Origin of the sequence: Streptomyces sp. CB01635, from assembly GCF_002803065.1 — a bacterium.
Taxonomy (GTDB): domain Bacteria; phylum Actinomycetota; class Actinomycetes; order Streptomycetales; family Streptomycetaceae; genus Streptomyces.
In genome coordinates, this window is record NZ_NNBL01000012.1 from 56,165 (window position 1) to 113,835 (window position 57,671).

At 70.8% G+C, this 57,671-nt stretch carries 46 protein-coding genes (2 of these 46 running past the window's edge); 21 read left to right on the top strand and 25 right to left on the bottom strand.

Annotated features, from left to right (window positions below; translation table 11 throughout):
- From CG723_RS26720 to CG723_RS26730, 3 genes are all read right to left on the bottom strand, one after another.
- A protein-coding gene (locus CG723_RS26720; protein WP_100596050.1) for an enoyl-CoA hydratase/isomerase family protein crosses the window boundary here: on the bottom strand, nucleotides 1–80 show its start. The gene continues 694 nt to the left of window position 1, outside the view; 80 of the gene's 774 nt are visible here — the first part of the coding sequence; the start codon lies at nucleotides 78–80; the stop codon falls past the left edge of the window.
- Nucleotides 77–529 carry a Zn-ribbon domain-containing OB-fold protein gene (locus tag CG723_RS26725; RefSeq protein ID WP_100596051.1) on the bottom strand — a complete coding sequence of 151 codons (453 nt, stop codon included), beginning with the start codon at nucleotides 527–529 and terminating at the stop codon, nucleotides 77–79. The genes CG723_RS26720 and CG723_RS26725 overlap by 4 nt, the downstream gene beginning before the upstream one ends.
- Before the next feature lie 88 nt (nucleotides 530–617).
- Nucleotides 618–1,769, bottom strand: a complete 1,152-nt coding sequence (locus CG723_RS26730; RefSeq protein WP_100596052.1) for a lipid-transfer protein — start codon at nucleotides 1,767–1,769, stop codon at nucleotides 618–620.
- Nucleotides 1,770–1,892: 123 nt separating this feature from the next.
- On the opposite strand from CG723_RS26730, the gene CG723_RS26735 reads away from it, so the two are divergent.
- Entirely contained in the window at nucleotides 1,893–3,476 is a 1,584-nt protein-coding gene (locus CG723_RS26735) for a FadD3 family acyl-CoA ligase (protein ID WP_100596053.1), read from the top strand.
- Here CG723_RS26735 and CG723_RS26740 read toward each other — a convergent pair.
- The 4 genes from CG723_RS26740 to CG723_RS26755 form a co-directional block, all read right to left on the bottom strand.
- The gene (locus CG723_RS26740) at nucleotides 3,386–4,411 is read right to left on the bottom strand and encodes a hypothetical protein (protein WP_159032548.1); all 1,026 of its coding nucleotides are present in this window, start codon (nucleotides 4,409–4,411) and stop codon (nucleotides 3,386–3,388) included. The genes CG723_RS26735 and CG723_RS26740 overlap by 91 nt on opposite strands.
- Before the next feature lie 318 nt (nucleotides 4,412–4,729).
- Nucleotides 4,730–5,203: a GNAT family N-acetyltransferase gene (locus tag CG723_RS26745; RefSeq protein WP_100596054.1), complete on the bottom strand. Its 474-nt coding sequence runs from the start codon at nucleotides 5,201–5,203 to the stop codon at nucleotides 4,730–4,732.
- Between the two features lie 246 nt (nucleotides 5,204–5,449).
- The gene (locus CG723_RS26750; RefSeq protein ID WP_100596055.1) at nucleotides 5,450–5,734 is read right to left on the bottom strand and encodes a DUF397 domain-containing protein; all 285 of its coding nucleotides are present in this window, start codon (nucleotides 5,732–5,734) and stop codon (nucleotides 5,450–5,452) included.
- On the bottom strand, nucleotides 5,724–6,566 hold the full coding sequence (locus CG723_RS26755; protein ID WP_100596056.1) for a helix-turn-helix domain-containing protein: 843 nt from the start codon (nucleotides 6,564–6,566) through the stop codon (nucleotides 5,724–5,726). The genes CG723_RS26750 and CG723_RS26755 overlap by 11 nt, the downstream gene beginning before the upstream one ends.
- Before the next feature lie 119 nt (nucleotides 6,567–6,685).
- Here CG723_RS26755 and CG723_RS26760 point away from each other — a divergent pair, with 119 nt between their 5' ends.
- Genes CG723_RS26760 through CG723_RS26770 form a run of 3 tightly spaced genes read left to right on the top strand, consistent with a single transcriptional unit; the run spans nucleotide 6,686 to nucleotide 8,258 of the window.
- Nucleotides 6,686–7,105 carry an ATP-binding protein gene (locus tag CG723_RS26760; protein ID WP_100596057.1) on the top strand — a complete coding sequence of 140 codons (420 nt, stop codon included), beginning with the start codon at nucleotides 6,686–6,688 and terminating at the stop codon, nucleotides 7,103–7,105.
- Nucleotides 7,105–7,344, top strand: a complete 240-nt coding sequence (locus tag CG723_RS26765; protein ID WP_100596058.1) for a hypothetical protein — start codon at nucleotides 7,105–7,107, stop codon at nucleotides 7,342–7,344. Before CG723_RS26760 ends, CG723_RS26765 begins: the two co-directional genes overlap by 1 nt.
- Nucleotides 7,345–7,367: 23 nt before the next feature.
- A complete protein-coding gene (locus tag CG723_RS26770; protein WP_100596059.1) occupies nucleotides 7,368–8,258 on the top strand; it encodes a DUF3626 domain-containing protein in 891 nt (296 codons plus the stop codon).
- Between the two features lie 80 nt (nucleotides 8,259–8,338).
- On the opposite strand, the gene CG723_RS47020 is transcribed toward CG723_RS26770, so the two are convergent.
- On the bottom strand, nucleotides 8,339–8,509 hold the full coding sequence (locus CG723_RS47020) for a hypothetical protein (protein WP_165914673.1): 171 nt from the start codon (nucleotides 8,507–8,509) through the stop codon (nucleotides 8,339–8,341).
- Nucleotides 8,510–8,727: 218 nt separating this feature from the next.
- Entirely contained in the window at nucleotides 8,728–11,727 is a 3,000-nt protein-coding gene (locus CG723_RS26775; protein WP_100596060.1) for an AfsR/SARP family transcriptional regulator, read from the bottom strand.
- A 165-nt stretch (nucleotides 11,728–11,892) separates the two neighbouring features.
- On the opposite strand from CG723_RS26775, the gene CG723_RS26780 reads away from it, so the two are divergent.
- From CG723_RS26780 to CG723_RS26810, 7 genes are all read left to right on the top strand, one after another.
- The gene (locus tag CG723_RS26780; protein ID WP_100596174.1) at nucleotides 11,893–13,161 is read left to right on the top strand and encodes an amidohydrolase family protein; all 1,269 of its coding nucleotides are present in this window, start codon (nucleotides 11,893–11,895) and stop codon (nucleotides 13,159–13,161) included.
- Nucleotides 13,162–13,165: 4 nt separating this feature from the next.
- Nucleotides 13,166–14,107: an LLM class F420-dependent oxidoreductase gene (locus CG723_RS26785; RefSeq protein ID WP_100596061.1), complete on the top strand. Its 942-nt coding sequence runs from the start codon at nucleotides 13,166–13,168 to the stop codon at nucleotides 14,105–14,107.
- A gap of 53 nt (nucleotides 14,108–14,160) precedes the next feature.
- Nucleotides 14,161–14,940, top strand: a complete 780-nt coding sequence (locus CG723_RS26790) for an SDR family NAD(P)-dependent oxidoreductase (protein WP_100596062.1) — start codon at nucleotides 14,161–14,163, stop codon at nucleotides 14,938–14,940.
- A 146-nt stretch (nucleotides 14,941–15,086) separates the two neighbouring features.
- Nucleotides 15,087–16,205: an LLM class flavin-dependent oxidoreductase gene (locus CG723_RS26795; RefSeq protein WP_100596063.1), complete on the top strand. Its 1,119-nt coding sequence runs from the start codon at nucleotides 15,087–15,089 to the stop codon at nucleotides 16,203–16,205.
- A 207-nt stretch (nucleotides 16,206–16,412) separates the two neighbouring features.
- On the top strand, nucleotides 16,413–18,152 hold the full coding sequence (locus CG723_RS26800) for an N-acyl-D-amino-acid deacylase family protein (RefSeq protein ID WP_100596064.1): 1,740 nt from the start codon (nucleotides 16,413–16,415) through the stop codon (nucleotides 18,150–18,152).
- The gene (locus CG723_RS26805) at nucleotides 18,149–19,627 is read left to right on the top strand and encodes an aldehyde dehydrogenase family protein (protein WP_234374529.1); all 1,479 of its coding nucleotides are present in this window, start codon (nucleotides 18,149–18,151) and stop codon (nucleotides 19,625–19,627) included. The genes CG723_RS26800 and CG723_RS26805 overlap by 4 nt, the downstream gene beginning before the upstream one ends.
- A 222-nt stretch (nucleotides 19,628–19,849) precedes the next feature.
- Nucleotides 19,850–21,415, top strand: coding sequence for an APC family permease (locus CG723_RS26810; protein WP_100596066.1), 1,566 nt, complete (start codon nucleotides 19,850–19,852; stop codon nucleotides 21,413–21,415).
- Between the two features lie 18 nt (nucleotides 21,416–21,433).
- Here CG723_RS26810 and CG723_RS26815 read toward each other — a convergent pair whose 3' ends face one another.
- Nucleotides 21,434–22,963 (bottom strand): CehA/McbA family metallohydrolase, encoded by a 1,530-nt coding sequence (locus CG723_RS26815; protein WP_100596067.1) that lies wholly within the window; start codon nucleotides 22,961–22,963, stop codon nucleotides 21,434–21,436.
- A gap of 169 nt (nucleotides 22,964–23,132) precedes the next feature.
- Here CG723_RS26815 and CG723_RS26820 point away from each other — a divergent pair, with 169 nt between their 5' ends.
- Nucleotides 23,133–23,963 carry an LLM class F420-dependent oxidoreductase gene (locus CG723_RS26820; RefSeq protein WP_100596068.1) on the top strand — a complete coding sequence of 277 codons (831 nt, stop codon included), beginning with the start codon at nucleotides 23,133–23,135 and terminating at the stop codon, nucleotides 23,961–23,963.
- A 135-nt stretch (nucleotides 23,964–24,098) separates the two neighbouring features.
- Nucleotides 24,099–26,681 carry a bifunctional FO biosynthesis protein CofGH gene (locus CG723_RS26825; protein WP_100596069.1) on the top strand — a complete coding sequence of 861 codons (2,583 nt, stop codon included), beginning with the start codon at nucleotides 24,099–24,101 and terminating at the stop codon, nucleotides 26,679–26,681.
- Between the two features lie 72 nt (nucleotides 26,682–26,753).
- Here the strand turns inward: CG723_RS26825 and CG723_RS26830 are convergent, their stop codons facing one another.
- On the bottom strand, nucleotides 26,754–28,193 hold the full coding sequence (locus tag CG723_RS26830) for an FG-GAP-like repeat-containing protein (RefSeq protein ID WP_234374530.1): 1,440 nt from the start codon (nucleotides 28,191–28,193) through the stop codon (nucleotides 26,754–26,756).
- A 247-nt stretch (nucleotides 28,194–28,440) separates the two neighbouring features.
- Here CG723_RS26830 and CG723_RS26835 point away from each other — a divergent pair, with 247 nt between their 5' ends.
- Nucleotides 28,441–32,103: a tetratricopeptide repeat protein gene (locus tag CG723_RS26835; protein ID WP_234374531.1), complete on the top strand. Its 3,663-nt coding sequence runs from the start codon at nucleotides 28,441–28,443 to the stop codon at nucleotides 32,101–32,103.
- Here CG723_RS26835 and CG723_RS26840 read toward each other — a convergent pair.
- A complete protein-coding gene (locus tag CG723_RS26840) occupies nucleotides 32,082–32,213 on the bottom strand; it encodes a DUF397 domain-containing protein (protein WP_100596175.1) in 132 nt (43 codons plus the stop codon). The two genes, CG723_RS26835 and CG723_RS26840, sit on opposite strands and share 22 nt — an antisense overlap.
- Before the next feature lie 184 nt (nucleotides 32,214–32,397).
- Nucleotides 32,398–33,480 (bottom strand): tyrosine-protein phosphatase, encoded by a 1,083-nt coding sequence (locus CG723_RS26845; protein WP_100596072.1) that lies wholly within the window; start codon nucleotides 33,478–33,480, stop codon nucleotides 32,398–32,400.
- A gap of 263 nt (nucleotides 33,481–33,743) precedes the next feature.
- On the opposite strand from CG723_RS26845, the gene CG723_RS26850 reads away from it, so the two are divergent.
- Nucleotides 33,744–34,883: an ADP-ribosylglycohydrolase family protein gene (locus CG723_RS26850; RefSeq protein ID WP_234374532.1), complete on the top strand. Its 1,140-nt coding sequence runs from the start codon at nucleotides 33,744–33,746 to the stop codon at nucleotides 34,881–34,883.
- A gap of 59 nt (nucleotides 34,884–34,942) precedes the next feature.
- Here CG723_RS26850 and CG723_RS26855 read toward each other — a convergent pair whose 3' ends face one another.
- Together CG723_RS26855 and CG723_RS26860 are read right to left on the bottom strand one after the other, a co-directional pair.
- Nucleotides 34,943–36,529 carry a sodium:solute symporter family protein gene (locus CG723_RS26855; protein WP_100596073.1) on the bottom strand — a complete coding sequence of 529 codons (1,587 nt, stop codon included), beginning with the start codon at nucleotides 36,527–36,529 and terminating at the stop codon, nucleotides 34,943–34,945.
- A gap of 233 nt (nucleotides 36,530–36,762) precedes the next feature.
- Nucleotides 36,763–37,545 carry an SDR family oxidoreductase gene (locus CG723_RS26860; protein ID WP_100596074.1) on the bottom strand — a complete coding sequence of 261 codons (783 nt, stop codon included), beginning with the start codon at nucleotides 37,543–37,545 and terminating at the stop codon, nucleotides 36,763–36,765.
- Between the two features lie 81 nt (nucleotides 37,546–37,626).
- Between CG723_RS26860 and CG723_RS26865 the strand changes: the two genes are divergently transcribed.
- Nucleotides 37,627–38,469 (top strand): hypothetical protein, encoded by an 843-nt coding sequence (locus CG723_RS26865; protein WP_100596075.1) that lies wholly within the window; start codon nucleotides 37,627–37,629, stop codon nucleotides 38,467–38,469.
- A 166-nt stretch (nucleotides 38,470–38,635) separates the two neighbouring features.
- Here the strand turns inward: CG723_RS26865 and CG723_RS26870 are convergent, their stop codons facing one another.
- The 3 genes from CG723_RS26870 to CG723_RS26880 all read right to left on the bottom strand — a co-directional run bounded on the left by CG723_RS26870 (nucleotide 38,636) and on the right by CG723_RS26880 (nucleotide 41,047).
- Nucleotides 38,636–38,845 (bottom strand): DUF397 domain-containing protein, encoded by a 210-nt coding sequence (locus tag CG723_RS26870; RefSeq protein ID WP_100596076.1) that lies wholly within the window; start codon nucleotides 38,843–38,845, stop codon nucleotides 38,636–38,638.
- A gap of 293 nt (nucleotides 38,846–39,138) precedes the next feature.
- Nucleotides 39,139–39,960 (bottom strand): helix-turn-helix domain-containing protein, encoded by an 822-nt coding sequence (locus tag CG723_RS26875; protein ID WP_100596077.1) that lies wholly within the window; start codon nucleotides 39,958–39,960, stop codon nucleotides 39,139–39,141.
- Between the two features lie 355 nt (nucleotides 39,961–40,315).
- On the bottom strand, nucleotides 40,316–41,047 hold the full coding sequence (locus tag CG723_RS26880; RefSeq protein WP_100596078.1) for a GOLPH3/VPS74 family protein: 732 nt from the start codon (nucleotides 41,045–41,047) through the stop codon (nucleotides 40,316–40,318).
- A gap of 195 nt (nucleotides 41,048–41,242) precedes the next feature.
- Here CG723_RS26880 and CG723_RS26885 point away from each other — a divergent pair, with 195 nt between their 5' ends.
- Nucleotides 41,243–43,651, top strand: coding sequence for a D-alanyl-D-alanine carboxypeptidase (locus tag CG723_RS26885; protein ID WP_100596079.1), 2,409 nt, complete (start codon nucleotides 41,243–41,245; stop codon nucleotides 43,649–43,651).
- 87 nt (nucleotides 43,652–43,738) lie between these two features.
- Here the strand turns inward: CG723_RS26885 and CG723_RS26890 are convergent, their stop codons facing one another.
- The 4 genes from CG723_RS26890 to CG723_RS26905 all read right to left on the bottom strand — a co-directional run bounded on the left by CG723_RS26890 (nucleotide 43,739) and on the right by CG723_RS26905 (nucleotide 50,373).
- Nucleotides 43,739–45,445: a hypothetical protein gene (locus CG723_RS26890; RefSeq protein WP_442802591.1), complete on the bottom strand. Its 1,707-nt coding sequence runs from the start codon at nucleotides 45,443–45,445 to the stop codon at nucleotides 43,739–43,741.
- Nucleotides 45,446–45,572: 127 nt separating this feature from the next.
- The gene (locus tag CG723_RS26895) at nucleotides 45,573–46,877 is read right to left on the bottom strand and encodes an extracellular solute-binding protein (protein ID WP_100596080.1); all 1,305 of its coding nucleotides are present in this window, start codon (nucleotides 46,875–46,877) and stop codon (nucleotides 45,573–45,575) included.
- Complete coding sequence (locus CG723_RS26900; protein ID WP_234374533.1) at nucleotides 46,874–48,100, bottom strand: hypothetical protein; 1,227 nt, start codon at nucleotides 48,098–48,100, stop codon at nucleotides 46,874–46,876. Before CG723_RS26900 ends, CG723_RS26895 begins: the two co-directional genes overlap by 4 nt.
- Nucleotides 48,097–50,373 carry a serine/threonine protein kinase gene (locus CG723_RS26905; RefSeq protein WP_234374534.1) on the bottom strand — a complete coding sequence of 759 codons (2,277 nt, stop codon included), beginning with the start codon at nucleotides 50,371–50,373 and terminating at the stop codon, nucleotides 48,097–48,099. Before CG723_RS26905 ends, CG723_RS26900 begins: the two co-directional genes overlap by 4 nt.
- 127 nt (nucleotides 50,374–50,500) lie before the next feature.
- On the opposite strand from CG723_RS26905, the gene CG723_RS26910 reads away from it, so the two are divergent.
- The gene (locus tag CG723_RS26910) at nucleotides 50,501–51,748 is read left to right on the top strand and encodes a globin domain-containing protein (protein ID WP_159032550.1); all 1,248 of its coding nucleotides are present in this window, start codon (nucleotides 50,501–50,503) and stop codon (nucleotides 51,746–51,748) included.
- A 57-nt stretch (nucleotides 51,749–51,805) separates the two neighbouring features.
- Here CG723_RS26910 and CG723_RS26915 read toward each other — a convergent pair whose 3' ends face one another.
- Nucleotides 51,806–52,939, bottom strand: coding sequence for a sulfite oxidase (locus tag CG723_RS26915; RefSeq protein WP_234374535.1), 1,134 nt, complete (start codon nucleotides 52,937–52,939; stop codon nucleotides 51,806–51,808).
- 297 nt (nucleotides 52,940–53,236) lie between these two features.
- On the opposite strand from CG723_RS26915, the gene CG723_RS26920 reads away from it, so the two are divergent.
- Entirely contained in the window at nucleotides 53,237–54,604 is a 1,368-nt protein-coding gene (locus CG723_RS26920) for an FAD-binding oxidoreductase (RefSeq protein ID WP_100596181.1), read from the top strand.
- Between the two features lie 55 nt (nucleotides 54,605–54,659).
- Here the strand turns inward: CG723_RS26920 and CG723_RS26925 are convergent, their stop codons facing one another.
- Nucleotides 54,660–54,851 carry a BTAD domain-containing putative transcriptional regulator gene (locus tag CG723_RS26925; protein WP_100596082.1) on the bottom strand — a complete coding sequence of 64 codons (192 nt, stop codon included), beginning with the start codon at nucleotides 54,849–54,851 and terminating at the stop codon, nucleotides 54,660–54,662.
- Between the two features lie 535 nt (nucleotides 54,852–55,386).
- Here CG723_RS26925 and CG723_RS26930 point away from each other — a divergent pair.
- Entirely contained in the window at nucleotides 55,387–55,683 is a 297-nt protein-coding gene (locus tag CG723_RS26930; RefSeq protein ID WP_159032551.1) for a hypothetical protein, read from the top strand.
- A 501-nt stretch (nucleotides 55,684–56,184) separates the two neighbouring features.
- Here the strand turns inward: CG723_RS26930 and CG723_RS26935 are convergent.
- Entirely contained in the window at nucleotides 56,185–57,030 is an 846-nt protein-coding gene (locus CG723_RS26935; RefSeq protein ID WP_100596182.1) for an alpha/beta fold hydrolase, read from the bottom strand.
- A 267-nt stretch (nucleotides 57,031–57,297) separates the two neighbouring features.
- Here CG723_RS26935 and CG723_RS26940 point away from each other — a divergent pair, with 267 nt between their 5' ends.
- A protein-coding gene (locus tag CG723_RS26940) for a DUF1259 domain-containing protein (RefSeq protein ID WP_100596084.1) crosses the window boundary here: on the top strand, nucleotides 57,298–57,671 show its start. 625 nt of this gene lie beyond the right edge of the window; only the first 374 of its 999 coding nucleotides appear in the window; it begins with the start codon at nucleotides 57,298–57,300; its stop codon lies off the right edge, out of view.

The following is a 57,671-nucleotide window of genomic DNA, read 5'->3' on the forward strand; positions in this document are numbered from 1 at the left end:
ATCGCGTTGTGACGCTCGGGCCGGTCGAGGGTGACGACCGCGACCCCGCTCTCCTTGTCGGTCTCGACGCGCACGCTCACGGCCGCTCCAGAACCCAGCGCGGCATCGTCACACCGTCGACGTCGGTGAAGGCGACCTGCACCTTGGCGCCGATGCGCAGCCGCGCGGGGTCGACGGAGTTCAGGGCCGCGTCGGCGGAGGCCACCAGATTCCCGACGAGCCGGATCCGCGGGGCGTCGGCCAGCTCGACGATGATCGCGTTGTACGGGGCGACGGCGGCGTACGCGGGCAGCAGCGGCGGATGCGGAACGACGTAGGACCAGATCCGCCCGCGCCCGCTCATGAGCCGCCACTCACTCTCGAACGACCCGCAGTGCGGGCAGCACGGACGAGGCGGAAACCGCAGCTCACCGCAGGTGGGGGAGGCGCAGGACTGGATGCGGAGCTGGGATTGGGCGGCGTAGCGCCAGAAGGGTGCACCGTCGTCATCGATGACAGGTGACAGATAACAGATTTCAGATTCTGTCATTGGTCAATCCAACTTCCCTTTTTGTCATTGGTCAGTGCAACGCCGTGAGCCGGACTCCGTGAGTCCATCTCCGCCCCGCCTCCGCCCCTCACGCCCCCCGCAGCAGCAATGCCGACGTAGGTACCCCCTCGCCCGCCGTCACCAGGCATGTCCCCGCGTCCGGCACCTGCGCCGTGCTGATGCCGCGTAGCTGTTTCACGCCTTCGTTGATCAGGTTGAAGCCGTGGACGTACGCCTCACTGAGGCCGCCGCCGCCCGTGTTCAGCGGCAGGCGTCCGCCGATCTCCAGCGCCCCGCCCTCCGTGAACGCCCCGCCCTCGCCCCGCCCGCAGAACCCGTACCCCTCCAGGGACAGCGGGATCAGTGGCGTGAACGCGTCGTAGATCTGGGCGACGTCCACGTCCTCCGGCCCGAAGTCGGCCTGTTTCCACAGGTGTCGGGCGGCGGTCCAGGCCGGACCCGTCAGCGGATCGTCGTTCCAGTAGTTGACCATCCCGTGATGCTGGGACGGCAGCCCCTGCGCGACCGAGTGCACGTACACCGGCTTCTGGCGGCAGTCGCGCGCTCGCTCGGCGGAGACGATGACGCACGCCAACGCGCCGTCCGTCTCCAGGCAGTTGTCGAAGAGGCAGAGCGGCTCGCTGATCATGCGGGCCGTCATATACATGTCGCGCGTCAGCGGCCGCTCGTACATCATCGCGGCCGGGTTCTGGTTGGCGCGGTTGCGGCAGGCGAGCGCGACGTTGAAGAGGTGGTCCCTGGTCGCCCCGTACTCGTGCATGTAGCGCCGCGCGAGCATCGCGATCTCGTCGGCGGGGCGCAGCAGCCCGTACGGGCGGGTCCACTGTGCCGGCGTCGGCAGCTGGACGGCCGTGTTCTTCCACGGGCGCGGCCCCGACCCCCGTTTGCGCGAGCGCCAGGCGACCCCGACACTCGCCTGCCCCGTGGCGACGGCGGCGGCCAGGTGCGCGACCGTCGCGCACGATCCGCCGCCCCCGAATCCGACCTTGCTGAAGAAGGTCACGTCCCCCGCACCGACGGCCTTGGCGACCTCGACCTCGTCGGTCTCCTCCATCGTGTACGAGGCGAAGGCGTCGACCTCGGACGGCGCGATCCCGGCGTCGTCGAGCGCGGCGAGAATCGCCCGGCACGCCAACGTCTTCTCACTCTCGGGGAGTTGTTTGCCGAAGGGCGTCTGCCCGATCCCCACTATGGCCGTCGCGTCCTTGAGCCCCGCCATCGCAAGCCACCTCCGCGCGTCGTGATGCCACCACGATCGTCCCGTCTGCTGACAGCGCGTCAGGCTACCGTTAATCTGACGGATAGTCAGCTACGGGTCGGCTACGGGTGTGGAGGTCGTGCGATGCGCGGGGACCTGGAGTGGGGCACCGTTCCCCAACTGGTGCGTGCGGCAGCCGAACGGTACGGGGAGCGTGAGGCCGTCGTCGAGGGCCGTACGCGCATCTCGTACGCGGAACTCGGCGACCGCGTCGAACGAGCCGCCGCCGCGTGCATCGCGAGCGGCGTCGAGACGGGTGACCGGGTGGCGATCTGGGCGCCCAACACCCTCGACTGGATCGTCTCCGCCCTTGGCGCGGTGAGCGCGGGCGCGGTCCTCGTCCCCCTCAACACCCGCTTCAAAGGTACGGAGGCGGCCTACATCCTGGCCCGCTCCCGCGCGAAGCTCCTGTTCGTGACGGGCACGTTCCTCGGCACCTCGTACGTGGCATCCCTGCGCCGGGCGAACGCCGAACTCCCGCACCTGGAACAGGTCGTTGTCCTCGCCGACACGGCCCCGGACACCTCCCCCGCCGAAGATGACCCGCGCGTATGGCGGACCTGGAAGGACTTCCTGGCGGGCGGCGAGGGAATCTCGGGCGAGACGGTCCGGGCCCGCGCGGCGGGAATCGCCCCGACCTCCCTCTCCGACATCATCTTCACCTCGGGCACCACGGGCCGCCCCAAGGGCGCGGTGATCACCCACGCCCAGACCCTGCGCGGCTACGCGATCTGGTCCGACCTCGCCGGCCTCCGCGAAGGCGACCGCTATCTCATCGTGAACCCGTTCTTCCACACCTTCGGCTACAAGGCGGGCATCATCGCCTGCCTGATGCGCGGCGCGACGATGGTCCCGCAGCCCGTCTTCAACGTGGATACGGTCCTCGCCAACATCGCCGCCGAACGCATCTCCGTACTCCCCGGCCCGCCCACGCTCCACCAGTCACTCCTGGACCACCCGAACCGCACCTCCCACGACCTGTCGGCGCTACGACTCGTGGTGACAGGCGCGGCGGTGGTCCCCCTCCAGCTCGTCGAGCGCCTCCGCTCCGAACTCCACATCGACACCGTCCTCACCGCATACGGCCTCTCCGAGGCGAGCGGCATCGTGACGATGTGCCGTCGCGGCGACGAGGCGTCGGTGATCGCGTCGACGTCCGGCCGGGCGATACCCGACACGGAGGTGCGCGTGGACGCGCCCGGCCCCGGCGAACCCGGCGAGGTCCTGGTCCGCGGCTTCAACGTCATGAGCGGCTACTTCGAGGACGAGGACTCGACCCGCGAGGCGTTCACGGAGGACGGCTGGCTACGGACGGGCGACGTGGGCGTGCTGTCCGACTCGGGAAACCTCCGTATCACCGACCGGATCAAGGACATGTTCATCGTCGGCGGCTTCAACGCCTACCCGGCCGAGATAGAGCAGCTCCTCGGTCTCCACCCGCACGTGGCCGACGTCGCCGTGATCGGCGTCCCGGACGGACGGCTCGGCGAGGTCGGCAAGGCGTACGTCGTACGGCGCCCGGGCTCCGTCCTCACGGCCGACGACCTGATCGCCTGGTCCCGCCGCGAGATGGCGAACTACAAGGTGCCGCGAGAAGTGGAATTCGTGCCCGAACTCCCGCGCAACGCGAGCGGGAAGGTGGTGAAGGGGGAGTTGCGGGGCCGGTGAGCCACCGTGGTCGGTAGCTGTCCGAGGGCGGCACGGATCTCGTCAATCGTCCGCCCGGGCCGCTGGAAGACGTCGGTGGCGGTGTAGCGAAGGAGGAGGCGGACCTCCGGGCACTGGAGGACCTGGTTGAAGCGGTCAATGTCCTTCCGGTGTGCCTCCCGGGAGCCGTGGTACGCGTAGCCCTCGATCTCGACGGCGAGCCCTTCCGCCCGGAACAGGAAGTCCAGAAAGCGGCGCCGCCCGTCCGGCGTACGCAGTTCCACCTGGCTCTCGGGGCAAAGGCCCGCGTCGTGCAGGCGCAGGCGGGCGATTGTCTCGGTGGGGGACCCGGCGCCGGGGTCCGCGAGCTTCAGCAGGCCCCGGCCACGGGACGCCCCGAGCAGCGGCGCGTCCAGCTCGGCGGCGAGCACGGCGGCGGTCGTGAGCGGGGCCCGGCGCACGTGGCCCACCCTGCGCCGGGTGAGCGCCGACTCGACGGCGACCAGCGCGTCGTCCCTCGGACCGGCCCGCAGCAGATCGGCGACGGTGCGGTTCACGTGTGTGAGGCGCAGCCCCCACCGCACCGCGATCTCGCTCGGCGCGAGGGGCATGCGGTGGACGCGGACCCCCGTCCCCTCCCTGCGGATCGTGAGCCCGGGGTCGGTGAAGTCCAGGGTGTGGGTCCCGTGCGCGGGGGTGAGCGTCTCGATCCGCCAGAGCGCGGCGGCGCAGCGATGACTGACGACGAGCCCCGGCTTGAGCAGCTGCACGGCGCGGAGGTGTAGCGGCAGGTCCGGCCTGCGCCCCGGCTCGCCCCACGCCCCGGCGCGCAGCCGAACCCAGCCTTCGCTGCGCAGCCGCCGCGTGAGCGTGCGCGGCGCCCACCCGGCCTCAAGCGCGATGGAGGTGAGCAGTACCCCGCCCTGCACCAACGCCCGCAATTCCGTCCCCGCCATGCGACGACTCTGCCGGAACGGTGGATTTGGCGCTCCGGCCTGTGGATAACGAGGCCATGGCTGCTGCCGCTCGCTTCGGCGGGCGGCAGCAGCGTCCCGGTGATCGAGAACTGGCGCATCCTGCGCTGGGCAGCGAACAACAAGGCAGACCCAGCCCCCGCACCGCTACCCGAGCCGGCGCGACGCCGACGCCCGCCACCCCGACGTACCGGCCGCCCAGCGCAAGGAACGTTCCCCATCCGCAGCGAGAGAGCATCCGCCGGGGTGGACGCCCCCTCACCTACGCCGCCCGAGTCTTCGGCTCCCAATGCGGCACGGCTACCGCGCGCTGTCCGGTGTCCAGCGAAGCGTCATGTCGGGCAGGTTCTCCATATTGCGATCACCATCGCTGGTGTCGAGGACGGTGAAACCGTGGCGCTTGTAGAAGGCGCGGGCTTCGGTGTTCTGCTGAAAGACGTGCAGGGACACCCCCTCAGGACTGTGCCGCCTCACCTCGTCGAGCAGTAGCGTGCCGATTCCCTGCCGACGGACGTCCGGACGCAGATAGAGGTCTTCGAGCACGTCACCGTCAAGAGCCGCATAGCCGGCGATCTCCGCATCACGCACCGCGACCCAAGTACGACATTGCTTGAGCAGGATGTCCCGGACCCATCGGGTCACCTGCTCGTGATTCCGCTTCTGCGGGGGCAGATAGGGCATGGTCGCCGACCGAGAGGTCATGTGGATGCGGGCGATCACGCCTGCATCCGCCTCCGCCGCGCATCGGATACGAGTCTTGCCGTCATCGCTCACGTCGGGAACCTACAAGGCCGGCCAAGACTCGATCCAGCGGTTAACCCGCTGAAGCGGGACGTCGGGGAGCCGTTGCGGCCAGCGGCGCGGCCCCGGACGCGCAGCCCAACGAATCGCCTGCCGCGCACCGGGTCCCTTGATGCCCGGGCAGGGCGGGCGGGGATCGGAGGAGATGGGTCAGTGAGGGGGCGCGGTGGCAAGGGCTGGGTGGCCGGGATCTGCCGAACACTGCTCTCTCGCTGAGCGTCAGCGCTTCAGATCGGCTACGAAGGCTGCCCAGGCGGGGGTACGGAAGAGGAGGACGGGGCCGCCGGAGGGGGCGGTTTTGGAGTCCCGGACGGGCACGAGGGCGGGGTGGCCTTCGGCTCCCTCGACGCAGAGCCCGCCGTCGCCGTTGCGGTAGGCGCTCTTACGCCAGTGCGCGGCGCGCGGGAAGGCCTCGGCGATCTCGACGCATTCGCCGCCGCTGCCGTTGCTGTACGTGCTCTTCCTCCAGCGCGCGGCACTCAGGTCGAAATCGTTACTTGCCATTTCGGTAGTCCTCAGCCGCTTCCTCGATCAGGGCGAGGGACGCCTCCGGCGGCAGAGCGGCGGCCCTGAGCAGATCGTACGACCTGCGGTAGTCCTTCACGAGGGCTGGATAGTCGATGAGTTGGCCGCTGTGGAGACCCTCCGTGTACACCACGGGCGGCGCGTCCGGGAAAGTCATCACCCGGATCATGCCCATCATCATTGGGTGAGCGGCCGCAGTTTCCGGAAGGACCTGTAAAACGCTCTGCGTGGACCGGACCAAACGCACGATGTGCCCCAACTGCTCAGCCATCTCGCCCGGCGGCAGCAGCGGGTTTCGGATCATCGACTCGCGAACGATTCCCCAGAACGTCGGGTGGTCTTCGCGCTCCCAGAGCTTCGCCCGCTTCATACGGGCGCCGACCTGCTTGTCGACGGTCTCTGGCCGCAGCCACGGCAGAGAGGTGTGCACGACGGCCGTGGCGTACTCCTCGGTCTGAAGCAACCCGGGCACGATCATCGGCGCCCAGTCCTCGATGGTCTCCGCGTGCTGTTCCATCTCGGCGACGTCCGCGAAGTACTCCGCGTGCCCCGACTGCCGCGCCTTGCGTGCATCTTCACAACGCCGTTGGAAAAAGCCGTCGGTACCGAGCTTCTCGTCCACGTGCCTGGCCAGGTCCAGGGGCATACGGCGCTCGCCGCGCTCGATCTGGCTGAGGAACGGAACCCCACGGAAGCTTCCTTCCGCCAGTTGTTCGAGGGTGAGCTCCGCCAGTTCCCTCTTGAAGCGCAACTCGGCGCCGTAGAAGGAGGGGACGTTCGCCGACGCGTCGGGATCCTTGCGGGAGGACACAACTCACCACCACCGTTTGCCAGTTGCTCTGCGTAACCCAAACCCCTTTCACGCTACGCCGCCCACCGCCACTGTGTGACTGATTCATCACGGAGTGCACTCGACGGGAAGGCGTACGCATGCACCACCAAACCCCCACCGCTGCCGGCGCGGAGGTAGTGAGCCCGCCTGAACTGGCCGTCGAGCTGCTCGCCGTTCCGAAGGCCGTGCCGGAGCTGCGCAGAACGGTGCGCGGGCACTTGGGTGCGGCCTGCTCCGAAGTGCAGCTCTGTGTGAGCGAGTTGCTGGGGAATGTGATCCGGCATGTGGGGGAGGGGACGCCGGTTCGGGTGCGGGTGGCGCGGTTGGAGGGTGCCGGGGTCCGGGTCGAGGTCACGGATCCCGACCCGCGCGTCCTCCCCGTGCTCCTGTGCGCGACGGGTGAGGACGAGTCGGGGCGGGGCCTCGTACTGCTGGACGCGGTGGCGCTCAGGTGGGGCGTGGAACAGGGCGCGGCGTCGAAGACGGTGTGGTGTGAGGTCGAAGCGGGGGAGGAGTAGTGCTGCTCGCGCTGCTGGGGCGGGTGCTTGCGTGGCTGTTGCCGGGCGGGGGCACCCGGCGCCGGGCCGTCTCGGCGGCGAGGCCGGTGCCGGTCGCGCCGCCGCCCCCGCGCGCGCGGCCCCGTAGCCCGTACGCCCGTGAGGCGGCGGCGGACTACCGGGTCGACGTGTCCGACGAGCCGCTGACCCGCCCCTACTACCGCTACTACCGCCCGACGGAATCCATGTGCGCCGGTTGACCGGCTTGGGGAACACTGCCCGGATGAGCGCCGAAGCCTCCCGGACACCGCAGGAACGGGCCCTTCGTCATGTCGCCTCCGTGGCGTCGGGCCCGCCGGTGGACTCGTCGCTGCGGGTGACGCTCAACTTCCACCCCGACCGCCTGCTGCACGGCAAGCCGATCCTGGACGCGCTGGCGGACGACGGCGTCTACCGCTCGCAGTTCGTCACGGGGACGAGTAATGGTGGGCTGACCGCGTATCCCGGCGGAGACCGGTGGCGCTGGGAGAGCCGGATCTTCGACGCTTCGTACGACGAGGCGCCTGCTCAAGATCGGCCGGTCTACGGGGCGTTGAACTTCCGTCGTAAGGCGATGGGTGGGGCGCCGCGGTTCGGCTCGGCCCACTTCCGGCTGACTGCCGAGGCCGTGGCGCGGACGACGTTCTGCTACCCGGACAGTTTCCTTGAGCCTTCGGACTTCGGTGTCGCCGATCGCATGGGGCTCATCGGCCTCGCCCTGGCCGACAGTAAGGACGACCTCGACGACTACATCGAGGCGCAGGTGCACGGGGCGGTGCGGCCGGACTGCCATGTGGAGGCGCTGGTTCTGGACCCGTGCTACCGGGGAACGCCTGTCGAGGCGGCGGCGTTGCGCCTCGGCTGCCCGGTGGAGTGGCACGGCGGCTTCCGCCTCGGGGTCGAGGAACTCCGCCGTCACCCGGACTACCGAGGCCAGGAGTACGTCGACCTGGGCACGCGGATCGCCGTCGGCGGCGTACTCGATCCCGGCATCATCGGAGACGCGGCCCGTGCCGACCGCTATGACCCGCAGTCGGTCAAGAGGGTGTGGCACTACCTGGCGCGCTTCGGGGCGGGCACGACGACGGGGCCGAGCCGGGCGGGCTCACGGGCCGCCAGAATGCGGCCTGAGTGATCCACCGCGGCCGGACATGACTCGGCCGCGACGGCTCCCCCTCCGCGCCGCCGCGGCCGATCCCCGTCGGGAAGAAAGTCTCAGGCGTCCTTGGGCGGCGCCGGCATGGAGTTGTCCATCGTGGTGATGGTCTCGTCCTTGGGCGGCGCCGGCATGGAGTTGTCCATCGTGGTGATGGTCTCGTCCTTGGGCGGCGCCGGCATGGAGTTGTCCTGCGTCGTGAACTGCGGGTCCTTCTTCTTCTCGGTCATGAGCTTCTGTCCTCTGCTGTTTCGACGAGTGAGGAACGCCCGCCCAGAAGCTCCCCCGAGGGCCGCTGGACGGGCGTTTCGGAGCCGCACACACTAGCTGGCTGGGCTCCTGGCCAGACCGTCTGCCCCCCGACGCGACGGTGTGACACGTATGAGAGTGCCGGGCAGCGATAAACGAATGCTGAACGCCGGCAACTGACCCATGTCAGTGCCGTCGTTCACGCTGCTGTGGCGGGCCTGAGCAAGTTGCGTGCCTCATCGGCTTCTGGGGCCCCGTTCTGTTCGTAGAGGCCGAGTGCCTCCTGCCAGCAGACCCTCGCCCGGTCTGCCTGCCCCAGGGAAGAGAGTGCCCGTCCCAGGAGTGTCAGGACATTGCCCCGCATTCGGTCACCACCAATACAACCCAGGGCGAGGGCTTGTTCGGCGTGCTGAGCTGCTTGTGGCGGGTGCTGGGCGGCGAGGTGTGCAGCGGCGATCCGGAAGTGGGTTGCCCCCTCCCAAAGACGCTGGCGATGCTCGGTAAAGATGCCCAGAGCGTCGGAGAACTGGCCGAGAGCCTCGGCGTGACGGCCGGCGTGGGTGAGGGCCACGCCGAGGGCGTAGTGCCCACTGGCACGACGCATCGGCTTGCCCAGCTCGGCGTGTACTGCCAGTGAGTGCTGGGCGATCTCGACCGCCCTCGCGACGTCGCCCATACCGAGATAGGCGCGCGAGAGATTGGCCAGCGTGACGGCTTCGCCGAGTCTGTTGCTCGCCGCGCGGTGGCCCTCGATTGCCTGGTCGAAACAGGCCTTCCCGTCCGAGTACTGGTGCTGGTGCAGAGAGACGAGGCCCCGGTCATTGGCCACCCAGCTGATCGCGGTCGTGTCTTCCGCGCTGGTTGCGTACTCCATGGCGAGTTGTGCCTGCTCCGCTGCCTGCTGGATACGTCCAGAGACAAGGAGGACGTTGGTGAGTGTCGTCCGCGCCCTGCCCTCGGCGCGAGCGTCTCCCGCAGAGCGCGTGGCATCACACATCGCTCTGGCCGTCGTCTCGTACTGGTGGGAGTTGGCCCCCGACTCGGTCAGGTCTTTCGCCGCCCACAGCAGATCCACGGCCCGCCGCAACCGGTCCGTGCCCGCGGCCTGTCGCACGCAGGCAAGCAGAGCGGCAGCCTCGGTATAGAGCCAATCCAAAGCAGCGGCCCCTTCGGTGAACCGCAGCCCCGCGTACTGCGTCGCCTCCAAGTGATCCACCAGGCGATCCCCCGGCCGCTCTATGGCGTAAACCCTGGCCGCAGTAGCCAGATAAAAGTCCAGCAGCCGAGACATCGCCGCCTCCCGCTCCTCCGGCGGCAGTTCGTCCCGTTCCGCGCACGCACGCGCGTAGAGCCGGACCAGGTCGTGGTAGCGGTAGCGGCCGGGCGCTGCTGACTCGAGGAGGGACGTGTCCACCAACGACTCCAGGAGATCTTCCGTTGACTCCCCCGGGAGGTCCAGCACCGCCGCTGCCGCCGCCAGGGAGATGTCCGGGCCGTCCGCGAGCCCCAGCAACCGGAACGCTCGGGCCTGGGCCGGCTCCAACTGGCCGTAGCCCAGTTCGAACGTTGCCTTGACCGCCAGGTCGCCCGCCTGGAGTTCGTCCAGGCGGCGGCGCTCGTCGGCGAGTTTCGCCGCCAGGACCGAGACCGTCCATGTGCGGCGGGCCGCCAGGCGCGAGGCCGCGATGCGGATCGCCAAGGGGAGGAAGCCGCAGGCGGCGACCACGTCCAGGGCCGCCTCCCGTTCCGAGGCCACCCTCTCCGCGCCCACGATCTTCGTGAAGAGCTGGAGCGCCTCCTCCGGCGACATCACGTCCAGGTCCACGAGATGCGCGCCCACCAGGTCGACCATCCGCACCCGGCCCGTGATGAGCGCGGCGCAGCCCTCCGTGCCGGGGAGCAGGGGACGGACCTGCGCGGCGTCGCGGGCGTTGTCCAGGAGGACCAGGACGCGGCGGCCGTCGAGCGTGGAGCGGTAGAGCGCGGAGCGCTCCTCCAGGGAGTCAGGGATCGCCGAGTCCGCCGTGCCGAGCGCGCGCAGGAACGAGCCGAGGACCGTCTCCGGCTCCGCCGCGCGCGAGCCCGCGCCCTGGAGGTCGACGTACAGCTGGCCGTCGGGGAACGAGGGGCGGGCGGCGTGGGCCACGTGGACGGCGAGCGTCGTCTTTCCCACGCCGCCGATGCCGGCCACCGCCGACACCGCCATGACCTGGCCCTCCCCGTCGGGGGAGGAGGCCGAGGACAGGATGTCGCGCAGCTCGGTCACGAATGAGGCGCGGCCCGTGAAGTCCGGGACCGTTGCCGGGAGCTGGGCGGGCCGGAGGGGGGCCGCCGAAGGTTCCGCCGTCGGGGTGGAGGGTTCCGCGAGCGCCGGGTCGGCCTGGAGGATGCGCTGCTGGAGTTCGGCGAGGCCGGGGCGCGGGTCGACGCCGAGTTCGTCGGCGAGGAGGCGGCGCGTGTCGGCGTAGACGGCGAGGGCCTCGGCCTGGCGGCCGGAGCGGTAGAGGGCCAGCATGAGCAGTTCGCGCAGGCGCTCGCGCAGGGGGTGCGCCGCGGTGAGGGCGGTGAGTTCGGAGACCGCCTCCGCGTGGCAGCCCTGCTCCAGGTCCATGTCGAGGCGGGATTCGAGCAGGCCGAGGCGCCATTCCTCGAGGCGGGCGCGCTGGGTCTCGGCGTAGGGGCCGGGGATGTTGGCGAGAGGCTCGCCGTCCCACAGGGCCAGCGCCCGGCTGACCAGCTCGCGCGCCTTGCACAGGTCCCCGGCGCCCCGGGCCTTCTCGGCGTCGGAGCGCAGCGCCTCCGCCGCGGCCAGGTCGAGCGCGTCGCCGCTGACGGAGCGGATCGCGTAGCCGCCGGACTCGCTGACGAGGACGCCGGGGCCGAGGATCTTGCGCAGGCGGGAGGCGTACGTGCGGACGGCCGCGAGGGCCTGCGACGGGGACTCGTCGCCCCACAGGGCGTCGATCAGCTCGGCGGCCGTCGCGGTGCGCCCCTCGCGCAGCAGGAGTGCCGCGAGCAGGGCGCGCTGCTGCGGGGAGCCCGTGGTCAGGAGCTCGTCGCCGCGCCAGGCGCGCACCGGGCCGAGCACACTGAAGCGCAGGCCCGCCGGGACCTCCGTGGCCGCGGGCAGCTCGGCGCTCCCGGTGCCCTCGGAGGTCCCGGCGCACCGCTGCTCCGGTACCCGCGGTACACCGTCCATCGCTGCCCCCTGCCGCATGCGTCAGATCCAAAGACGACGAGGCCAGTTTGCCTTGTTCATGGCGGATACGTCAGCCGCGCGAGACAGCCATCACAGACACCTCACCTCATGTCCCCGCCGTCCAGAGAGCTGACGGGTCGTCAGATCGGCGCTACCGTGGTCGACATGGAGACCACGGAGACCAAGAAGGAGACCGGGGAGAGCCCGCGGGTCTTTCCCCGGATCATTTCGGTGGATGACCACACTGTGGAACCGCCCGGCGTCTGGCAGGACCGCCTCCCGGCCAAGTACCGGGACGAAGGCCCGCGCATCGTGCGCGCGCCCCTGAAGGAAATGACGTTCCTGGGCGGCAAGTTCGCGCCCGTCATGGGCGCGCCCGGGGAGGAGGGGCCGATAGGTGACTGGTGGGTCTACGAAGACCTGCACCGGCCCCTCACCCGACTCGACACCGCCGTCGGATACGACCGCGACGAGATCAAGCTCGAGGTCATCACGTACGAGCAGATGCGCAAGGGCTCGTACGACGTGCCGGCCCGGCTCGCCGACATGGACGTCAACCACGTCCAGTCCGCGCTCTGTTTCCCCACCTTTCCGCGTTTTTGCGGGCAGACGTTCACCGAGGCCAAGAACCGCGAGCTCGGGCTGCTCGGTGTGCGGGCGTACAACGACTGGATGGTGGAGGAGTGGTGCGGGCCGCAGGCGCAGGGGCGGCTGATACCGCTCACCCTCGTCCCGCTGTGGGACGCCGAGCTCGCCGCGGCGGAGGTGCGACGCAACGCCGCCCGGGGCGTGCGTGCCGTCGCCTTCTCCGAGATACCGCCCCACCTGGGACTGCCCTCCGTCCACACGGACGAGTGGGACCCCTTCCTGCGGGCCTGTGACGAGACCGGCACCGTCATCGCCATGCACATCGGGTCGTCCAGCAAGATGCCGTCGACCTCGGCCGACGCGCCGCCCGCCGTCGGCTCGACCATCACCTTCGCCAACTGCTGCTTCTCGATGGTCGACTGGCTCATGAGCGGCAAGTTCGAGCGCTTCCCGAACCTCAGGATCATGTATGCCGAGGGCCAGATCGGCTGGATCCCGTACATCCTGGAGCGCGCGGATGTGGTCTGGGAGGAGAATCGCGGCTGGGGCGGCGTCGCCGACAAGGTCCGCAAGCGGCCCTCCGAGTACTTCGCCGATCACGTATACGGCTGCTTCTTCGACGACGCGTTCGGGCTCAGGAACCTCGACGCGATCGGTGTCGCGAACGTGCTCTACGAGACCGACTACCCGCATTCCGACTCCACCTGGCCGAAGTCCAAGGAGGTCGGCGAGGCGCAGATGGGGCACCTGGACACGGACGTCGTCGAGCGCATCGTGCGCGGCAACGCCATCGACCTGCTGGGGCTGACCGACGACGGGCTCTGGGCGGGGCAGGGTGGTGAGTGACCCCATGACGTCCGGGACGTCGCACCTCGCCTACGGCATCCAGCTCCCCGTCCAGTCCCAGTCCACGATGTACGCCGAGGGCTGGGAGGCCGGGGCCGGCGCCGCCGACCTCGCCGAGATCGCCCGCACCGCCGACCGCACAGGCTTCGACTACATCGCCTGCTGCGACCACGTCGCCATCCCCCGCCGCCTCGCCGACGCGATGAGCACCGTCTGGTACGACCCGGTGGCCACGCTCGCCTACCTCGCGGGCATCACCGAGAACGTGCGCCTCATGAGCCACGTCGCGATCGTCGGCCTGCGCCACCCGCTGGCCACCGCCAAGCAGTACGCCACCCTCGACCATCTCTCCGGGGGCCGCCTGATCCTCGGGGTCGGGGCAGGGCACGTACAGGAGGAGTTCGAGGCGCTCGGGGTCGACTTCGCGCGGCGCGGGGCCGTGCTCGACGAGGCCTTGGACGCACTGAAGGCGGCGCTCGGGCCCGAGGAGTATCCGTCGTTCAAGGGGGAGCGGTACGCGTTCGAGGGGCTCGGGCAGCGGCCGCGTCCCGCGCAGAGCCGCGTCCCCGTGTGGGTGGGCGGCTCCTCGGCTCCCGCTGTGCGCCGCGCCGCCGTGAAGGGGGACGGGTGGCTGCCGCAGGGGGACACGCGCGACCAACTCCCCGCACAGGTCGCGAAGTTGAAGCGGCTGCGGGAGGAGGCGGGCATCGAGGCTCCCGTCACCGTGGGAGCGATCGCCGAGCCCCTGTACGTGGGCGAGCCCGCCTGGCATGTCGGCCGACGCACCCTGTCCGGCGCCCCGCAGGCCCTCGCCGAGTCGCTGCGTGCGTACGGCGCGATGGGTGTGAACCAGATCCAGGTCCGGTTCCGCTCCCGGAGCCTGGGTGAACTCACCGACCAGATGGCGGCGTTCGGTGCCGACGTCGCTCCGCACCTGAACGACTGAGCACCTGAACGACCAGGCAACGACCAGGCACCTCACCGATTGGGAGTACCGGCATGGGCAAGCTGGACGGGCGCGTCGTCGTCATCACGGGCGCGGCGCGCGGGCAGGGCGAGCAGGAGGCGCGGCTGTTCGCCGCGGAGGGCGCCAAGGTGGTGCTCGGGGATGTCCTCGACGACCAGGGCGAGGCGCTCGCCAAGGAGATCGGCGGGCTCTACGTCCATCTGGACGTGAGCCGCGAGGACGACTGGGCGGCCGCCGTCGTCGCCGCGAAGAAGGCGTACGGGAAGATCGACGGGCTCGTGAACAACGCGGGGATCCTGCGGTTCAACGAGCTGGTGAGCACGCCCCTGGACGAGTTCCAGCAGATCATCCAGGTCAACCAGGTGGGTGCCTTCCTCGGGATCAAGACCGTCGCGCCCGAGATCGAGGCCGCCGGCGGCGGTTCGATAGTGAACACGGCCTCCTACACGGGGGTGACGGGCATGGCGTACGTCGGCGCGTACACCGCCACCAAGCACGCCATCGTGGGGCTGACGAAGGTGGCGGCCCTCGAGCTGGCCGCGAAGAAGATCCGCGTGAACGCCGTCTGCCCCGGCGCCATCGACACCGCCATGAGCAATCCCTCGCAGCTGGACCCGGGCGCGGACACCGAGGAGGCCTCGCAGGCCCTCGACGAGCTGTACCGCAAGCTGGTGCCGCTGGGGCGGGTCGGGCAGCCCGAGGAGGTGGCGCGGCTCGCGCTGTTCCTCACCGCACAGGAGGACTCCGCGTACATCACGGGCCAGCCGTTCGTCATCGACGGCGGGTGGCTGGCGGGCGTCAGCGTGCTGTGATCTTTTCCGGATGTGACGCTGCATCAGGTATTGACGCTGTACGGGCACGGTGGAACAGTCGGCACATCGAATCTGACGGTACGTCAGAAAGAGCGCAAGAGCCTCTGACGCAGCCGCCGGTCACAGACAGGGGACGGTGAACCTCCTTGGAATTCGGGCTCTTTGTACAGGGATATGTGGGCAAGCGGGCCGAGACCGACCCGCTCGCCGAGCACAAGGCGCTGATGGAGGAGACCGAGTACGTCATCCAGGCGGACAAGTCGGGCTTCAAGTACGCCTGGGCGTCCGAGCACCACTTCCTGGAGGAGTACTCGCACCTCTCCGCCAACGACGTCTTCCTCGGCTACCTCGCCCACGCCACCGAACGCATCCACCTCGGCTCCGGCATCTTCAACCCGCTCGCCCAGGTCAACCACCCGGTGAAGGTGGCCGAGAAGGTCGCCATGCTCGACCATCTCAGCGAGGGTCGGCACGAGTTCGGCAGCGGGCGCGGCGCGGGCAGCCACGAGATCCTCGGCTTCATCCCCGGCGTCACCGACATGAACTACACGAAGGAGATCTGGGAAGAGACCATCGCCGAGTTCCCGAAGATGTGGCTCCAGGAGGAGTACGTCGGGTTCAAGGGCAAACACTGGCAGCTGCCGCCGCGCAAGATCTTCCCCAAGCCGTACGGGAAGGCGCACCCCGCCATGTGGTACGCGGCCGGTTCCCCGCCCTCGTACGCGATGGCCGCCAGGAAGGGCCTCGGCGTCCTGGGCTTCAGTGTCCAGAAGGTCTCCGACATGGAGTGGGTGCTCGACCAGTACAAGTCGAACATCGGCAAGGCGGAGCCCGTCGGGGCCTTCGTCAACGACAACGTCATGGTGACCTCGACCGCGATCTGCGCGCCGACACACGCGGAGGCCGTACGGATCGCCGCGAACGGCGGGCTGCACTACCTCCAGTCGCTCGTCTTCCGCTACCACGACACGTTCCCGCGGCCCGAGGGCTTCCCCGTGTGGCCCGAGACGCTGCCCGAGTTCAACGAGGAGATCATCGAACTCCTCATCGCCGAGGAGCTGCTGATCTGCGGCGACCCGGACGAGGTGCTCACGCAGTGCAAGCGGTGGGAGCAGGCGGGCGCCGACCAGCTGTCGTTCGGCATGCCGATCGGCATCTCCAAGGAGGACACGCTCCAGTCGATCAAGCTCATCGGCGAGCACGTCATTCCGAAGATCGATACGGATCCGGTGCACCGGACCACGCGCTTCCGTGAGGCCGTCTGATCCGGCCGGTCACCCATGGACCGCCCCGGCCCCTCCCTTCCCGGACGGGGGCCGGGGCCCCCTGGGGTCACGGGTTGCACGGGTGACCGACGTGGGGCTGTGCCCCGGACCCCCTGTCGCCCTTCGGGCTCGTCATCGAACGCCGGACGGGCTGGATCGGCGCCCGCGAACCCGCCACCACTCACCCTTCAGGAGGGGGACGACCTCGTGCTCGATCATCTGATCAAGGGAGCGACCGTAGTCGACGGGACGGGAGCCCCCGCCTACGTCGCCGACGTGGGGATACGTGACGGGCGTATCGCCGTCATCGCCGAGCCGGGGGCCGTGACCGAGCCCGCGGGCAGCAGTGAGGACGCGCGGGGACGGATTCTCGCGCCCGGCTTCGTCGACCCGCACACCCACTACGACGCCCAGCTGTTCTGGGACCCGTACGCGACGCCCTCCCTGAACCACGGCGTGACGACCGTCGCGGGCGGCAACTGCGGCTTCACGCTCGCGCCGCTGCACCCGGAGCGGCCCGAGGACGCCGACTACACGCGGCGGATGATGTCCAAGGTCGAGGGCATGTCGCTGGTCGCGCTAGAGGAGGGCGCGCCCTGGAGCTGGAACTCGTTCGGTGAGTATCTCGACGCCCTCGACGGGCGGATCGCCGTCAACGCCGGTTTCATGGTGGGGCACTGCGCGTTGCGCCGGTACGTGATGGGCGCGGACGCGGTCGGCGGGCAGCCGACGCCCGAGCAGCTGGAGCAGATGCTCGCCCTGTTCCACGAGGCGATGGACGCGGGCGCGTGGGGCTTCTCGACCACCCAGTCCTCGACGCACTCGGACGGTGACGGGCAGCCGGTCGCTTCGCGGCACGCGCGGCCCGAGGAGCTGCTCGCGCTGAGCCGGGCCGTCGCCGAGCACGAGGGCACGCAGATCGAGGCGATCGTGGCCGGGTGCCTCGACCAGTTCAGCGACGACGAGATCGACCTGTTCGTGGAGATGAGTGCCGCCGCCGGGCGGCCCCTGAACTGGAACGTCCTCACCATCGACGCGGCCGTCCCCGAGCGGGTGCCGCGCCAGCTGATCCCCAGCGAGCGGGCCCGCAAGGCCGGCGGCCGGATCGTCGCGCTGACCATGCCGATCCTGACGCCCATGAACATGTCGCTCGGCACGTTCTGCGCCCTGAATCTCATCCCCGGCTGGGGCGAGGTCCTCTCCCTGCCCGTCGACGAGCGGATCGCGAAGCTGCGCGACCCGGACGTGCGGTCCGAGATGCTGCGGCGCGCGGACAGCAAGGAGGCCGGTGTCTTCCGGCGGCTCGCCCACTTCGGGCGGTACGTCATCGGGGACACGTACTCGCAGGCGAACGAGGGCCTGACCGGGCGCGTGGTGAACGACATCGCGGCCGAGCGCGGCCAGGAACCCTTCGAGTGCCTCGTCGAGATCTGTGCCAACGACCGTCTGCGGACGGTCCTCTGGCCCATGCCCAGCGACAACGACCCGGACTCGTGGGCGCTGCGCGCCGAGACCTGGAGCCACGAGGACGTGCTGCTCGGCGGGTCCGACGCGGGGGCGCACCTGGACCGGATGTGCGGGGCGCCGTACACGACCCGCTTCCTCGGGGACTGTCTGCGCGGGCGGAAGCTGGCCGGGATCGAGGAGGCGGTGAAGATGCTCACCGACGATCCGGCGCGGCTCTTCGGGCTGCGTGAACGCGGCCGGATCGAGGAGGGCTGGCACGCGGACCTCGTCCTGTTCGACCCGGAGCGGATCGACGCGGGCAAGGCCACCCTCGTCCACGACCTGCCCGGCGACAGCCCGCGCCTCGACTCGAAGGCGATCGGCATCAACGCGGTGTGGGTCAACGGCGTCGAGGTCATCCGCGAGGACGTCGTGACCGGGGCCGTGCCCGGGACGGTGCTGCGGTCGGGCCGCGACACGAGGACGGTGTCCACCAAGTGACGCGTCAAGTGGACGATTCCCAGCGGTTGTTCATCGGCGGCGAGTGGACCGAGCCGGACGGCGGGCATTACGAGGTCGTCGACCCGGCGTCGGAGGAGGTCGTGGGGCTCGCCCCCGAGGCGTCCCGCGCGCAGGTCCATGACGCGGCGTCGGCGGCCCGCGAGGCCTTCGGATCGTGGTCGCGTACGAAGCCGGAGGAGCGCGCCGCGATCCTGGACCGGGCCGCCGACGTGATGCAGCGCGACTTCGCGGCGAACGCGGAGCTCGCGCAGGCGGAGAGCGGCGCGACGAGCGGGACCGCCCGCGGCATGCAGGTCGCGGTGGGTGTGGCGCGGTTCCGCCGCTATGCGAAGGGCGCGCTCGAACCGGTCGAGCAGGCACTGCCGCCGCAGATCAGCGAGGCGGGGCCGATGGGGAAGGCGGGTGTCCTCGGGGCGCTCGCGGTAAGGCAGCCCGTCGGCGTCGTCACCTGCATCACCTCGTACAACAACCCGTGGGCGAATCCGGCGGGCAAGGTCGCCCCGGCACTCGCCATGGGAAACACGGTCGTCGTGAAGCCGGCCCCGCAGGATCCGCTGTCGGTGTACCGGATGGCGGCCGCTCTGGAGGAGGCGGGGGCGCCGCCCGGTGTGGTGAACGTGGTCAGCGGGACGGCTGTGGACGTGGGTGAGGCGGCCGTCGACTCGCCGGACGTCGACATGGTCAGCTTCACCGGCTCCACCGCGGTCGGCCGGCGCATCGGCGAGGTGTGCGGGCGCGGCATGAAGCGGCAGCTGATGGAGCTGGGCGGGAAGGGCGCGGCGCTCGTCTTCGACGACCTGGACGAGGCGGGCCTCGCCTCGGCGGTCGCGGGGATCGGCACGACGTACGCCTTCTACAGCGGGCAGATCTGCACGGCGCCGACGCGGGTGATCGCGCAGCGCGGGGTGTACGACGCGCTCGTCTCGAAGCTCACCGAGTACATCGGCTTCATGAAGGTCGGGGATCCGAGGGCGCGGGGGACGGTCGTCGGGCCGGTGATCTCTGCGGCGCACCGCGACCGCGTCGAGTCGTACGTCGAACTGGGTCGCAAGGAGGGTGCGCGGGTCGTCGCGGGCGGCGAGCGGCCCGCCCTCGACAAGGGCTTCTACGTCGCTCCGGCGCTCCTCGCGGACTGCAGAGACGACATGCGGGTCGTGCGGGAGGAGATCTTCGGCCCGGTCGTGGTGGTGGTGCCCTTCGACGAGGAGGAGGAGGGAGTGGCCCTCGCCAACGACAGCGAGTACGGGCTCATCGACTACGTCTGGTCGGGGGACGTGGCGCGGGCGTTCCGGGTGGCGCGGCGGCTGCGGGCCGGCGGGGTCGGCGTGAACACGGTCGGCCGGAACATGGAGGCCCCGTTCGGCGGGTTCAAGCAGAGCGGCGTGGGCCGGGACGTGGGCTCGTACGCACTGCACGCCTACAGCGAGCTCCAGTCGATCGTCTGGCAGGGGTAACCGGCGGAAACATCACACGGAAAATTTCGAACCCGGCAAAACGGGCGCCGCTGCGATTACCGAATATCGGACGTCGGCGGTTATTCCTTCCGATGAATGGGGTTAACCTGAAGATGCCTTGAGGGCGTGGGATGGTTGCGTGAATCGGCCATCGATTCAAAGGTGGCCGGTTTCAGGTCTTATCCCCCTTATGCGGAAACCGCAGCATTTAACGTCCTGTTCATGACTGAGCTGGACGCGCGGCCGACACGGGCTGCCCACGACACGGCAGGCGGCGCCCCCGACGGGGGCGTCCGCAGCAAGGGCCTCGGCGGGAACTCCGTCGGGCTGGTCGGCAGCGCGGTCATCGGTATCTCGACCGTGGCGCCCGTCTACTGCCTGACCTCCACGCTCGGCTCCACGGCCGGTGAGGTCGGCCTCCAGATGCCCGCCGTCTTCCTGGCCGGGTTCCTGCCGATGCTGCTCGTCGCCTTCGCGTACCGCGAGCTGAACAAGGCCATGCCCGACTGCGGCACGTCCTTCACCTGGACCGTGAAGGCCTTCGGCCCGCGCGTGGGGTGGATGTGCGGCTGGGGCCTGGTCATCGCGACGATCATCGTCCTGTCCAACCTGGCGGGCGTCGCCACGTCGTACTTCTGGCTCCTCGCGGGCGAGATCACCGGCAATGCGTCCATCGGCTCCCTGGACGACAACAAGGCCGTCCACATCGTCACCTGCCTCGCCCTCATCGCCGCCGCGACGGCGATCAGCTACCGCGGCATGACCGCGACGAAGGGCGTCCAGTTCACGCTGGTCGGCCTGCAGCTCGTCGTGCTCGCCGTGTTCGTCGTGATGGCCGTCGTGAAGGCGGGATCGGCGGACTTCCCCACGTCCGTGCCGTTCTCCTGGACGTGGCTCGACCCGTTCTCGGTGAAGTCGTTCGGCGCGTTCACCGCGGGCCTGTCCCTGTCGATCTTCATGTACTGGGGCTGGGACACCTGCCTCACCGCGAACGAGGAGACCATCGGCAGCGAGAAGACGCCCGGCCGCGCCGCCCTCATCGCGATGGTCGTCCTCGTCGGCTCCTACCTCGCCACCGGCGTCGCCGCCCAGATGGTCGTCGGCTCCGGCGGCAAGGGCCTCGGCCTCGCCAACCCCGCGACGTCCGACAACGTCTTCGCCGCCCTCGCGGGCCCCGTCATGGGCCCCACCCTCGGCATCCTGCTCTTCGTCGCCGTCCTCGCCTCGGCCGCGGCCAGCCTGCAGACCACGTTCATCCCGGTCGCCCGCACCGTCCTCGCCATGGCGACGTACGAGGCGCTGCCCGCCTCCTACGCCCGCGTCCACCCGCGCTTCAAGACCCCGGGCCGCGCCACGGTCACCGCGGGCGTCGCCACCGGCGTGTTCTACACCGTCATGACGCTGGTCTCCGAGCACGTACTCGTCGACACGATCTACGCGCTCGGCCTCATGATCTGTTTCTACTACGCGCTCACGGCGTTCGCCTGCGCCTGGTACTTCCGCTCCGAGCTGCTGCGCTCGCCGAGGGACTTCTTCTTCAAGGCGCTCTTCCCGGTCCTCGGCGGCGTCCTGCTGTCCGCCGTGTTCGTGAAGACCCTCGTCGACATGTGGAACCCGGCCTACGGCAGTGGGTCCTCCGTCCTCGGCGTCGGCTCCGTCTTCGTGATCGGCGTGGGCCTGCTGCTCGTCGGCTTCGTGATCATGCTGGTGATGGGACGGCGCAGCCCGGCGTTCTTCCGCGGCGAGGTGCTGACGCGGGAGACGCCGGTGCTGGTCGTCGAGGACTAGGCGTTGTCGGTCCAGGGCCTACTTGCCGAGGAACACCGGGTTCGTGAACGCGGTGAGCGCCCCCGGCAGGCCCGGGACCGTCGCCGGGTGCCGGACCTCGGCCCGTACGTAGGCCGCGTACGACGCCGTCGTGCGCCACTCGGCCGTGCCCGACCCGGACTCGGGGAGCGCCGGTGCGGTGAACAGGGTGCCCTGGTCCGTGACCAGGTGGAGCGTGCAGCCCGGGGCGCCCTTGACCTCCAGGCGGACGGTGACGGGCGCGTCGGGGTCCACGTGGAGGCGCTCGCCGATGCCGGCGTGCTCGCCGCGCGAGCCGGACGCCGTGAACGTCAGCTCCACGGACTTCGACTCGGCGACGTAACTGCGGCCCGCCTTGATGCCCGCCTGGATGGCCTCGCGGGTCAGGTCGTCGGCGAGAACCACCGTCTGCGGGCCGCCGATGCGGTCCGGGTCGCGGTGGGCGTCGCTGTTTCCCATCGCCGGGATCCACTGACGCGAACCCCGAACGGACGCCACCAGCGTGTTGTCCCAGTCGGCGAGGGAGATCTCGTCGTCCGCGGTGTACGCGCCGTTCCACACCTCGACGGCGTCCGCCTCGCCGAAGCCGAACTTCCAGTTGCAGCCGATGCAGGTGGCGTGCGGATGCGCCGGCACGACCAGGCCGCCGGCCCGGCGGACCTCACGTGCGTACTTGCCGAAGCGGTTGTCGCGGGCACGGTAGCGCCAGTCGACGAAGGTGCCCGGCTCGGTGCCGAGCGCCACCACGTGCCCGTTACGGGTCGTGATCTCCTCGCCGACCATGATGAGCAGGTCGTCGCCCGCCTGGTCGGCCCAGTGGGCGTGTGACGAGTGCGTGTTGTGGTCGGAGGAGTTGATGAAGTCCAGGCCCGCCTCGCGCGCGAGCGCCGCGATCTCGGCGGGGGTGCGCCTGCCGTCCGAGTACCAGGTGTGCAGATGGCAGTCCCCGCGGTACCAGGCGCGGCCCCGGCCCTTGGCGCGCGTGGGCGGGTACACCGGTCGCGGGGTCTCGCCCTGCTCGCCGTACGTGAGCGTGACGGTCAGCTCGTACGGGAGGCCCTCGGGCGCCACCGTGTACGGGCCGAGCGCGATGTGCCAGGTGCCCGCGCGGACCGGCCCCGGGATGTAGCCCGGCGTCGCGTCGTCGGCCCGCACGAAGAACTCGGTGCGCGCGCCGCCCGACCAGCCGCGGAAGCCCTCCCCGCCGAGCGCGGTGCCCCGCTCGTCGAACACCCCGATGTCCAGGGCGTTGTTCTGCGTGCCGGCCGGGACGGTCGCCTTCGTGTAGGTGTACGCGACGTGGATCTCGCGGACCCCGCGCGGCACCTCGACCGGCACGTACACGAAGTCGGGCGCGCCGGGCGGCAGCGTCCCCTTCACCGTCCTCGTGGTTGTTGTACCGTCCGCCGGTGTGCGGCCGTCGGCCGCGCTCGCGAAGCTCACACTGCTCAACGTAAGCGCGGTGGCCGCTCCCGTCACGAACAGCGCGCGTCTTCCCATGCCGGTCGTGGTGTGGTCGTCCTCGCACATGCTGCGGCTCCCAGGTGTCTCGTGACCCTTTGTCTGTGACGTGGGTGGTGCAGGCAACTCTGGTATTGAGCCGTGAACTCTCCCGTAAGGGAAGGGGATCGGAGTCTTACGACTGTCCCTGCCGGGGAGTCCATGGACTCCTGGGGGAGGGCCGGGTAGTAATGCCCCCATGCGGATCTCGACCACGATTTTCCTGACCGACGAGACCATCACGCCTGTGCGGCTCGCACGTGAGCTGGAGCAACGCGGGTTCGCCGGGCTGTATCTGCCCGAGCACACCCATATCCCGGTGGAGCGGGCGACGCAGTGGCCGGCCGGGGGCGAACTGCCCGCCGAGTACGGCCGCACCCTCGACCCGTTCGTCGCGCTCGGGCAGGCCGCCGCCGTCACCGAGCGGCTCGGGCTCGGCACCGGCATCACGCTGATCGCCCAGCACGACCCCATCGACCTGGCGAAGCAGATCGCCACCCTCGACCACCTCTCCGGCGGCCGTTTCACGCTGGGCCTCGGCTTCGGCTGGAACGTCGAGGAGGCCGCCGACCACGGCGTCGAATGGCGCACGCGGCGCGAGCTCGGCCGGGAGCGCGTGGGCCTCATGCGGGCCCTGTGGGCGCAGGAACCGACCGCGTACGACGGTGAGTTCGGGGTGTCGGTGCGGGCCAGCCACGCCTACCCGAAGCCGGCGGGCGGCGCGCCCCGCACGCTGATCGGGGGAGCGGCGGGCCCGAAGCTGTTCGCGCACATCACCGAGTACGCGGACGGCTGGCTGCCGATCGGCGGGCGCGGCCTGACCGAGTCGATGCCCGTGCTGCGGGCCGGCTGGGAGGAGGCGGGCCGCGATCCGGCGGACCTGCACGTCGTCCCGTACGCGGTGCTGCCGAGCCCGGGCAAGCTCGCGCACTACGCGGAGCTCGGCATCGACGAGGTCGTCCTCCAACTGCCCCCGGCGGACGAGACCTCGGTCCTCAAGATCCTCGACGAGTACGAGCAGTACTTGTAGGCAGTGCCTGTGGGCAGTGCCTACAGGATCTGTCCAGGACGCGCGGCGGGCGCGGGTGAAACGTGTACGTCGCGTGATCCCGCGCACGTCAGCGCGGCGCAGACGTTGTCGGCGGGCGCTCGTATCCTCGGGAGCATGAGTGATCCGGAGGCTGTACGACCCACTGCCAACGCGATGCGCCGCGCGTTGAAGCGGTCCCGCGACGGCGTTGCCCTCGACATGGCCGAGGCGGCGGTCCTGCTCCAGGCCCGCGGCGACGACCTGCGGGACCTGACGGCGTCCGCCGCGCGCGTGCGCGATGCGGGCCTGAAGGCCGCGGGCCGTCCGGGCGTCATCACGTATTCGAAGAAGGTCTTCATCCCGCTGACCCGGCTGTGCCGGGACAAGTGCCACTACTGCACGTTCGTGACCGTCCCCGGGAAGCTGCGCCGGGACGGCCACGGGATGTACCTGTCGCCGGACGAGGTCCTCGACATCGCCCGCCGCGGCGCCGAGATGGGCTGCAAGGAAGCCCTGTTCACGCTCGGCGACCGGCCCGAGGACCGCTGGCCCGAGGCCCGCGAGTGGCTGGACGCGCACGGGTACGACGACACGCTCGCCTATGTGCGCGCCATGGCGATCCGCGTCCTTGAGGAGACGGGCCTGCTCCCGCACCTCAACCCCGGCGTCATGACGTGGACCGACCTCCAGCGCCTCAAGCCGGTCGCGCCGTCCATGGGGATGATGCTGGAGACGACGGCGACGCGCCTGTGGTCCGAGCCGGGCGGCCCGCACCACGGCTCGCCCGACAAGGAACCAGCTGTCCGGCTGCGGGTCCTGGAGGACGCGGGTCGGTCGAACGTCCCGTTCACCACCGGCGTCCTCATCGGCATCGGCGAGTCGTACGAGGAGCGGGCCGACTCGCTCTTCCAGCTGCGCCGTATCCAGCGCAGCTACCACGGCATCCAGGAAGTCATCGTCCAGAACTTCCGCGCCAAGCCGGACACGGCGATGCGCGGCATGCCGGACGCCGAGCTGGAGGAGCTGGCCGCGTGCATCGCGGTCGCCCGCCACGTCCTCGGCCCCTCCGCCCGCATCCAGGCCCCGCCGAACCTGGTCGACGAGGAGTACGCGCTCCTGATCGGCGCCGGAATCGACGACTGGGGCGGGGTGTCCCCGCTGACCCCGGACCATGTGAATCCCGAGCGCCCCTGGCCGCACATCGACGAACTCGCCGCGAAGACCGGCGAGGCGGGCTTCGAACTGCGCGAACGCCTCACGATCTACCCGGAGTTCATCGAGCGCGGCGAACCGTGGCTCGACCCGCGCCTCCTTCCGCACGTAGGGGCCCTCGCCTCCGCCGACACGGGCCTCGCCGACGAGGGCGCGCGCCCCGAGGGCCTGCCCTGGCAGGAGCCCGACGAGGGCTTCACCGGCACCGGCCGCACGGACCTGCACCGCACCATCGACACGACGGGCCGCACGTCCGACCGGCGCGACGACTTCGACGACGTGTACGGCGACTGGGAGGCGCTGCGCGAGCAGGCCGCGCCCGGCATGGTCCCGCAGCGCATCGACAGCGATGTGCGCGCCGCGCTCGCGACGGCGGCCGACGACCCGACGAAGCTCACCGACGGCGAGGCACTCGCCCTGCTGCACGCGGACGGCCCGGCGCTCGACGCCCTCTGCGGCATCGCGGACGACATCCGCAAGACGGTGAACGGCGACGACGTCACGTACATCGTCACCAGGAACATCAACTTCACGAACGTCTGCTACACCGGCTGCCGCTTCTGCGCCTTCGCGCAGCGCCGCACCGACGCGGACGCGTACACGCTCTCGCTCTCCCAGGTCGCCGACCGCGCCGAGCAGGCGTGGGACGTGGGCGCGGTCGAGGTGTGCATGCAGGGCGGCATCCACCCCGACCTGCCGGGCACGGCCTACTTCGACATCGCGAAGGCGGTGAAGGAGCGTGTCCCCGGCATGCATGTGCACGCGTTCTCCCCGATGGAGGTGGTGAACGGCGCGACGCGCACGGGCATGTCGATCCGGGACTGGCTGACCGCGGCGAAGGAGGCCGGCCTCGACTCGATCCCCGGCACGGCCGCCGAGATCCTCGACGACGAGGTCCGCTGGGTCCTCACCAAGGGCAAGCTCCCCACGGCGACCTGGGTCGAGGTCATCAAGACGGCCCACGAGCTGGGCATCCGCTCGTCGTCGACGATGATGTACGGGCATGTGGACCAGCCCCGCCACTGGCTCGGCCACTTCCGCACGCTCGCCGCTATCCAGCAGGAGACGGGGGGCTTCACGGAGTTCGTGACCCTCCCGTTCATCCACACCAACGCGCCGGTCTATCTGGCGGGCATCGCGCGCCCGGGCCCGACGACCCGGGACAACAGGGCCGTCACCGCCATGGCCCGCGTCCTCCTGCACCCCCACATCCCGAACATCCAGACGAGCTGGGTGAAGCTGGGCACGGAGGGCGCCGCGGAGATGCTGCGCTCGGGGGCGAACGACCTGGGCGGCACGCTGATGGAGGAGACCATCTCCCGTATGGCGGGATCCAGTTACGGCTCGTACCGCTCCATCAAGGACCTCATCACGATCGCGGAGGAAGCGGGCCGCCCGGCGAAGCCGCGCACGACGCTGTACGGGGAGGTCCCGGAGGAGCGGCAGCGCGCGGCGACGGCCTCGGACGGCCACCTGCCGGAACTGCTGCCGGTGCTGGGGGACTGAGCGGGGCTTCTTGTGCGGGAGGGGGTGCGGAACCCGCGGGCTCTTGGGTTCCGCACCCCCTCCCGCTGTCGTTTACCGTGCGCCGAGGTCCTGCCCCAGCTGGGCGTTCTTCTCGGGGACATGGACGGCGGCGGCGCCGAACGACGTGATGCCGCTCGTGGTGAGCCCGCCGGTGGCCCCGCGCAGCACCCACGCGGCGCCGGAGTCCGTGTACGTGCCGTCCTCCAGGGGAGCGGCGGCGGTCAGGTCGGCCTTGCCGTCGCCGTTCAGGTCGGACAGGACGACCTGCTGGCCGAAGCCGTCGCCGGTCTCCGAGGCGCCGGGCACGGCGGTCGTGGACTGGTTGAAGGCCTGCGAGCCCGTGCCGGACAGGCCACCGCGGCCGCCCTTGAGCAGGACGACGCTGCCGGCGTCCTTGATGGCTTCGATGGCCTCGCCGGGCACGCCGACGGCGATGTCCGCGAAGCCGTCGCCGTTCACGTCACCGGCGGAGATGTCGGTGCCGAACATGTCGCCGCTCTCGCCGACCCCGGGCACGCCGGACGTGTCCTGCGTGATGGTCTTCGTGCGGGTCGTGGAGGGTCCGTTCGCGGTCCCGTACATGACGAGGACGGTGCCCTTCTCGTACGGGATGTCCTCGTAGTTGTCGCCGATGTCGTGGACGACGAGGTCGCCGTACCCGTCACCGTCGACGTCACCGACGGCACCGCGGAACGACGAGGTCAGCGACTTCGCGGTGTGCGAGACGCCGTCCTTCCCGCCCTTCCAGAACTTGCTGGCGTACGCCATCTCCTCGAAGCCGTGGCTCGTCACGATGTCGTCGGCGCCGTCCCCGGTCATGTCGCCGACGACGATGTCGGCGGGGCCGAAGGTCTGGCTGGTGACGATGGAGTCCTGGCTCGCCGGCTTGCCGCTCGCGCGGTCGAAGGGGCCGTAGGAGATGGTCATCCCGGCGTCGTCGTCGTCCGGGTCGTCGCTGCGCGGGTAGTCGTCGGTGACGAGGTCGCGGTGCCCGTCGCCGTTGAAGTCGCCGACGGCGAACATCCCGGTCGACGTGGGCAGCGCGACACTGCCCTGCCCGCTCAGCCCGGCGGCCGAACCCCACAGCACGACGCTCGGCGAGCCGCCGAGCCCGGCGACGACCAGGTCGGTGTACGAGTCCCCGTCGAGGTCGCCGCTGGTGACGCGCTCCCCGAAGTAGCCGCCCTCCTCGGCGGCCCCGGGTATCCCGGTGGTGGAGCGGGTGAAGACCTTGGAGTTTGCGATGTCCGGCCCGTTCTTCCCGCCGTAGACCACGGAGACGGCCCCGGCGGTCTCCTTCCCGGACACGGTCGCGCCCGGCGCCCCGAGCACGAGGTCCCCGTACCCGTCGTGGTTGAAGTCCGTGGCGGGGACGCGAGGCGGAACGGGTGTGGCAGCGGCGGCGGTACCGGCGGCGGACGCGAGTCCGAGCGGCACGGCCAGCGCGGTGACGGCAAGGGCTGTGACGAGAGTGCGGCGCACTGTTCCCATCCTTCTTGGTGTCCTGTGGGGGTGTTCCTGGTTACGTGAAGAAAGACAGGCCACCCAAGGAAAACGTTGTACGCGCCCCGGAGTGCGTACGTCCCAAGCCTGTAACAGCGCGTGGGCAGGCCCTCGTTCGGGACGTGCGGCACACTGAAGGGCAGGGATCTGGCGGTGACGGGGAGGGGTGTGCGCCGTGGGCGCTTCAAGGCCGTCGATGCAGGAGTTGATACGTCGACGCAGGCGCGCGGGGTTCGTGGGCCGACGTGACGAACTCACCGCGTTCCGGGGCAACTTCGAGATACCGGTGGACGACGAGCGGCATCGGTTCCTGTTCCATGTCCACGGCAACGCCGGGGTCGGCAAGACCTTCCTGGTGCGGGAACTCGAGCAGGTGGCGCGCGAGCGCGGCGCGCTGACGGCGTACGTCGACGAGGCGGTGGGCAGCGTTCCGGAGGCTCTGGCGGCGCTCGGCTCACAGTTCGCCGCGCAGGGTCACCGCCTCAAGGACCTCGACCGGCGGCTTGCCGCACACCGGGAGCACCGTCACGAGGCCGAGTCGGCGTCCGCTGCGGCCCTGGTTCCGGAGCAGTCCGAGCCCGCCTCGCCCTCGGCAGGCAGCATGGCAGTGGCACGGGCGGGCCTGGTGGGTCTCGGACTCGTGCCGGGCGTCGGAGCATTCGCCGGGGCCGTGGACCCCGCCCCGCTCGCACGTGGAGCAGACCGGCTGAAGGCGGGCCTCAGCGCTCGGCTGGGCAGCCAGGAGGACGCGCAACTGGTCCTGGCGCCGGAGAAGTCCCTGACCCCGGTCCTGCTCACCGAGCTGGCACACATCGCCGCTTCCGTGCCGTGGGTCGTGCTGTTCTTCGACACGTACGAGCGGACCGGGCCGTTCCTGGACGGGTGGCTGCGGGATGTGATGACGACGGAGCGGTACGGGACGCTTCCCGCGAACGTCGTGGTGACCACCGCCGGCCAGCGTGACTTCGATGCGTCGCGATGGGGCGGCTACGCCGATTACGTGGGGAACATCCCGCTCGAACCCTTCACGGAGGCCGAGTCGCGCGGCCTGCTCGCGGACAAGGGAGTGGTCGCCGAGCCTGTCGTCGAAGAGGTGCTGCGGCTGACGGGCGGCCTCCCCGTCCTGGTCTCCACCCTGGCCGAGAGCCGGCCCGCCGACCCTGACGACGTCGGCGACCCGAGCCCCACGGCCGTCGAGCGGTTCCTGAAGTGGGAACAGGACGAAGTGCGGCGCGCCGTCGCCCTCGCCTGTGCTCTGCCACGCCGCCTCGACGCGGACGTCTTCCGGGCCGCCGTGGGGTGCCCGGACGACGACGCCGCGACGCTGTACGGATGGCTGCGCGGGCTGGCGTTCGTCAGCGACCGCGGCGACCGGGTCCAGTACCACGGGGTGGTGCGCTCGCAGATGCTGCGGTTGCAGCGCCATCAGTCGCCGCGGGACTGGGCGGACCGGCAGACGCGGCTCGCGGAGACGTTCGGCGCTTGGCGGGCGGAGGCGGAGGCGGGACTGTCCGGGTCCGACGCGTGGTCGGCGAGGAGCTGGCGCGAGCTGCGCCTCGCCCAGTCGTACCACCTGCTGTGCGCGGGCCCCCGCACCGCGCTGCCCGGCGTCCTGCGGGAGGCCGTCGACGCGATCGACGAGGGGGAGTCCGTCGGACGGGCCTGGGCGCAGATGATCGCGGAGGCGGGGGACGACGCGGGCGCGGACACCGTGGCCCAGTGGGGGCGTGACCTGCTCAGCGCCCTGGAAGCGGGAGGGACCGTCGCGGCTCTGGGGCTGCTCCTCGACCGGGCGGCGCAGGACCCCCGGACAAGGGCGCTCATCCGGACGGTACGGGGCCGGGACCTGCGCCACGAGAGGCAGCTCGAGCGCGCGGTGGCCGAGTACGACCACGCCATCGGGCTGGACGCCGAGCAGGCGAGGGCGTACTACGGCCGTGGCTACACCCGACTCATGCAGGGCCGCGCCGAGGACGGCCTCGTCGATCTGGACCGGGCGGTGGAACTCGCTCCGGGCGACGCCGACTTCCTGATCGGGCGAGCGGAGGCACACTGGGTCCTGGACCACCTCCAAGAGGCGCTGGCGGACGCCGACCGCGCCCTGGAACTCGGCGCGGACGGGTACGAGGCCTTGGTGATCAAGGGGCTTTCCCTGTACGACCTGGAGCGCGGTGACGAGGCCCTCGACGTGCTCAACCGGGCCATCGCCATGGAGCCGACCGACTCGCGGGCTCTGACGTACCGGGCCAAGGTGTGGCGGGACCGGGGCGACGACACGCGGCACTGGGAGGACCTGGACCGCGCGCTGAGCGTGAGCCCGGACGACACCTGGGTGGCTCTCCAGCGCGGCGAACACCTGCGCCTCGCCGGCCGCTACCCGGAAGCTCTCGCGGAGTTCGACCGGGCCCTGAGTATCGACGACGCGTACGCCGCCGCCCATGCGAGCCGGGGCGTGACCCATCACGTGACGGACCACGACGAACTGGCCCTGCGCGACCTGGACCGGGCGATCGAACTCAGCCCGGACTACGGGTGGGCGCTGGTGCAGCGGGCCGGGGTGAGGAACGCGCGCGACGAGACGGCGCAGGCCCTGGCGGATCTCGACCGCGCGGTGGAGATCCAGCCGGACAACGCCTGGTACCGCAGGGAAAGGGCGGAGACCCTTCGCCAGGAAGGCCGGTACGAGGAGGCGCTGGCCGACTTCGACGTGGCTCTCGGCCTGGACGGTACGGACGAGGTCACGCATGCCCGCCGGGGAGTGACCCTCAGGAGCCTCGACCGCACCGCGGAGGCGCTTACGGCTCTCGACCGGGCCCTCGAACTCGACGCCGACTACGTATGGGCACTGGTCCACCGGGCGAAGACATCGCACCGCCTGGACGCACCGGACCGCGCGATGGCAGACCTGGACCGCGCGAAGGAACTGGGGCCGGATCTGGCCTGGGTGGCCGTCGAGCGCGGCGAGGTCCTGCGCATGACCCGGCGGTACGTGGAGGCTCTCGCCGAATTCGACCGGGCGATCGGACTGGACGCGGAGTACGCGCAGGCCCACGCGTGTCGAGGCATGACCCTCTACCGGCTCGACCGTGACGACGAGGCGCTGGCCGCGCTGAGCAGATCCCTGGAGCTGGACCCGGACTACGCCTGGGCGTGGGCGCAGCGAGCCGAGGTGCACCGGTATCTGCGTGACTTCCCACGGGCCCTCTCGGACGCCGATCGGGCGGTCGAGCTCGACCCGTCGTCCGCCTCGTATCTCGACATTCGCATCAACGTGTCGCTTGCCGTGGGCCGCCTGGACCAGGCCTGGGCGGATCTCGCCCGGCACTTGGAGCTGGGCGGAGACCGGGGGCAGAACCATCTCGCTCGCGCCGTGATCCATCTGTACCAGGGGCATGCGGAGCAGACTCTGGCGGAGCTGGGGCAGCGGGGAGAGGGCGGCGACGGGACGGACGGCCCCGCACTTCAGGTCGAGGTCTACGCGCTGCGCCTGCTCGGGAACGTGGCCGCGGCACGGCGAGTGGCGACGCGGCTGCGCACACAGGACGTCGTGGCCGGAAGCATAGAACTCGCCCTCACCGCCGGCGTCGGTGACGGGCACGCGGCGGAAGCGTCGTGGCGGGACGCCGAGCAGCTTGCGGCGGTCCCGGAACTCTCCACGCGCGCGAAGGATCAGAGCCTTCTGTTGCTCAGTTCCGCGGCTCTCGCCGACTGGCCTGCCCTGGACAGCCGGCTCGCCGAGCTGTTGGCCTCCGGCGCGGCCTGGGACGATCTCACCGAGATCGCACTCGCCCTGACGGAGCTCCTCAACAGTCCAGGCGCGGACCGCACCCGCCTCGCCCCCCGTCTGGCACGGGTCGCGGCAGCAAGGGACGCCGTTCAGGAACGGTATGCGGCGTAAGCGATGGATCCCCGCCAGGAGCTGTCGGAGAAGGCCAGTTGAGGGCCTCGCCGGTTCTTGGAGTCACGGACGTGGACGGTGCCGCTGCGACCGGGCCTTCCGCTCCGCAGAACCGGGGAAGTGCAGGGACTCCTCCCCGGCTGTGGCTGCGTGCGGGTAAGGGGAGATGCATCGCCATGAACGGCCCCGTCCCAGCACCGCCCTGCCGCCTGCCGTGAGGGTCGGTCGCCCCTTCGCCGAGGAGGGCGGTCCCCGCGAGTTCGCCCTCCTCGGCGGACGCCGCCGGGAAACCCGCTAGCCGACCAGCAGGTCCTCGCGCAGGTCGCGTACGTCGTGGTGGCTGAGGCCGAGGGCGTTGTCCAGGTAGTGGTCGAACGTGCCGTAGCGGCTCGTCACTTCCTGGAAGCCCGAGTTCAGGTACTCGGGGCGGACGTCCAGCATCGGCTTGTACACGGCGGCCTGGGCGGGCGGCATCGCGGCGAGCGTCGCCGCGTTCTCCTTCGCGCGGTACGTGTTGCTGGCCAGGTAGTCGTTCATCACCGTCTCGCGCGGCACGCCGAGCGCGGTCAGGAGCGTGGCGTTCGCCCAGCCCGTGCGGTCCTTGCCGGCCGTGCAGTGGAACAGCGCGTTCGCGCCGTCGGCGTCCGCGATGCCCTGGAAGACCGTGGTGTAGGCCTTCTGCGCGGTGGGGGCGGAGACCATGGTCCTCTCCGCGTCCACCATCAGCTGGGCGGCGGCCTCCGGCGTCGCGGGCATGCCGGACAGGCCGCCGAGGTCGCCGAGCACGTCCGCGACGACGTAGCGGGAGCCGGCGGGGACGCGGTCGGGCGCGGAGGCGCGCTCCTGCTGCGTACGCAGGTCGTAGTCCACGGAGATGCCCAGGCGCTTCAGCTTCGCCAGGTCCCTGTCCGTGAGCTTGTCCAGGGAAGCGGTGCGGTAGATCTCGCCCATCCGCACCCAGTGCCCGTCGGTGGTGCGGTAGCCGCCCGCGTCACGGAAGTTGACCGCGCCGTCGAGGCGTATCTCGCGGTCGGCGAGGTGCAGGCCCTGGCCACGGTCGGGGACCAGGTCGAACCACTGGCGGTCGGCGGCGGGCAGGCCGCGCACGGTGACCTTGCCGGTCGAGCCGCCGGAGGCGACGGTGCGGCCGCCCGCGCGGACCACCACGTGCCGGAGACCGGGCGCCTTCCACTCGACGGTGAAGGAGGAGCCGTCCTCGGACGCCGTCACGGTCGCCGCTGTGAACGGGATGCGGTGGTGCGAGGTCTGCCCGTCGTGGGAGGCGGGGTGCGCGGCGGCGACAGGTGCGGAGAGGCCCACGAGGAGGGCGGCGGCCAGGGCGTACGAGGAGGCCCTGACACGAGTCATCTGCGTCATGGTGCGGATGTTCCGGGTGTCCGGCGATGCGTGAGCCAACGCACGGTGAACGCCGCACGTCGGACGGCCGTCGAGCGGCGCCGCGCCGCAGGTCACCGGGCCGTTCCCCGGGACATCGTCCGGTTTGCGGAAGAATAGCGGGTGAATTGGCCTCAAGGGCGACTTCGCCTGTGCCGCTTCGGCTCTCAACCGCGTACGCCCCGTCGATTACAGTGCTGCGCAGTCGTCGCACGCGTAACGAGACCCGGAGGGGAGAGCTCCCCGTGGCAGCCCCACTGACCCCCAAGCAGGGGGGACCCTCATCGGCCGTATGGGGCCGCGCCGAGCAGCAGGATTTCCGCAGCCGGGTCCGCGGCACGCTCATCGGGGCCGCGCTCGGCGATGCCCTCGGGGCGCCGCTGGCCGGACTCTCCCTGGAGGAGGTCAGGGCCGCGCACGGCCCGCAGGGACTGACCGACCTCGCTCCCGCCTACGGGCGTCGCGGCGCCGTCACCGCCGCCACCCAGCAGGCGCTCTTCACCGTGGACGGTCTCATAAGGGCGCAGGTGCGGCGCGACACGGGCGCCTGGCATCCGCCGACCGACGTGCACCGCGCCTACCTCCGCTGGGCCGCGACCCAGCGCGACTGGGGCCCGGACGAGCGCCGCAAGGAGGACGGCTGGCTGGCCCGCGAGGAGTGGCTGTACTCGCGCCGCGACCCCTCCCGCGACTGCCTCCTCGGACTCGGCAACGACGTCATGGGGACCCTGGAGAAGCCGAAGAACGTGGCCGCCGCCGGATCCGCGCCGGCCGCCCGCTCGGCCCCGTTCGGGCTGCTCGTCGGCTGGGAGCCGCAGCTCGTCTTCCAGCTCGCCGCCGAGTGCGCGGTCCAGACGCACGGCGCGCCCGCCGCCTACCTCTCCGCGGGCGCGTACGCGGTCCTGGTGCACGGACTCGCGCGCGGCGAGAGCCTGGACGGCGCCGTGCAGCGCGCCCTCGTCCTGCTGGCCGCGCGCCCGGGGCACCAGCCGGTCACGGACGCGCTCAAGCACGCGCTCGGCGCGGTCCGCCAGGGCATGCCGTCGGCCGCCCGTGTCGACGAACTCGCGGGTGACGGGCTCGCGGAGGGCGTGCTCGCCGTGGCGGTGTACTGCGCCCTGGTGGGCGAGGACATACGGCACGGACTGTGTCTCGCGGTGAACCACGGCGGCCCGTCCGAGGCGGCCGGCGCGCTGTGCGGGGGCCTGCTCGGCGCCCTGCACGGGGAGACCGCGCTGCCGCCGGGCTGGGTGACCGAGCTGGAGGGCCGCCCCACGGTCCTGGAGCTCGCCGACGACTTCGCGATGGAGATGACGCAGGGGCCCGCCCTGCACAGCCCCGCGGCGTCCTCGCCGGGGTGGCTGGCCCGCTACCCGAGGGCGTGAACGCCGAAGCGCCGGACCGGCTGTGATCAGCCCGCCCGGCGTCCGGTGAGGAACGAGTCCTACGAGAGTCGGCCCGGCGGCTGCGTGCCGACCGTCCCGTCCTGCGGCTCCGCCGGCGCGGGAACCGCCGCCGCCCCGGTGGACCCGTCGTCGTCCGTGTTGATGCGCTCGATGAGCGCGTCCCGCTCCGGGGTGTCCTCCGGCTTGAGGTAGCCGATGAGGATGTAGAGCACGAGCGAGACGGCCAGCGGGATCGACACCTGGTACTCGAGCGGCACACCGCCCTCGACGTTCCAGCTGATCGGGTAGTTGACCAGCCAGAAGGCGAGCAGACCCGCGGCCCAGCTGGTGAGCGCCGCCGTGGGACCGGACTTGCGGAAGGTGCGCAGCAGACCCAGCATCATCGGGATCGCGATCGGGCCCATGAGGCCGGCGACCCACTTGATGACGACGGTGATGATGTCCTTGAACGTGGGCGAGTTGACCTGCGTGGCGACCGCCATGGACAGACCGAGGAAGACCACCGTGGTGAGGCGGGCGGCGAGCAGCCCCTTGTTCCCGATCCACTGCTCCTTCGCCCTCTTCGAGACCGCGGGCGCCACGTCACGGGTGAAGACGGCGGCGATGGCGTTCGCGTCGGAGGAGCACATGGCCATCGTGTGCGAGAAGAAGCCGACGATGACCAGGCCCAACAGGCCGTGCGGCAGAAGCTGTTCCGTCATCAGGCCGTACGAGTCCGAACCGTCCGGCTTCTGCGCGTGCACCAGGAGCGGCGACACCCACATGGGGAAGAAGAGGACAACGGGCCAGACCAGCCACAGGATCGCCGAGAGGCGGGCCGAGCGCGTGGCCTCGCGGGCGGAGCCGGTGGCCATGTAGCGCTGGGCCTGGTTGAGCATGCCGCCGTTGTACTCGAAGAGCTTGATGAAGAGGAACGCCAGCAGGAACACCGTGCCGTACGGGCCGACGAGCGGCTTGCCGTGTCCGGCGAGCTCGGGCTCGTCCCAGACGCCGAAGATGCCGCCGAACGGGCCGAGCTTGGAGACGACGGCGACGAACATGGCGACACCGGCGATGAGCTGGATGATGAACTGCCCCAGCTCGGTGAGCGCGTCGGCCCACAGTCCGCCGATGGTGCAGTAGATCGCTGTGATGGCGCCGGTGATCAGGATGCCCTGGTTGATGGAGATGCCGGTGAAGACGGACAGCAGGGTGGCGATGGCGGCCCACTTGGCGGCCACGTCCACGATCTTCAGGAGCATGCCGGACCAGGCGAGCGCCTGCTGGGTGCCCAGGTTGTAGCGGTTCTTGAGGTATTCGAGCGGGGACGCCACGTGCAGCCGTGAGCGCAGCCGGTTGATGCGCGGTGCGAACAGCTTCGAGCCGATGGCGATGCCGAGCGCGATCGGGAACGACCACGTGACGAACGACGTGACGCCGTACGTGTAGGCGATGCCCGCGTATCCGGTGAACATCACCGCGCTGTAGCCGGACATGTGGTGCGAGATGCCGGACAGCCACCAGGGCATCTTGCCGCCGGCCGTGAAGAAGTCGGAGACGTCGTCCACACGCTTGTGGGACCAGACGCCGATCGCGACCATGATGCCGAAGTAGCCGATGAGCACGGCCCAGTCGAGACTGTTCATTGAGCCCCCTCCAGGGGTCTGGTCCTACTTGTGAACGCCGTTCATGGTGTGGGGAGCCGAAGGGCCAGGACAACGCACCGGAGGGTCAAGGGACGGTAAAATCGTTCTACTTATTGACCTGTGTTCATGTCCGTGAACTGAGATGAGGGCAAAAAGGACCGCACGGCGGTGGGTGCCGTGCGGTCGGGTCCTGGTTGCTCGTGCGGGTCGCCTGTCGGGGGTGCCACGCGGAACTACCGCATCAGCTCACCGGCGTTGACCAGAAGCGACTGCCCGGTGATGGCCCGCGCCCGGTCGGACGCGAGGAACACGGCGGCATCCGCCACGTCCCCGTCCGTGGCCAGCTCGGGCAGCGCCATCCGCTCGGTGAGCCGCCCCAGGACCTCGTCCTGCGATACGCCCTCGGTGTGCGCGGTGAACTGGACGTACGCCTCGACCGGCGGCCCCCACATCCATCCGGGCAGCACGGTGTTGACGCGGATGCGGTGCGGGCCGAGCTCGCGGGCCATGGAGTACATGGCCGAGGTCAGCGCGCCCTTCGACGCCGCGTACGCGGCCTGCCACACCTGGGAGGGCGCGGCCACGGCCGACTGCGTGCCGATGACGACGACGGAGCCGCCCCGCTCTTTGAGTGCGGGCAGACAGGCCCGCGTCATGCGCAGCGTGCCCAGCAGGTTCACGTCGATGACCTGCTGCCACGTCGCGAAGTCCGCGTCCTCAAGACCGCCGAAGTAGCTGTCCCAGGCGGCGACATGGACCACGGCGTCGACCCCGCCGAACCGCTCGCGCGCGAGTCCCGCCAGCGCCTCGCACTGGCTCTCGTCGGTGATGTCCGTCGCCGCGTACGCGGTGTGCGTACCGCCCGGGTCGATCTCCGCGGCCGACTTGGCGAGGTTCGCCTCCGTGCGCGCGCCGAGCACTGCGTTGCCGCCGTCGCGCACCACGGCCGCGGCGACCTGGTGGCCGAGCCCGGCCCCGACCCCCGACACGACCACTGTCTTTCCGTTCAGGAGCATCCGGTCGCCTCCCGGCTATGGCAGTTCTTCTGACGGGGCGTCAGAGTAGGCCCGTCCGGTGGAGGAAGGAAGGGGAGCGTCGTGAGCGAGGACACGAGGAGCGAGGTGTACGCGGAGCTGGCATCGGTCGGCCCGTACGGGGTGCGCCCCGGGCACGCCCTGATCACCATGGTCGAGCCGCACCCGGGCCATGAGTACGCGTACAACCGCTGGTACGAGGACGACCACTACTACGCCGGCGCGATGGCCATGCCCTGGATGTACTCGGGGCGCCGCTGGGTGGCCACGCGCGAACTCCAGCTGCTGCGCTACCCGGAGAAGTCGGCGGTCGCGCAGCCGGTCACCGCGGGCTGCTACATCTCCACGTACTGGATCACCGACGGCCGCTACGACGACCACATGAAGTGGACCGTCGGCATCAACAAGCGGCTCAACCGGGACGGGCGCGTCTATCAGGACCGCACGCACGTCTTCACCGCGTTCCAGGACCACGCGGCGACCGTGTACCGCGACGGGGCGGCCGGACCGCGCGACTACCACGCACTCGACCACCCTTACCGGGGTCTGGTGGTGGAGGTCATCGACGCCGAAGGGCCCCAGCAGCGCGACGAGTTGCTGGAGTGGCTGCGCTCGCGCCACCTGCCGAAGCGGATCGCGGGCTCACCGGCTGCGATGGTCACGGTCTTCCGCCCGACGCCGCTGCCGGGCGACCGGATGTCGTACGTGAAGCAGGTCGAGGGCGTCGACACCCGTCTGACGCTCCTGTGGTTCCTGGAGGCGGACCCGGCGGACTGCTGGGAGGACCACTTCACGGGGCTGGACACGGCGGTTCACGAGTCGGGCCTCGGCCGCGTCGAGCTGGTGGCGCCGTTCGTCCCGACGATCCCCGGCACCGACACGTACGTGGACCGGCTGCGCGGGTGACCCGCTGAAAGAAGCCGAGCCCCCTCGGCCAGGACGGCGGGCCAGTCGAGAGGGCTCTTTCAGTACCGCAGTGGTGATCTGTTGGTGCCGAAATGGTGCTGTGGCGCTGAGTTGATGCGGTGGTGCCGAGTCCGTGCTGTGCTGCGATGGGGTGCTCTCCGATGCCTCAGGCGGCGTCGAAGGCGCCCCGGCCGACCTCGGTCACGAAGGAGTTCCATGAATCGGGGGCGAAGCCGATCGAGGGCCCCTCGGGGGCCTTCGAGTCCCGCACCGCGATCGCGTGCAGGAGGGGGGACTTGACCTCGACGCATGCGCCGTTCCCCGTCGAATAGGAGGACTTGGTCCAGGAATTCGTGCCGCCCTGGTGAATTGCCATTTTTTGCTCCGGTTTAGCCAGTGGTCGAATTGCTGTCACCGCTCCTGTGAAGCGGTTTGCGCCAACGTGGTGCTTGATGGCGTGATCGACGCTACTAGCCAACATCGGTGCGCGAAGAGGCCATTCACTCGACCGGATGGCATATTCCAGTGGGGTCTTCCGCCCCGCCGCGGCGAAGGTGTACCGTGCGGCACTTTTCTCGCGGGGGGCGGATTCTGTCCCTCTGGACCGCCTTTGGACCTCCCCTAGGCCGCTTCCTGGAGTGCGTATTCCTGGGCGATCTTCGCGATGAACTATCTGGATTGTTCCACATTCAGCGCCTGTGCCCGCAGATGCTCGTACATCACGCTGTACTTCTGCACATCGTTTGCCTTTTCCAGATAGAGATCGCTGGTGACGCCCTCGATGTAGACGACGCTCGAATCCGCGGCGTCCGGGAACTCCAGAATCGCGTACTGGCCGTTCAGGCCCGGATGCGCGCCCATGTCGAACGGAATCACCTGCACGGTCACATGCGGCAGCTGAGACTGCTCGACCAGGTGCTCCAGTTGCTCGCGCATGACGGTCCGGCTGCCGACGACGCGGCGCAGCGCCGACTCGTCGAGCACGGTCCACAGCCGCAGCGGGTTGTCCGGGGCCACGATGCGCTCCTGGCGGCGGACGCGGACCTGGACGCGCTTGTCGATGTCGGTCGGCGTCGTCTCCGGGAGCGCGCCCGTGATCAGCGTCTCCGCGTACGCCCGGGTCTGCAGCAGGCCCGGCACGACCTGCGGATCGTAGACGCGCAGGCTGGCCGCGTCCGTCTCCAGACCGATGTAGACGCTGTACGGGATGTCGCCGAAGGAGTGCCACCAGCCCTGCTGGCGGGAGTCCTTGGCCATTTGCATGAGCGAGTCGACGATGCGGTGGTCCTCGACCTCGTAGACCCCGCACAGGTCGCGGACGTCGCGCTGGCTGATGCTGCGCCGCCCGTTCTCGAGCCTGCTGATCTTCGACTGTGAGACCAGGAGCCGCTCGGCCACCTCTTCGGCGGTCATGCCTTTGAGCTCGCGGAGCCGGCGCAGCTCCTGGCCCAACCGGCGTCGCCTCACGGTGGGATTGACATTGGACGCCACGGGACGTGCACCTCCGGCTGCGTGCCTCTGTGATTCTTTGCGTATCTTGCGAATCTGCTGCTCAGCAGATTGCCACCCCGGGCTTCATACCGCTGGGAAACGGCGGATATGCGCAGCGGACACGACAGTTGGGCACGTGGCCGGACATGCGGCCGTGGCGGGACGTGTGGCAGTGGCCGGACACGCGGCCGCGCGGGGTGCCGGTCCGTGTCGTCGTCCCGACGTCCGGATCCGGCACCCCGCGCGGCTCAGCGGCTCCCGGACCGGTCTTTGGGGACTGCGGTGCGGCGCTGTTGCGGTGCGGGCTGTTCAGTTGGTGCGGTGCTGATACTCGCGGTCCTGCCCGTGTTCTTGCTCAGTGCGCCACGGCACGGGCCATCGACCCGTGATGCGGCTGCATCGGAACCCTGCCGGGCTCCGGCGCTCCCCTGCCCGGCGGGGCCGGGCTGCGGCGTGGCTGAGCGGCCACACCGTTCTGGACGTCCATCACGGCGTGCGCCACGAGGCCGCCCATGGGGTCGTGCCTGATCAGGTCCCGCAGCCGGGAGCGGGACGATCGTCCCTCGTTCCCCGGATACAGGTGCTTGCCGAGTCCGACCGCGTGGGCCAGTGCGGCGAGCGCCGCGGTCCGTGGGTCCGGCGGTACGCCGGTACGGATCGCGGTGTCCAGCCGGGACCTGATCTCCCGGCTGATGGCCGTCTCCGTCGCCTGGTAGCGAGTCGTCGGCAACACTCCGCACATCTGGCCGGCCACGGCATGGACCATGCCGCACCTTTCCAGATGCGAGAGATACGTCTGGCGGAGCCCCAGTCGGGGCCCGCCGATCCAGTGCACCGCGCGTACCGGGGTGCCGCGCCTTCGCAGCAACTCCAGTGCGCAGTCCAAAGTCGGATCTCCGGTCGGCCGTGGTGCCACCACGGCGATACGATCCCCGTCTGGGGCTATCCGTCCGGCCAGCGCCAGCTCTACTAGCTGTGCTCCGGCCAGACCTAGGTCGAGCGACTGCGGCTGCGCTGTGGTACCCGTGGCCGGGTCCAGAGCGAGCAGCAGAAGCTCCTCCGGAATTGTTCTGCGGCTCCTGCCCATCCATGCCTCCCCGCGTGGATGAATGACAGGGTGACCCCTCTCACATTGGTCTGTCGAGGGTGCGTGGGTGCTTTGTGCGGGAACCAGTAGGTATGTCGTTCTCGTCTACCACGTGGGTGAAGCCCCCACACAGGACACTGGTACATGGTTCGGACAGCAGCGGCGTAGCGCGTGGCGCGTAGCGAGGAGGCATCGGTGGCGGGGACCCCCGACAGGTCGAAGCAGCAGGAGTCGTCGGGAGGACCGACCCCGGAGGAACGGGACCCGAGGCTCGCGATGGCGAGGCAGTCGCCGGAGCGGGTCGATCAGGCGACGGCGGTGTTCTCCGTCCGGGACGTTCCGGCGGCGGGGACGGAATCCGGTTCGGCGGAGGATTCTGCGCCGGATCCGGACTCGGACTCCGACTCGGGCTCGACGGACGCCTCCGGCGCGGAGGGCTCGGGCGCCTTGGATTCCGGGGCGGACCCGGAGCCCGAGGCGGGTTCCGGGGACGGTACGGAGCCGGGTTCCGGCGACGAGCCGGGCGACGCACGCCTGCGTGCCGCGGTGGCGGCCTGGGTGGCGGGTCCGCGGGACGGCTCCGCCGATGAGCCCGAGGCGGCCGGTGCGGGTGGCCCTGACGCGGCGGAGGGTGACCGGGACGCGGACGCCCCCGAGGCGGACCGGGCGGACGAGCCGGAGGCGGCGGACGACGCCGCCGAGTCCGAAGGTGCCGACTCCGGTGACGACGAGGCGGACGCCGCTGAGGACTCGGCCGATGCCGAGGCCACGGACGCGCCCGAGGAGTCCGACGTGGACGCGGACGCCGAGTCGGCCGACGCTCCCGAGGCAACCGTCGACGACGCCGAGCCGGCCGATGCCCCTGAGGCACCGGAAGCCGAGGCGTCCGACTCCGACGCGGAGCCGTCCGAGGGCGCCGAGCCGGCCGATGAGGCGAAGGCCGACGCCGGGCCGTCCGAAGAGGCCGAGGTACCCGCCGACGCCAAGCCGGCCGACAAGGCGGAGCCGGCCGACGACGCCAAGCCCATCGACGCGCAAACCAAGCCCCCAGCCGTCGACCAGGCCACCGCCGTCTTCAAGGCCGTCAAGCCGCCCGTCGATCAGCCGACCCAGATGCTCAAGTCGCTCGGGTCCAAGCCCGCCGGTGCGGGCAAGGCCGAGTCCGATGCCGAGCGCACCAGCAAATTCGTACCGCTCAAGGGGTTCGACTCAGGGGCTCCGGCCAAGCCCAAGGCACAGCCCAAGGCGCAGCCCACCGCGCCGCCGGCGAAGCCCTACGTCGGACCCGAGCGCACCACCCAGCAGCCGCTCCCGCCGCTGCCCCCGCTCGACCTCCTGGCCGAGCTCACGAACACGCCGCCGCCCGCGGAGACCCGGGTCCGTACGGCCGTGCGCAGGGTCAAGATCTGGACGCCGATCGTCCTGCTGCTCGCCGTCCTGTTTGCGGTCGTACAGACCGTAAGGGCGCTGCCCGCGCCCACGCTGGCACTGACCGCCAAGTCGACGTTCACGTTCGACGGGGACAAGGTGTCGCTGCCGTGGCCCGCCGAGGGCCAGGGCTCGATGGACGTGAGCGGCATCGGCTCGATGGATCAGTTCGGCGAGCAGAAGCCCGTACCGATCGGGTCCGTGGCCAAGGCCATGACGGCGTACGTCGTGCTCAAGGACCACCCGCTGCAGCCGGGCAAGGACGGACCGTCCATCGACGTGGACGCGAAGGCGGAGACGGAGGGCGGCTACGACTCCGAGGGCGAGTCGACGCTGAACACCGTCAAGGAGGGCGACAAGCTCAGCCAGAAGGACGCCCTGTCGGCCATCATGATTCCGTCTGCGAACAACATCGCGCGGCTCCTGGCCCGTTGGGACGCCGGTTCCGAGGAGGCGTTCGTCAAGAAGATGAACGCCGCCGCGAAGGACCTCGGCATGACCGGCACGACGTACACGGACCCGTCCGGGCTGAAGGAGACGACCGTCTCCACCGCTCGGGACCAGGTCAAGCTCGGCAACGAGCTGGTGAAGATCCAGGCCCTGATGGACATCACCAAGCTGCCGACGTGGAAGGACCCGTCGGGCAAGACGTGGCAGAACTACAACCGCCTCGTCCCGTACAACAACGCGGTCGGCGTGAAGACCGGTTCGACGACCAAGGCCGGCGGCAACCTGCTCTTCGCCGCGACGAAGGACGCCGGCGGCGAGACCGTGACGGTCGTCGGCGCGATCCTCGGCCAGCACCGGGCGCCGATCATCGACACCGTCAACGCGGTCAGCAAGACGGCGATGCTCGCGGCGCAGGACGCGGTGAAGGCGTCGACGATCCTGAAGAAGGGCGACGTCGTCGGGTACGTGGACGACGGGCTCGGCGGGCAGACCCCGGTCGTGGTGACGAAGAACGTCTCGGCGGTCGGCTGGGCGGGCCTGACCGTGAAGCTGGAGCTGGCGGACGGCGCCAAGGGCACCGTCATCCCGCACAGCGCGAAGGCCGGTACGCAGGTCGGCGAGCTGAAGGTCGGCGACGGTTCGGGTGGCGCGGTCACCGTCCCGGTCGCCCTCCAGAAGGACCTGACCGAACCAGGCTTCGGCGAGAAGCTCACCCGCGTCGGCTGACGTCCCAGTAGGCCTCACGCAGAAGCGCCCCCACGGCACACAGCCGTGGGGGCGCTTCTCGTTGCAGGCCCCCGCAAAGGGATCCGCTCACTTCTCCTTCGGCGGCACGCACTTGGGCGCCGTCTTGCCGGACGGTCCCCCGTACTGGGAGCTGATCCGGACGTCGCCCGGCTCCTTCACCGTCAGGCGCGTGAACTCGCCCTCCTCGCGCAGGCACCCGTCGTCCGCCCACAGCCACGGCGAGTACGCGATCCGCACGATGATCGAGCCGGCCTTCGGCATCCGTACGACGAGGTTGGCGCCGTCGGAACGGACCACCGAGCCGGGGGAGTCCACCAGCGGAACCGCCTTCTTCACGCGGTAGATGTGCCAGTTGGCGTCCTGCCACACCGATTCGAGGTAGCCCGGCTCGCTGGACACCAGCTTGTGCTCCAGCTCCGCGGGGCCGTCCGGCTCGCCGTTGTAGACGACGACGAAGCCGACCGCCCACTCGGAGAGCCAGGCGTGGTACGACGCGGAGGAGAAGGCGCCCTCGGGCACGTCGGTGCCGCCGTGCCCCTCGTAGAAGAGCCGTCCGCGCTCGACGTCGGCCTGCCGGTTCCAGCCGCGCGCCATGTTGATGTAGGGCGCGAGGACGGCCGCCTCGCGGTGGTCGCGGGCGGGGACGACCTCGACGCGGGTGCGTTCGGCGCCGAGTTTCTTCAGCGTGGAGACGACGCCGTCCGTCTTGACGGCCCACTCGGGGACCTCGGTGTTGGCGACGACGTCGGCGATGGTCTTGCCGGACAGCCAGCCCAGGGAGAGGACGATCGCGGCGACGCACATGACGCGCTGGCGGTGGAGCGGGAAGTACCGGCCGCGCCGGCCGTCGTAGCGGGGCCCGCGGTCCCGGTTCATCACGGCGGCGAGGATCAGCGCGGGCGCCACGATCTCCGTGAGCCGCTCCACGTTCGTGCCGATCGGGGTGGCGATCAGATAGGTGAGCAGCACGCCGAGCGCGTACACGGCGGTGCCGAGGCGCACCACGCGCCAGGCGCGCGGCGCGCACACCAGGACGACCGCGCACAGGATGACGGGCGGGAAGATCCGCTCGAACGGCATGGGCTGCTCCCCCTTGAACGGGAACAACCAGGTCGTCACGCCCACGATGAGGACCGGCGGCAGGACCAGCGACAGGGCCTTGCCCCACTGCCGGTTCAGGAGCCACGCGGCGCCGGCCACGACGAGGAAGAGCCCGGCGACGGGGCTCGCCATCGTGGACAGCGCGGCGCACACCGTCGCGATGACGATGCGCCGGCCGTTCATGTGCGCGAGGACGGCGGCGAGCCCGAAGGCCACGCCCAGCATGAACGTCGAGCGCCCCGACACGACCTGACACCACAGCGAGAACCCCACCACGAGGGCCGGCCACAGTGGTCTTCGGATGCCGGTGCGTTCGACGATCGACGCGGCCAGCCAGGTCGACGAGACGCCGGACAGGAGCGTGACGGGGATGACGCCGAACAACGCCATCAGATAGGGCGAGATGAGGCTGTAGTTGGCGATGTGGAGGCCGCCGTACCAGAACAGGTTGTACGCGGAGCCGGGGTACATCTTGGCGAACTCGGCCCAGGCCACCTGTGCCGCGAGGTCGCCGCCGCCGGTGGCCAGGAACGCCAGCCACAGGACGTGCAGCGGCAGTATGCAGGCGGTGACGAGCAGGGCCGTCCGGTGCCGGCCGTGCCAGGGCTCGGGGATGTCCGGGGACCGGCGCGCGCGTGCGGCAGAGGGTGGAGACAGTTCGGCAGAGGCCACTGCGGCGTTCCGTTCCGGTCGGACGGGCAATTGTGTTCGGATAGACGCTAGCCGTGGCCCGAGAGTTGGTTGACGCGCCCTTGATATTCACGGCAAATCTACGCAGGGCCGTCGGCCTGCGACGCGGCTACGCGCAGATGTCGTCCGGCGCGTGCGCCTGCTCCGAAGGGCCCGACAACGGTCCGGCGATCCGGCTGCGGACGGTCTCCAGCTGCTTGAGGAGCGTGTCGAGCGTCGTCGTACGCCGGTCCTGGAAGTAGGTCAGGACGGCCCGGTAGAACGCGTCGCGCAGCACGGGCGGCATCACGTCCGACGCGTCGAAGCACAGGGTGTCCGTGTCATCGGTCAGATGCGAGGCGACGGCCGCGCCGGTCGGGTCGTCCGGCTGGGGGTCGCTCGCGTCGGGGAAGAAGGGCCGCAGGTGCGGCTGCGTGGCCCGCGACCAGGTCTTGCGGCCGTCCTCGCTGGTCAGGAGCGTGACGAGGTCCTGCGCCGCCTGGTTGTCGGTGAGTACGGCGGCCATGTCGCCCGACACCTCGTACGCGTCGTTGTACGCGGGCTGCCCGTGCAGGAACCGGGCGGCCGGCTCCACGCGCAGGGTGTGGTCGCCCATGGCGCCCGGGTAGAGGGAGCGGATGAAGGAGCCCTGGTGTTCGTGGGTGCAGCCCGGGAGCGAGCCGCCGAGGAGTCCGCGCTTGGTGGCCGTCGGGTCCTTCGGGTCGGGTGTGCCCTCGAACGACATGGTGAGGGAGTCCTCGACGGACTCCGGCGTCCGTGGGCCGAGGATCTCGGACCAGGTCGTGAAGGCCCGGCGCACGGCCGCGTCCTTGTCCCAGTGGAGGCGGCCGGTGGCCCACCGCGTGTACGTGTCCGGGCCCGCCTGGTGGAGGAGGATGTCCTCGATCCAGTCGGTGCCGGGCCAGCCGGAGGTCGCGTCCGCGGCCATGCCCACGCACCAGTTGGGCGCCTTGGCCCCGGTGCTGCGCTTGCTCCACACGATGCTCTTGAGGTTGACGCGCAGCGGCACCCAGTACGTGCGGCGCCTGCCGTCGAGCGTGAGGGTGGGGAACCAGGGCGGGTAGCCGCGTTCGGCGGCCTCCGGGGACAGCGGCTCGAGTTTGCGGTCGGCCGCGTACTCGGTGAGCTCGCCGATGCTGTTGAGGATCGCGACGTCGGGCGGGGCGCCGGCCTCCAACTGCGCCACGAGGGTCTCGCGCAGGGAGCGGGTGCCCTTGTAGACGTAGTGGTCACCACTGCGGTGCGACAGGCGGGCGAGGGCGGCCTCGAACGCCGCGCCCTCGTCGCCCGTCCACGGCCCGAGCACGACGACGGTCCGGTGCGTGTCGCCGCCCGCGCAGCCGCCGGTGAGCGCGGTGAGGGCGAGCAGGCAGGCGGCGAGCGCGAGCCGCAGCACTCTGTTCCGGCGCCTCATACGGCGGTCCCCGGGCGCCCCACGAGCAGATACTCGCGTCGGTAGGCGTGGAGGGTGGCGCCTATGACGCCGGCGACGAGGAGGCCGACGGGCGCAGCCCAGGGGGCCACTGCGTCGAGGCCGGCGAGCCGGCGGTTGTCCAGGACGTCGTCCATCGAGTCGGCGAGCGTGACGATGGCGCGGTGGTGGTGCGGGTCGAGCGGGTCGGTGCGGCGCTCCTCGAAGATGACCTCCGTGGACGGCGAGGTCACCGCGTACAGGCGGCGGGCGATGGGCACGGTGTCCTCCTGGGCGGCGTGCGCGTACAGCCCGCTGAGGGCGATCACGGGTACGGCGAGCAGCGGCAGCGCGGCGGCGAGCAGCGGCGGGCTGGCCAGGATGCGGAAGCGGATCCGCAGGAAGCGCAGGGTGCGCCACAGGCCGGCGGTCAGCAGCACGAACGCGACGGCCGACACGGCGGCGGCGGTGACGGCGGCGGGGCCGAGCGTGGCGCGCGCCTCCAGGCGGTGGCGCAGGGCGCGTTCGAGATCCGAGATGCGGTCGACGACGGTCGTCGCCTCGCTGCCGGTGACGGGTGCGCAGCGGGGGTAGGGGGCGTAGCGGCCGGTGGCGGGTTCGTAGGGATCGTGGGGATCGGGCGAGCAGAGCATGCTCTGGGCGTAGGAGAGTCCGGCCCTGTACAGGGACCCGTCGGAGACGTTCGTCTGGGCCCAGGCGATCCAGCGCTCGTAGCCGTCGACGAGGCCGGAGACGACGTCGAGCTCCTGGCGCTCGGCCGCGGTCAGGGCGCCGCTGCGCGAGACCTGGCTGAGGTCCTGGGCGGCGCCGGTGATGCGGGAGCCGTAGCGGGGGCTGAGCCCGCTCAGTTCGACGGCGTCCCCGGCGCCGAGGCTCACCTCGGCCTCCCGCTGGGCGATCCGCAGTGAGATCCGCGCGTCGGCCAGGTCTCTGAGCGCGGGCGCGATGTGCGTGCGGATCGTGGCGGAGTCGTCGCGCAGGGACGTGGCGGTGAAGCCGAGTCCGGAGAAGGCGATGGCGGCGAGGAGGGGGAGGGCGACGAGGCGGTCGTGGAGGTAGGCGCGGTTACGGGGCGGGGCCGCCGCGGGCTTCGTGGCCCGCGCCGGCGGGGCCCACACGTACCGCCACAGCACGCGTACGCCCTTGAGTGCGGCGCTCGCGAGGCGCCTGGCCCACTCACCCGCCAGCCCCGGCGTGGGGGTCACCGGTCCGCCGCCGGTCGCCGCCCGGTGAGCCGCAGGCGGGTCGGCCAGGTTCCGTCGCGGCGGTGCGACAGGGCGAGCGGTCTGACCAAGTAGGCGCGGTCCAGGAGGCGTTCGGCGACGGCCTCGCCGTGCGGGCTGCCGGAGCGGGCGGCCTGCCGGGCGAGCGCCCGGTAGAACTGTGAGAGCTGGCGCCTCAACGTGGCTTCCGTGGACGGGAATTCGAGCCGTCCGCCCGAGTCCCGCGCGTCTCCGTCACGCCGGTCCGCCGCTTCCGAGAGCCGCGCGAGCGCCTCCTTCCCCACCTTCCCGTCCGCCACGAGGCGCTGCGCGGCCTCCCACACCTCGGCCTTCATCCGTACGCGGGCCTGCTCGTCGGTGAGCCCGTGCTCGTTGAAGAGCCGGGCGAGCCGGGTGAGAGCGGTGCGCAGGCCGTTGGCCGTCGTCGCGTACTCGACGGCGATGCGCACGGTCGCGGTCCGCGCCCCCGTGCGGTGTCGCGAGTGCTGCGGCACCGCGTCGAGCGCCTCGATGGCGTACGTGTCGGGGGTGGCGCCCCCGAGCGCGAGGCCGGCCCGCGCCGCGCCGAACGCCGCGCTGCCGAGCGAGGGGTTGCGCAGCCGTACGGCCTCGTAGAAGGTCAGCGCCTCGTGCCAGTGGCCGAGCCGCTCGGCGCAGTGGCCGAGGGCGAGCTTGGGCGCGTACTCGCCGGGGATCGCGCCGTAGACCTGGTCGAAGTAGTCGCGTGCGGACGCCACGTCGTCGTTGGCGAGGTCGAGGAGGCCGCGGTGCCAGTCGATGCGCCAGTCGTGCCTCGACAGTTCGCGCCCGATGCCGTCGACGGCGCCGCGCAGCTCCTCGGCGGCGGCCTCCAGGTCCGGCCGTTCGCCCTCCGCCCGTTCGGCGCGTACGGCGACGCGCAGCCGGAGCCTGCACCGCAGGAGCCGTACCTCGGGGGAATCCCGCCAGTCCCCGGTGTGCTGGAGGAGCGCGGCGGGGTCGGCGTCGGCCAGGCGGCTGAGGCCGTCGTGGTGGGCGTCGTGCGGGTCGGGGCGCGGCACGGGCAGCCGGCCCGCGACATCGGCGGCGGACGGCGGCTCGTGCAGCGGGGTGGGCGGGGTGCCTCCGGCGGGGGTGGCCCAGCGTGGCAGGACCGGCGCGACGCCGAGCGCTCCGTCCAGGGCATACGGGGACTGCATGAACAGCGGCGACGGCTCGAACGTCTCCTGCCCGGTCCGCAGCGACCTCAACTCACGGAACACACCCCGCAGTTGATCCGCCATCTCGGCCGCGTCCGCGTACCGGTCGGCGGGTTCGGGGCGGGTGGCGCGGCGCAGGGCGCGGGCCAGCGAGACGAGGCCGAGGCCCTCCGGCGCCGGGGTGGTGGTCAGCGCGACGGCCTGCGCCGTCATCGGGTCGCCGTCGTGCATCCGGTCCAGGGCGCCGAGTTCGGCCAGCGAGTGGGGTCCGATGCCGAGTCCGCTCAGCGTGCGCAGCGTCTCGCCCAGGCTGAACAGGTCGTCGCGCGGCGCGGACGCGCCGTTCAGGGCGGGCGGGGCGAGGGGCACGTTCGGCGCGCGGAAGCCGTCGGTGGTCAGGCCGGACGCGCCCTCCTCGCGGATGGACCCCACGTCGATGACCTTGGTGGTGGCGCCGTCGTGCATCACGTTCTGCGGCTTCAGATCGCCGTACACCTTGCGGGGTGCGGGCCGCGCGTGCAGATGGTCGAGCGCGGACAGGACGCGCAGCCCGTACGCGAGCACGAACTCGTGGAAGCGGGCGCCGCCGAACCGGTCCGGGTCGTGCCGGGCGAGCGCCCGGATCTCGTCGAGGTTGAGCCCGTCGACGTACGGCAGGACGAGGAACGGGCCGACGCGGGCGTGGCGGCCGTAGTTGAAGACGGGGATGATCCCGTCGTGGTGGAGGTCGGCGAACGCCTGCCGTTCGTCCTCCAACGAGCCGAGCCGTGAGGCGAGTTGTTCCGGCCGCAGGGTCTTCACGGCGACCTCGCGGTCGTCGACCTTCTTGTCGAGCGCGAGATATACGTCGCCCATGCCGCCGCGCCCGAGACGCCGTACGACCTGATACTGGCCGGCCAGTAACTCACCCTGCTCCAGGGCGGATTCACCGGGACCCTCGGCCCGGCCCCGGTCGTCGCGCGGCCTGACCTCGGGCAGCGCCGTCGGATCGGGCCCCTCGTCGGGCAGCGTGACCCATGCGTCCCGCGGCCCGTCCGGAGGCGGCATGACGAACAGCGGACCCGAGGACGCCGTCATCGGCCGCCCCTGAATTCTCCGGTTGCTCCCGCGTCCCCCTGCATGCTGCCTCAGGATAGGGGCGCGGCGTCCGGATGGCGCCCGTGTGTAGGCCTCCGGCCTGATCGTGGAATGGAGGCCCCGGCCCGTGACGACGAGAACAGGCGCGAGACCGTACGCCGCCCTCAACCCTGCCCTGATCCGCTCCAGCCTCGCCGTCGCGGAACGCCGCGCGGAGGCGCTGACCAAGTACTTCTACGCCCATCTGTTCAAGCACAACCCCGGTGTGCGGGCCATGTTCCCCGAGCGGATGGAGGAACAGCGCGACCGCCTCTTCGCCGCCCTGACCATGGCGATCCTGAACCTCGAGGACACCGACGCCCTCGTCGGCCACCTGCACACCCTCGGCTTCGACCACCGCAAGTTCGGCACCCGCATCGAGCACTACCCGGCCGTCGGGCGCAGCCTGATAGCGGCCCTGAAGGTCTTCTCGGGCAGCGCCTGGACGCCCAAGACGGAGGCGGCCTGGCGCGCGGCCTACGAACTCATCTCCAAAATCATGATCGCCGGAGCGCAGTCCGTGCCGGAGTCGGAGCCGGCCTGGTGGGACGCGGAGGTGCTCCGCCACGAGCGACGCGCCGAGGACATCGCCGTCCTCACGGTCAGCCCCGACCGGCCGTACCCCTTCATACCCGGCCAGTACGCGACGCTGACGGCCCCCGAGGCACCGCAGGTCTGGCGCCCGTACTCGATCGCCAACGCCCCGCGCGCCGACGGCACCCTCGACTTCCACATACGCCGCGTCGAGGGCGGCCTCCTGAGCAGCGCCCTGGTCGACGAGGCCGCCCCGGGAGGCTCCGTCCGCCTCGGCCCGCCCCTGGGCACGACGACGCTCCCCGAAGCCCCGGAGGGGGAGCTGCTCTTCGTCGCCGGGGGGACGGGCTGGGCGCAGATCAAGGCGCTGATCGAGGAGTTCGCCGTCTGCCGCGGCTCGGCGACCGCCACGTTACTCATCGGCGCCCGCACGGAGGACGACGTGTACGACCTCGGCGTACTGGAACTCCTCGGCGGCGCACACCCGTGGCTGCGGCTGGTCGGCGCGCTGCCCGCGCGTGACCGGCCCGACGCGGACGCGACGCTCCTGCGGGAGCTGACGCGGTACGCCACCGCCCAGAGCCTGCGGCACGCGCCCGCCGAGTGGCCGCACGTCTACGTCAGCGGCCCCTCGGCCATGGTCGACACGGTGGAGACCCAACTGGCCATGCTGCACCGCGTACCGCCCGACCGCGTCCACCACGACCCGCTGGTCCGCCATGACACGGGGGAGCGCCCGGAGACGGCGGCGGAGTGGTTCCTGATGAAGCGTGAGGTTCCCTGGATCAGGCCTCGTCCGTGACGACCTCGTAGGTGACGGGACCGGCGGTGACGGAGTCTGCCGTGACCGGACCGGCGGTCAGAGGCAGTGGACGGGGATGCGCTGGACGATGTTGTTGGCGAAGCCGCCGCGGTTCCACGGCTGCGTGAGCGGCTGGGCGCGGCCGGTGGCGTCGGTGGCGCGGGCGCCGAGGACGTGGGTGCCGGGCACGGCGGTCCACGGGGCCTGCCAGCGCAGCCAGGCCGCCGCCTGCCTGTCCGACGGGTCCCCGTCCAGCGCGGCCTCGCTCCACGTGGCGCCGTCGTCCGTGGTCACGTCGACCCTGGTCACGGGGCCGTGCCCGGACCAGGCGCGGCCTTCGAGGAGTACGGGCCCGGGGCGGACGACGCGGGCCCGCGACATGAAGTCGGGGAACCCGGGCGGGATCATCAGGGCACGCGGCAGGATCTTGGTGACGGGCTCGCCGGGATCGTCGGCGTCCCACCGGACGCGGTACGCGACCGCCTGCTGGAACCCGTCGAACGGGGCGTCGACCAGCGTGATCCCGCGCAGCCACTTCACATGCGCCATGCCGTACCAGCCGGGGACGACGAGCCGCAGCGGGTAGCCGTGCTGCGGCGGCAGGGGCGCGCCGTTCATGTCGTACGCGACGAGCACGTCACCGGAGGCCACCGCGACGGGCAGGCTCCGCCGGTAGTCCTGCTCGACACCGCGCTCGACACCGTGGTCGGCGCCGGTGAAGACGGCCTCGACGGCGCCTGTGTCCACCCCGGCCTCGTCGAGGAGGACGCGCAGCGGCACGCCGGTCCAGTCCGCCGTGCCGACCGCCTCGACCAGCCAGGGCTGGCTTATCGGCCGGGGCGTGAGCAGGGCGCGGCCGTTGCCCGCGCACTCCAGCGTGACGCGGCGCGTGACGGCGGGCAGGGACCGCAGGGCCGCCAGACCGAGGGTCAGCGGCGTCCTGACCAGGCCGTCGACCGTGAGCTGCCAGTCGTCGGCGCTTGCGGCCGGGATGTCGTAATGGACGAGGACATAGTGGAGGCCGGGCGGGGTGACGTCGTAGCGGAGGGCTTCCAGGGGGAGGCCGTGATTACGTGCGGCGAGCGCGAGTTCATCGGGGGTGATGCCTTCGCCCAGGGCGGCGAGCCGGCCGGGACGGCTGACGCCGCCGAGATCGTCCGGTCCGTCCATGACATGGTCCGATCCGTCCATGACTCAGTCCGATCCATCCATGTCTTCATGGTGCTCCGCGATTGCGGGGCCTGCCGGGCGGGCGGATCCTGGAAGTGTCAGCCGGCGCTCGATGAGGTGTGTCGGTGGCTGACGGGGGCCCGCACGCCGGCGCACAAACCGCTCACCGACGCCGCCGGGAGGCGGAAGGACGGGACGGGGGGACAGCGGTCCGCGTAGCGATGCGTCCCGTCGAGGAGCGCCATGAACGACACGGATACCGATACCGGCACTGGCACCACCGCCCCGGACCCCACCGCCACGGACGTCGTCGGACTGATGCGAACTGAGCTGCGTGGCCCGGTGATTGCGCCGGGCGACCCCGAGTACGACGAAGCGCGCAAGATCTACAACGGCATGATCGACCGGCGGCCGGCCGCGATGGTGCGCTGCTCGGACGCGGCGGACGTCATGGCGGCGGTCGACTTCATCCGCGACCACGGACTGGAACTCGCCGTACGCGGCGGTGGCCACAGCGGCGGCGGCCTGTGCCTCGTCGACGACGCGATCACGATCGACCTGTCACCGATGCGCTGGGTGCGCGTCGACCCCGCGCAGAAGACGGCGTGGGTCGGCGGCGGCAGCCAGCTCGGCGACCTCGACCACGCGGCGCACGCGTTCGGCCTGGCGATACCCGCCGGAATCATGTCGACGACCGGCATCGCGGGCCTGACCCTCGGCGGCGGTCACGGCCACCTGACGCGCAAGTACGGCCTGACGATCGACAGCCTCCTCAGCGTGGACATGGTCCTCGCGGACGGCAGCTTCGTCACGGCGAGCGAGACCGAACACTCCGACCTGTTCTGGGCGTTGAGGGGCGGCGGCGGAAACTTCGGCATCGTCACCGCGTTCAAGTTCGAGCTGCATCCGGTGCACACGGTGGGCGTCGCGCTGACGCTGTGGCCGGTCGAGAAGACCCGTGAGGTCCTGGAGTGGTACCGGGAGTTCCTGCCGGAGGCGCCCGAGGACCTGAACGGATTCTTCGTCGCGCTGACCGTGCCGCCGGGACCGCCGTTCCCCGAGGAGATCCACGGCCGGAAGATGTGCGGGGTGGTGTGGTGCTGGACGGGAGACCTGGCCCTTACGGACGAGGCGATCGCGGCGGTGGCGGAAGCGGGCCCGCCCGCCTTCCGGTTCACGGCACCGATGCCGTACCCGGCGCTCCAGGCGATGTTCGACGAGCTGCTCCCCAAGGGCCTGCAGTGGTACTGGCGCGGTGACTTCTTCGACCGCATCACGGACGAGGCGATCGACGTACACACCAAGTTCGCCGAGAACCTCCCCACACCGCTGTCGACGATGCACCTCTACCCGGTGAACGCGGCCGCGTCCCGGGTCTCCGAGGACGCGACGGCCTGGGGCTACCGGGAAGCGGTCTGGTCGGGCGTCATCGCGGGCATCGACCCGGACCCGGCGAACGCGGAGGCGGTCAAGCAGTGGGCGAGGGCGTACTGGCACGACCTGCACCCGTATTCGATGGGCGGTTCGTACGTGAACTTCATCGGCGAGGACGAGCATCAGGACCGCGTCCAGGCGACGTACCGTCACAACTACGACCGCCTGGCGGAGGTCAAGCGCAAGTACGACCCGAGGAACCTGTTCCACGCCAACCAGAACATCGAACCGGCGGCGGGGGAGGCGGCGTAGGCACTCGGGACCGTTCCCTCAGTGACGGCCCGCGTCACCGCCGTCAGGAGGAGCGTCACGCCGCGCACGGCCACCGCTCCACGTCGGCGAACGGCCCAGGCAGCCCGGCCGGCGGCCCGCCCTCGAACAGGGCGAGCGCGGCCGAGAGCCGTTCCACGGCGGTGGCCTGATCGCCGGACGCCTTCGCGCGCCGGGCGGCGTCCACGTGATCGGCGAGGTCCGTCGCGTCGAGCTGCGCCTCGCCCATGACGAGGCGGTAACCGCCCGGCTCTCCGCGGATCAGGACCGCGCGGGACCGGTGCCCTCGGCGTCGAGGGCCGCCGTAGCGCGTAGACGTAGGTGGGCGGTACGTTGCGACCGGAGTTCGGAGGGCCGGCGCCCCAGATCCCGTCTGGCAACTGCTCCCGGCTGACAAGGAATCCGGGCCGCAGGGCCGGCGCCGCGGGGACGGCCTGCCGACGGACGGGGCCGAGCTGTAGCGGCGTGGTGCCGCGCCAGACACGCACCGGCCCGAGCACGGCGAGCCGAACCGCCCGACGAGACCCCTGACCCACCCGCAGCCTCCGCTCCACGCTCACCGAGCGCCCACTGCCCGCGTCGCGGTGCGCGTCACGGCGCGCGCCATCGTCCGCATCATCGGAATTTCATTGGCATTTCAGCGTGTGCCGCGATGGTTCGGAAGTGCCCGTCGAGCACCGGGAGTTCTCCGGCGGCCGGGGCGCGCTGGACCGGCGGCGGCCGTAGCCGGGGAGCGGCCGCCGTCCATGCGGAAGGAGTGGAACATGCAAGCAGCGAGCAGCCCTCTGGAGCGGATGCTGAAGGGACGCGGGCTCTTCCTGAGCGTGGAGCGGAGCGACGCCGTCGAGGTGGTGTACGTCTGCGTGGACGACGGCATCCCCGGCGGCTATCCGGTCGGCTACGTCATCTCGTCCCGTACGGGAACCTGGGCCGCGTACGCGCGGGTCCGCCCCGGCCGGATCTTCACCACGGACGAGATCTCCTCGGGCCTGGGGAGCGTCGAGGAAGCGATCCGCGCGGTGGTGGCCCACGCCCGCTACGAGGACGTCCTCACGGCGTGAAGCACTGGGACTCGTCCGGTCACGGGTGACTCCGGGCGAACTTCCGCCCCAGTATCGCCAGCAGAACGAGATGGTGATGGCGCCCGCCGTGGAACACGTGATCGCGCAGCCGCCCCTCCTCGATGAACCCGAGCCGGCGCTGCCGATGGCCAACTTCTGCCGATCGCCTCTCGGATGGGCGACCGCTCGCTTGCCCAGGATGTGCCGCCCGGCCAGAAGCGCATGTGCTCGAGCCGGCGGATGTCGGCCAGGCATGCCCCCGGCAGCCGGTTGATCGGCGGGTACGGGCAGCGGAAGCAGTGGCGGGGGGCGCGTACGCGAAGCGCGTCCCGCACTGCGGAGGGGCGCCTACGCGGCATTGCCCTTTCGGTTGTGAGTCACGCGGGCAAGGTGCCGCCGAGTGCGCGGATGATCCACGGATTTCGCGTGGTCACACCGGTGCTGATCGGATCTTCCTGGCCGTTCGTCCTGGCCGTTCTTCCTGACCGTTCGTCCTGACCGTTACGGGCGACCGGCGAGGAAGCCGCCCACCGCAGCGCGGAAGTCGGACGGGGCCTCGACCCACGGAAGATGTCCGGCACCGCGCAACACCTTCCGCGACACCTGAGGCAGGGCCTGCTCCAGCGAATCGACCGCCCAGCGGGGCCGGATGTCCTCCGCACCGTCCACGATCAGCGTCGGGACATCCAGCCTCTCGCAGGCCGCGCGCAGGGCCGACGTTCCGCATGTGCGCTCGGTCTCGGCGTTGATGGCCGCGTTGGATTCGAAGTTCACGCCGAGCCAGGGTGTGGCCATGTGCTCGGCGCGCTCAAGCGCGCGTTCCCGTTCGCTGAAGTCCGCCGACCACTGCAGCACCGAGTACTCACGGTCTTCCGCATCGTCACGCTCCCGGCTCCTCAGCGTTTCCCAACGGCTGAGGTGAGTCCCGAGACCGGCCCGCAGGTTCTGCTTGTACGTCCCGTGCCAGGTGGCACTCCGATCGATTCCGGTGCCGGATACGTAGACCAACTTGCTTACGCGATCGGGATGTTCCAGTGCGAAATACAACGCCAACTGGGCGCCCCATGAGTGGCCCAGCAGTGCCGTCCGGGCCAGCCCGAAATGCCGGCGGACGGCGTCCAGGTCGGCCACGGAGCGAGCCACCGAATACGGTCCGCAGCGCTGTGACCGGCCGCATCCCCGTTGATCCCAACGATGGACCGTGGCGGTGTCCGACAGCAGGTCAGCCATATCCCCGAAGGTGTCCCACAGCCCGGGGCCGCCATGGCAGCACACCACCGGGGCACCCGTACCGACCCGGGTCGCCCAGAGCCGGACCCTGTCTTCCGCCACCACCGTCTCGTCCATGTCCGAGTCCAAGTCCAAGTCCATGCCCATGAGTCTGGCGGAGCCATCGGCTGAGTCTGGTTGTTTGCCTGCATGGTTCTGCGCCACTGACAGGCGGTCATCGTGACCGTGGGTGCGCTGGGGCCGCGCCGGCCATGCTGTTCACGCTGGTGAGCTCCGGGAGCGAGGTCGGGTGTCCGCTAGGCAGCCCAACTGATGGGACGCAGCTGTGTCGATCAGCGGTCGACGCGGTCTTCCTTGCTTCCCTTGGGTCAGGAGGCCTTTCAAATGAATGACGAGCGACAGCAGGACACCCGCCCCCGACTGGCCGCGTCCCGGCGTGGTGTGCTGGCCGCGCTAGCCCTTGCGCCGGCATGTGCCACGGTGCCGGCTCGGGCCCAGTCCCTGCCTTTCGGACCTGAGGGACGCGTTCTGGTCGAGCCGGTGATGACCGAGCCGGCGGACTGGGCGGACGTGGGTAAGGCTCTTGGCCGCACCGGTGACATGCGGCGGTTCATGTACCACACGGCCTTTCCGCGCCGAGACCTCACGGTCTTTTCCCGAGGCATTCTGATCAAGCCTGCCCTCGCTCTGGGCACGCACGTGTCCTTCGTCCGGTACGCAGACCACGGCACGCTCATGATGGGGGACACCGTCGTCAC

Bases quoted from the DNA above. Each gene is read 5' to 3' on its own strand.
- CG723_RS26725 (WP_100596051.1), bottom strand. From the start codon at position 529: ATGACAGAATCTGAAATCTGTTATCTGTCACCTGTCATCGATGACGAC.
- CG723_RS26730 (WP_100596052.1), bottom strand. From the start codon at position 1,769: ATGGCGGGGCTCAAGGACGCGACGGCCATAGTGGGGATCGGGCAGACG.
- CG723_RS26735 (WP_100596053.1), top strand. From the start codon at position 1,893: ATGCGCGGGGACCTGGAGTGGGGCACCGTTCCCCAACTGGTGCGTGCG.
- CG723_RS26740 (WP_159032548.1), bottom strand. From the start codon at position 4,411: ATGGCGGGGACGGAATTGCGGGCGTTGGTGCAGGGCGGGGTACTGCTC.
- CG723_RS26750 (WP_100596055.1), bottom strand. From the start codon at position 5,734: ATGGCAAGTAACGATTTCGACCTGAGTGCCGCGCGCTGGAGGAAGAGC.
- CG723_RS26760 (WP_100596057.1), top strand. From the start codon at position 6,686: ATGCACCACCAAACCCCCACCGCTGCCGGCGCGGAGGTAGTGAGCCCG.
- CG723_RS26770 (WP_100596059.1), top strand. From the start codon at position 7,368: ATGAGCGCCGAAGCCTCCCGGACACCGCAGGAACGGGCCCTTCGTCAT.
- CG723_RS47020 (WP_165914673.1), bottom strand. From the start codon at position 8,509: ATGACCGAGAAGAAGAAGGACCCGCAGTTCACGACGCAGGACAACTCC.
- CG723_RS26775 (WP_100596060.1), bottom strand. From the start codon at position 11,727: ATGGACGGTGTACCGCGGGTACCGGAGCAGCGGTGCGCCGGGACCTCC.
- CG723_RS26780 (WP_100596174.1), top strand. From the start codon at position 11,893: ATGGAGACCACGGAGACCAAGAAGGAGACCGGGGAGAGCCCGCGGGTC.
- CG723_RS26785 (WP_100596061.1), top strand. From the start codon at position 13,166: ATGACGTCCGGGACGTCGCACCTCGCCTACGGCATCCAGCTCCCCGTC.
- CG723_RS26790 (WP_100596062.1), top strand. From the start codon at position 14,161: ATGGGCAAGCTGGACGGGCGCGTCGTCGTCATCACGGGCGCGGCGCGC.
- CG723_RS26810 (WP_100596066.1), top strand. From the start codon at position 19,850: ATGACTGAGCTGGACGCGCGGCCGACACGGGCTGCCCACGACACGGCA.
- CG723_RS26815 (WP_100596067.1), bottom strand. From the start codon at position 22,963: ATGTGCGAGGACGACCACACCACGACCGGCATGGGAAGACGCGCGCTG.
- CG723_RS26820 (WP_100596068.1), top strand. From the start codon at position 23,133: ATGCGGATCTCGACCACGATTTTCCTGACCGACGAGACCATCACGCCT.
- CG723_RS26825 (WP_100596069.1), top strand. From the start codon at position 24,099: ATGAGTGATCCGGAGGCTGTACGACCCACTGCCAACGCGATGCGCCGC.
- CG723_RS26830 (WP_234374530.1), bottom strand. From the start codon at position 28,193: ATGGGAACAGTGCGCCGCACTCTCGTCACAGCCCTTGCCGTCACCGCG.
- CG723_RS26845 (WP_100596072.1), bottom strand. From the start codon at position 33,480: ATGACGCAGATGACTCGTGTCAGGGCCTCCTCGTACGCCCTGGCCGCC.
- CG723_RS26855 (WP_100596073.1), bottom strand. From the start codon at position 36,529: ATGAACAGTCTCGACTGGGCCGTGCTCATCGGCTACTTCGGCATCATG.
- CG723_RS26860 (WP_100596074.1), bottom strand. From the start codon at position 37,545: ATGCTCCTGAACGGAAAGACAGTGGTCGTGTCGGGGGTCGGGGCCGGG.
- CG723_RS26870 (WP_100596076.1), bottom strand. From the start codon at position 38,845: ATGGCAATTCACCAGGGCGGCACGAATTCCTGGACCAAGTCCTCCTAT.
- CG723_RS26880 (WP_100596078.1), bottom strand. From the start codon at position 41,047: ATGGGCAGGAGCCGCAGAACAATTCCGGAGGAGCTTCTGCTGCTCGCT.
- CG723_RS26895 (WP_100596080.1), bottom strand. From the start codon at position 46,877: ATGAGGCGCCGGAACAGAGTGCTGCGGCTCGCGCTCGCCGCCTGCCTG.
- CG723_RS26905 (WP_234374534.1), bottom strand. From the start codon at position 50,373: ATGACGGCGTCCTCGGGTCCGCTGTTCGTCATGCCGCCTCCGGACGGG.
- CG723_RS26915 (WP_234374535.1), bottom strand. From the start codon at position 52,939: ATGGACGGATCGGACCATGTCATGGACGGACCGGACGATCTCGGCGGC.
- CG723_RS26920 (WP_100596181.1), top strand. From the start codon at position 53,237: ATGCGAACTGAGCTGCGTGGCCCGGTGATTGCGCCGGGCGACCCCGAG.
- CG723_RS26925 (WP_100596082.1), bottom strand. From the start codon at position 54,851: ATGGGCGAGGCGCAGCTCGACGCGACGGACCTCGCCGATCACGTGGAC.
- CG723_RS26930 (WP_159032551.1), top strand. From the start codon at position 55,387: ATGCAAGCAGCGAGCAGCCCTCTGGAGCGGATGCTGAAGGGACGCGGG.
- CG723_RS26935 (WP_100596182.1), bottom strand. From the start codon at position 57,030: ATGGACGAGACGGTGGTGGCGGAAGACAGGGTCCGGCTCTGGGCGACC.